At 32.3% G+C, this 57,671-nt stretch carries 53 protein-coding genes and 1 tRNA gene (1 of these 54 cut by a window edge); 23 read left to right on the top strand and 31 right to left on the bottom strand.

Annotation, left to right across the window (positions count from 1 at the left end; genetic code table 11):
* The first annotated feature begins 14 nt into the window (after nt 1-14).
* Nucleotides 15-1,721 (top strand): glutamine--tRNA ligase/YqeY domain fusion protein, encoded by a 1,707-nt coding sequence (locus tag ACXAHM_RS04295; RefSeq protein WP_474959171.1) that lies wholly within the window; start codon nt 15-17, stop codon nt 1,719-1,721.
* Nucleotides 1,722-1,732: 11 nt separating this feature from the next.
* Here ACXAHM_RS04295 and ACXAHM_RS04300 read toward each other — a convergent pair whose 3' ends face one another.
* Nucleotides 1,733-3,637 carry a PAS domain-containing sensor histidine kinase gene (locus tag ACXAHM_RS04300; protein ID WP_474959172.1) on the bottom strand — a complete coding sequence of 635 codons (1,905 nt, stop codon included), beginning with the start codon at nt 3,635-3,637 and terminating at the stop codon, nt 1,733-1,735.
* A gap of 429 nt (nt 3,638-4,066) precedes the next feature.
* Here ACXAHM_RS04300 and ACXAHM_RS04305 point away from each other — a divergent pair, with 429 nt between their 5' ends.
* Both ACXAHM_RS04305 and ACXAHM_RS04310 read left to right on the top strand, forming a co-directional pair.
* A complete protein-coding gene (locus ACXAHM_RS04305; protein WP_474959173.1) occupies nt 4,067-5,188 on the top strand; it encodes a DUF819 family protein in 1,122 nt (373 codons plus the stop codon).
* A gap of 81 nt (nt 5,189-5,269) precedes the next feature.
* The gene (locus ACXAHM_RS04310) at nt 5,270-5,899 is read left to right on the top strand and encodes an NAD(P)H-dependent oxidoreductase (RefSeq protein WP_474959174.1); all 630 of its coding nucleotides are present in this window, start codon (nt 5,270-5,272) and stop codon (nt 5,897-5,899) included.
* A 151-nt stretch (nt 5,900-6,050) separates the two neighbouring features.
* On the opposite strand, the gene ACXAHM_RS04315 is transcribed toward ACXAHM_RS04310, so the two are convergent.
* The 9 genes from ACXAHM_RS04315 to ACXAHM_RS04355 all read right to left on the bottom strand — a co-directional run bounded on the left by ACXAHM_RS04315 (nt 6,051) and on the right by ACXAHM_RS04355 (nt 15,846).
* Nucleotides 6,051-7,238: a bifunctional alpha/beta hydrolase/OsmC family protein gene (locus ACXAHM_RS04315; protein ID WP_474959175.1), complete on the bottom strand. Its 1,188-nt coding sequence runs from the start codon at nt 7,236-7,238 to the stop codon at nt 6,051-6,053.
* Nucleotides 7,239-7,250: 12 nt separating this feature from the next.
* The gene (locus ACXAHM_RS04320) at nt 7,251-8,618 is read right to left on the bottom strand and encodes an aldehyde dehydrogenase family protein (protein WP_474959176.1); all 1,368 of its coding nucleotides are present in this window, start codon (nt 8,616-8,618) and stop codon (nt 7,251-7,253) included.
* A gap of 10 nt (nt 8,619-8,628) precedes the next feature.
* Entirely contained in the window at nt 8,629-9,363 is a 735-nt protein-coding gene (locus ACXAHM_RS04325) for a gamma-glutamyl-gamma-aminobutyrate hydrolase family protein (RefSeq protein ID WP_474959177.1), read from the bottom strand.
* Between the two features lie 3 nt (nt 9,364-9,366).
* Nucleotides 9,367-10,518 carry an iron-containing alcohol dehydrogenase gene (locus tag ACXAHM_RS04330; protein ID WP_474959178.1) on the bottom strand — a complete coding sequence of 384 codons (1,152 nt, stop codon included), beginning with the start codon at nt 10,516-10,518 and terminating at the stop codon, nt 9,367-9,369.
* A gap of 2 nt (nt 10,519-10,520) precedes the next feature.
* Nucleotides 10,521-11,879, bottom strand: coding sequence for a glutamine synthetase family protein (locus ACXAHM_RS04335; protein WP_474959179.1), 1,359 nt, complete (start codon nt 11,877-11,879; stop codon nt 10,521-10,523).
* A gap of 176 nt (nt 11,880-12,055) precedes the next feature.
* Nucleotides 12,056-12,418 carry a carboxymuconolactone decarboxylase family protein gene (locus ACXAHM_RS04340; protein ID WP_474959180.1) on the bottom strand — a complete coding sequence of 121 codons (363 nt, stop codon included), beginning with the start codon at nt 12,416-12,418 and terminating at the stop codon, nt 12,056-12,058.
* Nucleotides 12,419-12,491: 73 nt separating this feature from the next.
* A complete protein-coding gene (locus ACXAHM_RS04345) occupies nt 12,492-12,974 on the bottom strand; it encodes a DUF417 family protein (protein ID WP_474959181.1) in 483 nt (160 codons plus the stop codon).
* 89 nt (nt 12,975-13,063) lie between these two features.
* A complete protein-coding gene (locus tag ACXAHM_RS04350) occupies nt 13,064-13,648 on the bottom strand; it encodes a TetR/AcrR family transcriptional regulator (RefSeq protein WP_474959182.1) in 585 nt (194 codons plus the stop codon).
* 476 nt (nt 13,649-14,124) lie between these two features.
* Nucleotides 14,125-15,846 carry a SulP family inorganic anion transporter gene (locus ACXAHM_RS04355; RefSeq protein ID WP_474959183.1) on the bottom strand — a complete coding sequence of 574 codons (1,722 nt, stop codon included), beginning with the start codon at nt 15,844-15,846 and terminating at the stop codon, nt 14,125-14,127.
* Nucleotides 15,847-16,131: 285 nt separating this feature from the next.
* Here ACXAHM_RS04355 and ACXAHM_RS04360 point away from each other — a divergent pair, with 285 nt between their 5' ends.
* From ACXAHM_RS04360 to ACXAHM_RS04385, 6 genes are all read left to right on the top strand, one after another.
* Nucleotides 16,132-16,860 (top strand): metallophosphoesterase, encoded by a 729-nt coding sequence (locus ACXAHM_RS04360; protein ID WP_474959184.1) that lies wholly within the window; start codon nt 16,132-16,134, stop codon nt 16,858-16,860.
* A 149-nt stretch (nt 16,861-17,009) separates the two neighbouring features.
* Nucleotides 17,010-17,918, top strand: coding sequence for a diacylglycerol/lipid kinase family protein (locus tag ACXAHM_RS04365; protein WP_474959185.1), 909 nt, complete (start codon nt 17,010-17,012; stop codon nt 17,916-17,918).
* 232 nt (nt 17,919-18,150) lie between these two features.
* On the top strand, nt 18,151-18,387 hold the full coding sequence (locus ACXAHM_RS04370; protein ID WP_474959186.1) for a thioredoxin family protein: 237 nt from the start codon (nt 18,151-18,153) through the stop codon (nt 18,385-18,387).
* Nucleotides 18,388-18,421: 34 nt separating this feature from the next.
* Nucleotides 18,422-18,658, top strand: coding sequence for a thioredoxin family protein (locus tag ACXAHM_RS04375; protein WP_474959187.1), 237 nt, complete (start codon nt 18,422-18,424; stop codon nt 18,656-18,658).
* Between the two features lie 48 nt (nt 18,659-18,706).
* On the top strand, nt 18,707-18,949 hold the full coding sequence (locus tag ACXAHM_RS04380) for a thioredoxin family protein (RefSeq protein WP_474959188.1): 243 nt from the start codon (nt 18,707-18,709) through the stop codon (nt 18,947-18,949).
* A 30-nt stretch (nt 18,950-18,979) separates the two neighbouring features.
* Nucleotides 18,980-19,948, top strand: coding sequence for a permease (locus ACXAHM_RS04385; RefSeq protein ID WP_474959189.1), 969 nt, complete (start codon nt 18,980-18,982; stop codon nt 19,946-19,948).
* A gap of 67 nt (nt 19,949-20,015) precedes the next feature.
* Here ACXAHM_RS04385 and ACXAHM_RS04390 read toward each other — a convergent pair whose 3' ends face one another.
* The 15 genes from ACXAHM_RS04390 to ACXAHM_RS04460 form a co-directional block, all read right to left on the bottom strand.
* Complete coding sequence (locus ACXAHM_RS04390) at nt 20,016-20,612, bottom strand: sigma-70 family RNA polymerase sigma factor (protein WP_474959190.1); 597 nt, start codon at nt 20,610-20,612, stop codon at nt 20,016-20,018.
* Between the two features lie 118 nt (nt 20,613-20,730).
* A complete protein-coding gene (locus tag ACXAHM_RS04395; RefSeq protein ID WP_474959191.1) occupies nt 20,731-21,849 on the bottom strand; it encodes an MBL fold metallo-hydrolase in 1,119 nt (372 codons plus the stop codon).
* A gap of 90 nt (nt 21,850-21,939) precedes the next feature.
* Nucleotides 21,940-22,587, bottom strand: a complete 648-nt coding sequence (locus ACXAHM_RS04400) for a hypothetical protein (RefSeq protein ID WP_474959192.1) — start codon at nt 22,585-22,587, stop codon at nt 21,940-21,942.
* 18 nt (nt 22,588-22,605) lie between these two features.
* The gene (locus ACXAHM_RS04405; protein WP_474959193.1) at nt 22,606-23,094 is read right to left on the bottom strand and encodes an N-acetyltransferase family protein; all 489 of its coding nucleotides are present in this window, start codon (nt 23,092-23,094) and stop codon (nt 22,606-22,608) included.
* A 6-nt stretch (nt 23,095-23,100) separates the two neighbouring features.
* Entirely contained in the window at nt 23,101-23,481 is a 381-nt protein-coding gene (locus tag ACXAHM_RS04410; RefSeq protein ID WP_474959194.1) for a hypothetical protein, read from the bottom strand.
* Nucleotides 23,482-23,506: 25 nt separating this feature from the next.
* Nucleotides 23,507-24,412, bottom strand: a complete 906-nt coding sequence (gene mmuM / locus ACXAHM_RS04415) for a homocysteine S-methyltransferase (RefSeq protein WP_474959195.1) — start codon at nt 24,410-24,412, stop codon at nt 23,507-23,509.
* Between the two features lie 237 nt (nt 24,413-24,649).
* Nucleotides 24,650-25,981, bottom strand: coding sequence for a hypothetical protein (locus ACXAHM_RS04420; protein ID WP_474959196.1), 1,332 nt, complete (start codon nt 25,979-25,981; stop codon nt 24,650-24,652).
* Nucleotides 25,982-26,038: 57 nt separating this feature from the next.
* On the bottom strand, nt 26,039-26,446 hold the full coding sequence (locus ACXAHM_RS04425; RefSeq protein WP_474959197.1) for a hypothetical protein: 408 nt from the start codon (nt 26,444-26,446) through the stop codon (nt 26,039-26,041).
* 143 nt (nt 26,447-26,589) lie between these two features.
* Nucleotides 26,590-27,177: a hypothetical protein gene (locus ACXAHM_RS04430; RefSeq protein WP_474959198.1), complete on the bottom strand. Its 588-nt coding sequence runs from the start codon at nt 27,175-27,177 to the stop codon at nt 26,590-26,592.
* Nucleotides 27,177-28,160: a Smr/MutS family protein gene (locus tag ACXAHM_RS04435; protein ID WP_474959199.1), complete on the bottom strand. Its 984-nt coding sequence runs from the start codon at nt 28,158-28,160 to the stop codon at nt 27,177-27,179. Before ACXAHM_RS04435 ends, ACXAHM_RS04430 begins: the two co-directional genes overlap by 1 nt.
* A gap of 2 nt (nt 28,161-28,162) precedes the next feature.
* The gene (locus tag ACXAHM_RS04440; protein WP_474959200.1) at nt 28,163-28,888 is read right to left on the bottom strand and encodes a carboxypeptidase-like regulatory domain-containing protein; all 726 of its coding nucleotides are present in this window, start codon (nt 28,886-28,888) and stop codon (nt 28,163-28,165) included.
* The gene (locus tag ACXAHM_RS04445; protein WP_474959201.1) at nt 28,888-29,487 is read right to left on the bottom strand and encodes a ribonuclease HII; all 600 of its coding nucleotides are present in this window, start codon (nt 29,485-29,487) and stop codon (nt 28,888-28,890) included. Before ACXAHM_RS04445 ends, ACXAHM_RS04440 begins: the two co-directional genes overlap by 1 nt.
* A gap of 119 nt (nt 29,488-29,606) precedes the next feature.
* The gene (locus tag ACXAHM_RS04450; RefSeq protein ID WP_474959202.1) at nt 29,607-30,821 is read right to left on the bottom strand and encodes a peroxiredoxin family protein; all 1,215 of its coding nucleotides are present in this window, start codon (nt 30,819-30,821) and stop codon (nt 29,607-29,609) included.
* 136 nt (nt 30,822-30,957) lie between these two features.
* Entirely contained in the window at nt 30,958-31,980 is a 1,023-nt protein-coding gene (locus tag ACXAHM_RS04455) for an ABC transporter ATP-binding protein (RefSeq protein WP_474959203.1), read from the bottom strand.
* 139 nt (nt 31,981-32,119) lie between these two features.
* Nucleotides 32,120-33,238, bottom strand: coding sequence for a PAS domain-containing sensor histidine kinase (locus tag ACXAHM_RS04460; protein WP_474959204.1), 1,119 nt, complete (start codon nt 33,236-33,238; stop codon nt 32,120-32,122).
* Nucleotides 33,239-33,412: 174 nt separating this feature from the next.
* Here ACXAHM_RS04460 and ACXAHM_RS04465 point away from each other — a divergent pair, with 174 nt between their 5' ends.
* The 7 genes from ACXAHM_RS04465 (at nt 33,413) to ACXAHM_RS04495 (ending at nt 40,103) form a co-directional block, all read left to right on the top strand.
* Nucleotides 33,413-34,168 (top strand): cupin domain-containing protein, encoded by a 756-nt coding sequence (locus ACXAHM_RS04465; protein ID WP_474959205.1) that lies wholly within the window; start codon nt 33,413-33,415, stop codon nt 34,166-34,168.
* 132 nt (nt 34,169-34,300) lie between these two features.
* Nucleotides 34,301-35,296 (top strand): hypothetical protein, encoded by a 996-nt coding sequence (locus ACXAHM_RS04470; protein WP_474959206.1) that lies wholly within the window; start codon nt 34,301-34,303, stop codon nt 35,294-35,296.
* 3 nt (nt 35,297-35,299) lie between these two features.
* Nucleotides 35,300-36,367 (top strand): hypothetical protein, encoded by a 1,068-nt coding sequence (locus ACXAHM_RS04475; protein ID WP_474959207.1) that lies wholly within the window; start codon nt 35,300-35,302, stop codon nt 36,365-36,367.
* A gap of 5 nt (nt 36,368-36,372) precedes the next feature.
* Entirely contained in the window at nt 36,373-37,344 is a 972-nt protein-coding gene (locus ACXAHM_RS04480) for a hypothetical protein (RefSeq protein WP_474959208.1), read from the top strand.
* 3 nt (nt 37,345-37,347) lie between these two features.
* A complete protein-coding gene (locus ACXAHM_RS04485) occupies nt 37,348-38,406 on the top strand; it encodes a hypothetical protein (protein WP_474959209.1) in 1,059 nt (352 codons plus the stop codon).
* Between the two features lie 9 nt (nt 38,407-38,415).
* Complete coding sequence (locus ACXAHM_RS04490; RefSeq protein WP_474959210.1) at nt 38,416-39,468, top strand: hypothetical protein; 1,053 nt, start codon at nt 38,416-38,418, stop codon at nt 39,466-39,468.
* A 182-nt stretch (nt 39,469-39,650) separates the two neighbouring features.
* Entirely contained in the window at nt 39,651-40,103 is a 453-nt protein-coding gene (locus tag ACXAHM_RS04495; RefSeq protein ID WP_474959211.1) for a cold-shock protein, read from the top strand.
* A 40-nt stretch (nt 40,104-40,143) separates the two neighbouring features.
* Here ACXAHM_RS04495 and ACXAHM_RS04500 read toward each other — a convergent pair whose 3' ends face one another.
* The 6 genes from ACXAHM_RS04500 to ACXAHM_RS04525 form a co-directional block, all read right to left on the bottom strand.
* A complete protein-coding gene (locus tag ACXAHM_RS04500; protein ID WP_474959212.1) occupies nt 40,144-41,550 on the bottom strand; it encodes a PP2C family protein-serine/threonine phosphatase in 1,407 nt (468 codons plus the stop codon).
* A 290-nt stretch (nt 41,551-41,840) separates the two neighbouring features.
* Complete coding sequence (locus ACXAHM_RS04505) at nt 41,841-42,407, bottom strand: hypothetical protein (protein ID WP_474959213.1); 567 nt, start codon at nt 42,405-42,407, stop codon at nt 41,841-41,843.
* An 82-nt stretch (nt 42,408-42,489) separates the two neighbouring features.
* Nucleotides 42,490-42,873 carry a hypothetical protein gene (locus ACXAHM_RS04510; RefSeq protein WP_474959214.1) on the bottom strand — a complete coding sequence of 128 codons (384 nt, stop codon included), beginning with the start codon at nt 42,871-42,873 and terminating at the stop codon, nt 42,490-42,492.
* A 60-nt stretch (nt 42,874-42,933) separates the two neighbouring features.
* Complete coding sequence (locus ACXAHM_RS04515) at nt 42,934-44,733, bottom strand: TerD family protein (RefSeq protein WP_474959215.1); 1,800 nt, start codon at nt 44,731-44,733, stop codon at nt 42,934-42,936.
* Between the two features lie 287 nt (nt 44,734-45,020).
* Nucleotides 45,021-45,135 (bottom strand) — tRNA-OTHER (locus ACXAHM_RS04520).
* 95 nt (nt 45,136-45,230) lie between these two features.
* A complete protein-coding gene (locus ACXAHM_RS04525) occupies nt 45,231-46,610 on the bottom strand; it encodes an RtcB family protein (protein WP_474959216.1) in 1,380 nt (459 codons plus the stop codon).
* A gap of 88 nt (nt 46,611-46,698) precedes the next feature.
* Here ACXAHM_RS04525 and ACXAHM_RS04530 point away from each other — a divergent pair, with 88 nt between their 5' ends.
* The 7 genes from ACXAHM_RS04530 to ACXAHM_RS04560 form a co-directional block, all read left to right on the top strand.
* The gene (locus ACXAHM_RS04530) at nt 46,699-47,712 is read left to right on the top strand and encodes a helix-turn-helix transcriptional regulator (RefSeq protein ID WP_474959217.1); all 1,014 of its coding nucleotides are present in this window, start codon (nt 46,699-46,701) and stop codon (nt 47,710-47,712) included.
* 114 nt (nt 47,713-47,826) lie between these two features.
* Nucleotides 47,827-48,357 (top strand): glycine zipper domain-containing protein, encoded by a 531-nt coding sequence (locus tag ACXAHM_RS04535; protein WP_474959218.1) that lies wholly within the window; start codon nt 47,827-47,829, stop codon nt 48,355-48,357.
* A 132-nt stretch (nt 48,358-48,489) separates the two neighbouring features.
* A complete protein-coding gene (locus tag ACXAHM_RS04540) occupies nt 48,490-49,704 on the top strand; it encodes a hypothetical protein (RefSeq protein WP_474959219.1) in 1,215 nt (404 codons plus the stop codon).
* A 247-nt stretch (nt 49,705-49,951) separates the two neighbouring features.
* Nucleotides 49,952-51,850: a YfbK domain-containing protein gene (locus ACXAHM_RS04545; protein ID WP_474959220.1), complete on the top strand. Its 1,899-nt coding sequence runs from the start codon at nt 49,952-49,954 to the stop codon at nt 51,848-51,850.
* Nucleotides 51,851-51,939: 89 nt separating this feature from the next.
* Nucleotides 51,940-53,817: a vWA domain-containing protein gene (locus tag ACXAHM_RS04550; protein ID WP_474959221.1), complete on the top strand. Its 1,878-nt coding sequence runs from the start codon at nt 51,940-51,942 to the stop codon at nt 53,815-53,817.
* Between the two features lie 194 nt (nt 53,818-54,011).
* On the top strand, nt 54,012-56,717 hold the full coding sequence (locus tag ACXAHM_RS04555; protein ID WP_474959222.1) for a fibronectin type III domain-containing protein: 2,706 nt from the start codon (nt 54,012-54,014) through the stop codon (nt 56,715-56,717).
* Between the two features lie 150 nt (nt 56,718-56,867).
* On the top strand, nt 56,868-57,671 hold the 5' end (the start) of the coding sequence (locus ACXAHM_RS04560; RefSeq protein ID WP_474959223.1) for a hypothetical protein. 1,443 nt of this gene lie beyond the right edge of the window; the window shows 804 of its 2,247 coding nt (coding positions 1-804); it begins with the start codon at nt 56,868-56,870; its stop codon lies off the right edge, out of view.

The raw sequence follows: 57,671 nt of genomic DNA on the forward strand, positions 1-57,671 counted from the left end.
AGACATACATTGATATGGAAGAGAAAAACACAGAAAAAAGACTAGACTTCATCCGTGAGAAAATCACGGGTGAGTTAGCTTCAAATAAAAATGGAGGTAAACTATTATTCCGTTTCCCTCCTGAGCCAAATGGTTACCTACACATTGGTCACGCAAAATCAATCTGCTTAAACTTCGGTTTATCTCAAGAGTTTGATAATGCGGGTACTAACCTTCGTTTTGATGACACTAACCCTGCTAAAGAAGAGCAGGAGTATGTTGATGCAATCAAAAAAGATATCGAATGGTTAGGCTTCAATTGGGAAGGTGATCCAAAATTCACTTCAGATTACTTTGATCAATTATACGATTGGGCTGTTCTTTTAATCAAAGAAGGTAAAGCGTATGTTGATGATCAATCTGCTAGTGATATTGCTTCTCAAAAAGGTACTCCTACAACTCCAGGTACAAACTCTCCATTTAGAGAGCGTTCTGTTGAGGAGAACTTAGCGCTTTTTGAAGGAATGAAAGAAGGTAAATTTGAGGAAGGATCTAGAGTATTGAGAGCAAAAATCGATATGGCTAATCCTAACATGCACCTTCGTGATCCATTCTTATACAGAATCATCAAGAAGTCTCACCACAGAACAGGTGACAAGTGGAATATCTATCCAATGTACGATTGGGCGCATGGTCAATCTGATTATATTGAAGGGATTACCAACTCACTTTGTACTACTGAATTTGAGGTGCACAGACCACTTTATGATTGGTTCTTAGATCAATTAGCAGATAAAGATAAGATCCGTCCTGAACAAACTGAGTTTTCTCGTTTGAACCTTAACTACACAGTAATGTCTAAGCGTAAACTTTTACAATTAGTAGAAGAAGGTGTAGTAAATGGATGGGATGACCCTCGTATGCCTACAATTTCTGGTTTAAGAAGAAGAGGTTACACTCCTGCTTCTATCAGAAACTTTGCTAAAACAGTAGGTATATCTAAGAGAGACAATATTATTGATGTTTCTTTATTAGAGTTTGCTGTTAGAGAAGATTTGAACAAGACTGCACCTCGTGTAATGGCTGTTCTTGACCCTATCAAATTAGTGATTGATAACTATGAAGAAGGAAAAACAGAATGGTTAGAGGCTGAGAACAATCCTGAAGATGAAAATTCAGGTACTCGTCAAGTTCCTTTCTCTAAAGAATTATATATCGAAAGAGATGACTTCAAGGAAAGTGCTAACCGTAAGTTCTTCCGTTTGACAATTGGTAAAGAGGTTCGTTTAAAGAATGCTTATATCATCAAAGGGGAAAGCTGTGTGAAAGACGAAGAAGGTAATATTACAGAAATCCACTGTACTTATGATCCACTTTCTCGTTCTGGTAGCGGTACTGAAGAGTCTAAACGTAAAGTAAAAGGTACATTACACTGGGTATCAGCGGAACATGCTGTTGATGCTAAAGTAAACCTTTATGATCGTTTATTCTCAGATGAAGCTCCTGATGCTCGTAAGAATGAAGAAGGAGAAAGCATTGACTTCAAAACTTTCTTAAACCCTGATTCATTACAAGTAATTGAGGGATGTAAAGTTGAGCCATCTTTAAAAGAAAATAAAGCAGGCGATAACTTCCAATTCCAAAGATTAGGTTACTTTATCTTGGATCAAGAGTCAACGCCTGATAATATGATTTTCAACAAAACTGTTGGATTGAAGGATTCTTGGGCTAAAAAGAAATAAGGATTATTAATTTAATTCAAGGAGATACTTTCACAGGTGTCTCCTTTTTTTATTTCCGATTTTAGGTTTTTATTAATTGTAAATTTAAAGGTACTTCCACAACCTTCATTGCTTTCAACCCATATTTGACCATTATGTTTTTCTATAATTTTTTTACAATTCGCTAACCCTAATCCACTTCCTTCAAATTCAGAGTTAGAATTTAACCTCGTAAAAGCATCAAAAATTTCATCTTGTTTATCAACTACTATACCGATTCCATTATCTATTACACTGAACTCCCATCTATCTTTCATTTCCTTTACAGAAACAATAATATTTGGAGCGTAACCGTATCTTTTAAATTTCAGTGCGTTATTGATTAAATTTTGAAATACTCTATATAATCCTAACCTACTCCCTTGTATTAAGGGTAAGGTACCAATACAAATTGTAGCATCATTTTGTTCGATACTTACTTTCAAGTCTTCAATTACATCTTGAATAACTTCAGAAAGGCAAACTTCTTCTATTTCAAAGTATTTTTCAGCTTGACCAAAATCCAAAAGAGAAAGGACCAAATTATTTAACCTATTCACTGATCTATTAATTATATCTAGAAAAGGTCCTTGAATTTCTTGGTTTTCAATGGAAAGTTCGATCAACTGAGCTACATTATTAATAGGGCTTTTTATATCGTGTGAAGCTTGATAAAGCATATTTTCTATTTCAGAGTTTTTCTTTATCAATTTGGTTTCAGAATCTTTTAGATTAATTAGATCTGTAACATCAATGAAAGAGCCCATGATCTTTTTTAATGTTCCGTCTTCTGTATATTCAAACCCAGAATCTTTAGACCTTAGCCATCTCCATTCTCCACTTTTCACCTTAAAACGATATACAATAGTATCTGTTTGTTCAATATCACCATGAGATAACTTTTTCCAGTGAGCATAGATACGATCTCTATCTTCAGGATGAAAAAGTGACATAAAATCTTTACTATTCATATCATAAAATTCTTCATCAGAATATCCTAATAAAAGAGAGCATTGCTCATTTGAAAAAACATTACACCCTTCAAAAAGATCATAAATATAAATTCCATTTTGAGAATTGAGATTCACCTTTTTCAAAAAGTTATCATTTTCTTCTAAAGCAAGTTTATACGTATACTCTTCCGTTACATCTCTCGTTACAAAGTTTAAACGTTCCACCTTACCTCCTTTAAAGAGAGGTGTTACATTTGTTTCAAAATACATTTTTCCTGTTGGAGCCGTATAATCAATATTATACTTTGCTGGTTTACCCGTTCTTTTTACTTCATCTACAACATCCTTTACTTTTAGCTTTGATTCTTCACTAGGTAAATAATTTAAAAATGAAGTACCAATGATATCACCTTTTGTAAGACCTGGAGCTGCATGATTTATATAGAGAATATTGTAATCTTTGTTTACTTGAAATATATGGTCAGTATTGTGTTCAACTAGAGATTTATATTGTTCATTGTCAAATTCGTTTATATTATTTGATTGAGTGATGAGAACAGAACACATAGGTGCCCCTTGTAAAGTGATAAATGATAAAGACACTTTACAATGTATCTGCCCTCCAGGTTTTTTATTTAAAATAAGATCTTGATCTACAACATTAGTATCTTTTTTTTTCAATACTAGTTTTATGTTGTTTTCAAATACTTTAATGCTGGAATGAGTAAAATGTTGAACCTTTTTGCCTAATAAGTCAGATTTTTCGTAGTCTAGTAATTGACAAAAAGATTTATTTATGTACTCTATTTTATTATTCTCATTGATTATTATAATTCCATCATTAAGTTGTTCCGTGAGTGTTAAGTAGCTGTTCAAATTAGTAATATAATCGTTCGTCGGTGAATATATAATTATTAAACTATATTTTTTTCTAGAATAATACAATACAAAACATTCTTTTATTTATATATTAAAAGATCTTATACAAATAATCCTATATTTCAATTGTTATCCATATTATAATTTACTGAAAGATCTATTTCAAAAATATATTGCATTCACCTTATTAATTACTGGGTATTAAATCTAAAATGTTAGTAAAAAAAAATTACTTTTAATCTCTTTACTTACCAAAAATTATTAAAATGATAAGTAACGAATAAGTATTATCATATACTTCATTCAAAAGAACTGTATTTTAATTGATTGAATACTTTTAAGGTAATAAAGTATCACAGCATTCCAAAAGTGTGATCACAACCTTAAATATAAATAAATAGTCATTCATCTATTTCAGTCTAGATTTTTGTATCTCAAAGGACATTATTATTTATAATAGATCATTAAATTAGCAACAAAATAAACGAAATAAATATGCTTCAAGCTTTAATAATGCTGTCTGCACCTATTTTTTTGACGATTGGTGCTAAAAGATTTACTTGGATAGAAACGATTGGTACAGTAATCATCGCCTATGCTATAGGCATTATCATGGGAAATACACCATTTGAATTGGATACAGAAGTCTCTAAAACATTAGTAGAAGCTGCTGTACCCTTGTCAATTGGATTAATGCTTTTATCATCGAATATTAAAATGTGGATGAGCGAAGCAAAGACTACTATTCTGTCCTTCTTTTTTAGTTTAATTGGGATTACGATTGGTGCTACATTAGCTTTTCTTGTCTATACAGATACGGTTCCGAGTGCTCATTATTTAGCGGGAATGTCAGTGGGGTTATACACAGGAGGCACTCCAAATATGTCAGCTATTGGCTTAGCACTTGATGTAAAAGATGAAGCTTTTGTTTTGATGAATACAGCAGATATGATCGTGGGCGGTATATGGATGTTGTTTCTTTTAACTGTCGCTAAAAAAATATTTGGTATTACTCTTCCTGCTTACAAAAACGACCAAGAAAATGTAGTCGTTGAAGATAATATTGCGTTACAAGGTCCTACTTTTAAAAGTATTGCATCAAGCCTTGGTGTCGTTTTAATCATCTTAGGTTTTTGTGTGGGCACATCTCTTCTTTTATTTGAAAAAATGGATGAAATCTACATCATTCTAGGTGTAACAACTTTAGCTTTAGTAGCCTCTACTCAAACTAAAGTAAGAAATATAAAAGGCAGCTTTTTAGTAGGTGAATACTTTGTGCTTCTCTTTTGTATTGGTTTAGGAAGTTTATCAGATTTTGAACAATTACTCAATGATGGAACATTATACATTAGCTTTGTTTTAATTGTCATGTTCACTGGATTTACAATTCATTTATTACTTGCGAAGATCTTTAAAATAGATGTAGATACATTTTTAATTACTTCTACTGCTTGTCTGTATGGACCTGCATTTGTTGGTCCTGTGGCGAAAGCTATAAATAATAAAAAAGTTATCTTATCAGGAATGACAGCTGGAACTTTAGGTTATGCTATCGCAAATTATTGGGGCATTGCACTAGGAAAAATTCTTATGCTGTCCACCTATTTTACATTGTAGCGAAAAAATTATCCTAAACATTTGTTGTTTAAACGAATATTGTTTTACTTTGAAATGTATTTAAAGAAAAAAGGAAACACTATGAGTATTATAGATAATTTAAATTGGCGTTACGCTACTAAAAAGTTTGACGCTACTAAAAAAATTGAGGAAGCAACAGTAAATACTATTCTTGAAGCAGGTAATCTTTCTGCATCTTCTTATGGTTTACAACCTTGGAGTATTGTAGTGGTTAAAAACCCTGAATTAAGAGAAGCAATTGTTCCTCATGCATGGGGGCAAACACAAGTGAAAGATGCATCACATTTAATCGTTATAGCTCGTACTGCTGATTTATCAGTAGATCATGTAGAGTCATTTATCAATAATGTTTCAGAAACAAGAGGGATTCCTGCTGATGCTTTAGGTGAATATAAAGGCATGATGGTAAATACAGTCACTACTCTTTCAGATGAAGCAAAAGATAATTGGGTAGCAAAACAGTCTTACATTGTTTTAGGAAACTTACTTTCTGCTTGTGCACACTTAAAAGTAGACAGTACTCCTATGGAAGGTTTTGTACCTGAAGAAGTAGATAAAGTTTTAGGTCTTGATAAATTAGGGTTAAAAAGTACGCTATTATTACCTATTGGTTATAGAGCTGAAGACGATGATTATCAACACCTTCAAAAAGTAAGAAAGCCGATTGAAGAAGCTATTATTACTTTATAAAAATATTAATTGTACAGTAGTTTATAGTTATTAGATAACATTTATATAAGTGACACCTCTAGTTCTATTTTAGAATTAGAGGTTTTTTCATTAAAAAAAAGGCTGAAGAATTAATACATCCTCAGCCTTCAATATATCCTCAATACCAATATTATTCTTCTAATAAATTAGTCACAATAATTGGATTGTTTTCTAATGTTCTATGCACAGGACATTTGTTTGCTATTTCCAACAACTTCTGTCTTTGTACCTCTGTAAGGTCACCTTTTACCTGAATATTTCTATACAAACGATCAAGTTTAGCCGTACGCTTATTTGTATTTTCAGCATCTTTTAAGTATTCATTTTCATGATTTAAATGCACTGTAACTTCTTCTAAAGGTAACTTTTTGAAATCTGCATACATTCTTAATGTCATTGCGGTACAAGCTCCAAGACCTGCCAATAAGAATTGATATGGATTTGGGCCAAGATCTTTACCTCCATCCTCAATTGGTTCATCTGCAATTTGATGATGTATACCAGCTTTCACTTCAGTAACATACTTTGTTGTACCAATTCGAACTGCCGTTTGATGTTGTGTAACCAATGGATCTTCTGGTTCCATTTGTACATATCGAGCCGACCAAGTAGCAATATTATTTCCTACATATAATCCATTTTCTGGATTTGATAAGAAATGATTGGCATAATCAAGTGAAATAAAACTCTTAGGATGAAAAGCATTTTTATAGATTTTTTCAGCATTAGAAATATCTACAACCATATCATGTGGAGAATGGAAAATTAAGATTGGAATTCTAAGTTTATGAATTACCTCTTTAATATTTTGCTTAGTTATTTCATTTACAAAACTTCCTGCAACACAGAATTTTGTATCTCCAAGGCTCACTTCATACAAAGATTCATCATTATTTGATGGCTTACATATTTTAAGAATACTCTTTGATTTGATGACCGTACTAATCGTTACTACTGCTTCAATACTTGCGATTCTATTCGCTACAACTAAACATGCTGCCCCTGCAATTGAATGTCCTATCAACATTCGTGGGGACTGAAAATGTTCTTCCATAAAATCGGAAAGCAATAATACATCTTCTAGATTAGCATGATATTCTTCTTTTTGAGAAAGCCCTGTAAAGTCAAAACTCACTACAGCAATTCCTTTTTGATTTAGGCCCCTTCGAATACTATCAATGACTGATGTATCATCAATATCACTAAAACAGTGTATAAAAAGTGCGTAAGCATGCGTTCGTTGATCTGCAGGATAGGAAATTTCTGCTTGAACGTCTTTTCCTTTATTACTTTTAAAATTGATAAGTTCCGAAGACATATATTTTTGTGTTTAAACTTCTCTCCATTGATAGGCTTTAGGTTGTGTAAATGCTCTGATTCCTTGAGATGACAAAGTCGATCCAACTCCAGAGTTTTTTCTTCCTGACCATGGTACATTTGGACTGACACGATCGCAACAATTCCAGTAAACTGTTCCTGTATTCATCTCAGTAAATATTTCATCAGCTCTGAATTTATCTGTTGAAAAAATAGCAGCAGTTAAACCGAAAGGAGTATCTTTCATTAATTGCATTGCTTCCTCATCGTCTTTCACCAACTGAATTCCAATGATAGGACCGAAAGATTCATCCATCATTACATCCATAGTATGATTTACATTTACAAGTACGGTAGGTTCAAAATAATAGCCTTCACGCTGTATTTTTTGTCCACCTGTAAGCAATTTAGCACCTTTCGTTATAGCATCATCAACTTGATTTCTTAATAAGTCTAATTGCTCTTTTCTTGTCAAGGCACCAATAAATGTTTCTTTATTTTCTGGATCACCTATGTTGTACCCTTTTACCTCTTCAACAAAGTAATTGACAAAATCATCATAAATCTTTTCGTGAACATAAATTCTTTCTACAGCACAACAACTTTGTCCATTATTATAAAATGCTCCTTCAGCGGCATTAATTGCAGCAACTTTTACATCTTTCACATCCTCCATAACATACAATGGATCTTTCCCTCCTAATTCTAACTGAACAGGAACCATCTTTTGGGCTACTTCTGTCATGATATGTAGTCCCGTTTTATGAGAACCTGTAAAGAAATAACCATCAAGATTGGCTTCCAAAAGGATTTGTCCTACATCTCCTTTTCCTAGAATGCATTGAAAAACATCATTGGGAACTCCTGCTTCATACAATAAATCTTGTATTGCTAAACCTGTCATCGTTGCATATTCAGAAGGTTTATAAGCCACTGAATTTCCTGCTACTAAAGCGTATAAAAATACATTATACCCAACATTATAAGGGAAATTCCAAGCAGATATATTTCCAATTACCCCTAAAGGTTCGTAAACAATTTTTTCATATGTTCCTTCTAAATCCTCAATTACTTCCTCTTGAAGCCATTTTTCCGCATGTTTTTGAAGATGCTCAATACGGTTATGAGCACCTTTGATTTCATTTTCTGCTTGTTGAATAGGTTTTCCTGTTTCAGCACTTAAAATTTCAGCCAAGGTTCCCACTCTACCTTGAACCAATGTACCAAACTTAATAATACAATCAAGCCGCTCAGCAACTGTTTTTTTCTTCCATTTACTTTGTCCATAATTCAACTGATCTAATTTTTCTGCAATAGTCTGAAAAGTATCTTCTTGGATAGTTTTTATTAGTTTTCCGGTTGAAGGGTTGATTATTTCCATGTTTTAGTATTTATACATGACTTAAAAATGTGTCTATCAAAGGTTTTGAATCAATTATTTGATCTCCTAGCGTTGGCGTAAATTCTGGATGCCATTGCACTCCCATTACCTTTCCTTCTTTCTCTTTAGTATATCCAAAGGCTTCTATTAAACCATCATCTGAAGTAGCCCAAACTTCTAAATCTTTACCTAAATCTTTAACCGACTGATGGTGTACTGTATTTACATAGAGACTTGGACTATTATGATATAATTTTTCTAAAAATCTGCCTTTTTCTAATTGAAGAGGATGTTTTATTGTATCATATCTTTGTGCATCCCTATGATTATTTACACCTTCTTTTTGGGTTAGTGTATCTTGATATAAGGTCCCTCCAAAATACACATTCATTAACTGAAAACCTCTGCAAATTCCAAACAAAGGTTTATTGTGTTTGATGGCAAAGTCAATGATTTTCAGTTCATAATCATCTCTATATTTATCACCTTTCCATGGTCCAATAGGCTCTTCACCATAACTTTCTGGTGCAACATCCACACCTCCTTGAAGGATGATACCATTCATTTGTTCCAAAATGGGAAATAATCTTTCCTCAGAAATATCAGGTAATAATACAGGTAAGACACCATTTTGAGCGACATAATCCATCATATCATTTTCTATATAAGTCAATGATTTTGGACCATACACATTTCTATTGATGTCCGGGTACATAAAACTGGGAGTGATACCAATATTAATCATGATTTACAGTGCTTCAGTATAAATTGAAATAAAGTCCTCTTCAGTAGCTACTCTTGGATTAAATGGAAGTGTAAAATCTTTTACCGCCAAGGCTGCTAATGGTTTGATATGCTCTTCTTTTACACCAATTTGAGATAATTTCGCAGGCATCCCAATCTGTTCATTTAATGCTTCAATATGATCGACAAGATATTTCCCTTGATTGCTTCCCATACCCATATAGTAGGCCATAATATCATATTTTTCCTCTAACCCTTGGTAATTGAATTTCAATCCATAGGGTAGACATACGGCATTGGCTAATCCATGATGCGTATCCAATAAACTTGAAAGAGGGTGTGCTAAACTGTGGACGATACCCAAACCTTTTTGGAAAGCTACAGCTCCCATTAATGATCCCATCATCATTTTTGATCTTGAGAACATATCTGGAGAATTCGTCGCTTGAATAATAGAAGTCGCTATCAGTTTCATGCCTTGTATTGCAATTCCATCACACATAGGATTAAATCCTTTGGCAATGTAAGCTTCCATGTTGTGTGTCAATGCATCCATTCCCGTTGCTGCTGTTACAAAAGGAGGTAAATCTAAAGTAAGCATTGGATCTGCAAAGACTCTTTTTGCTAATAACTTTGGTGAAAATAAAATTTTCTTCTGCTTTGTTACATCATCTGAAATAATCGCACTTCTTCCTACTTCAGAACCTGTGCCTGATGTTGTAGGAACCGTAATAAAGTGCGGAACTTCTTCAGTTACATATTTATCTCCACCTATTAAATCATCGTAATCAAAAAGGTCTCTCTTATGATTAATTCTTAAGGCGATTGCACGTGCAACATCCATGGCAACACCTCCACCTAATCCGATGATTGAATCACATTCATTTTTATCATAAAAATCTCCTCCTTTTAATACATCAGATTTTACAGGATTTTTATGCATCTCATGAAAAACGGCAGGCGAAATTCCTTGAGACTCTAATTTTTGAATGATTTCTTTAAAAAATGGAAGTTCAGCCACCAAACCGTCAGTGACAACTAATGGTCTACTTAAGGCATTTTCTTTGAGATAGCCTCCTAATTCATTAATAACTCCTACCCCAAAGCGTATGACTGTGGGAAAGTTGTAAGTATAGGTTTTATGTATATCAAGCATGTTTATATTATTTCAAAGTATCTTTTCGTTTCCCAATCTGTCACTTCTTTCATAAATTGTCTCCACTCCCATTCTCTTGTCCTTGTAAAGTGATCCACAAATTCTTCCCCAAATAGTTCAATCATTAAAGGTGAATTTTTCATGTTTTGAGTTGCTTCCCATAAGTTGGTGGGTAGTGATCCATTTTTCAAATCTTCATACCCATTACCTACAGTTTTAGGAGTGTCTAATTTTAATTTATTTTCAATACCATAGATACCACTTGCCAAACAAGCTGCCATGGCTAAATATGGGTTTACATCAGACCCTACTACTCTTGTTTCTAATCGACATGAATTTTTACCATGAGGAAGAGCCCTTAAAGCAGTTGTTCTGTTATCTACTGCCCAAGTCAAAGTTGTGGGAGCCCATGCTCCTTCTACTAATCGCTTATAACTATTAATGGTTGGAGCTAACATTGGAAGCATAAAAGGAAGGCAATGAAGTTGTCCAGCTATATAACTTTGCATGGTCTCACTTATATTGTCTTCTGCTTTTTCATCAAAAAATAGATTCTCGGTTTTACCTAGATCCCACAAACTTTGATGTACATGACCACTACAACCAGGTAGTGTACTATTTTGTTTCGCCATAAATGAAGCGATCACTCCATGCTTATAGCCAATTTCTTTTGCTCCCGTTTTGAATAAAGTTGCTCTATCGGCAGCTTCGATTATATTGCTGTATTGAATTGCAGCTTCATATACTCCTGGTCCTGTTTCGGTATGTAAACCTTCTAAGGGAACATTAAAATCTTCTAATTGATCGAATAAATCATGAAAAAAGGCACTGTTTTCGGAAGCTCTTAATATAGAGTAACCAAACATTCCTTCTGTCAATGGTTTTATATTTTGGAAACCTTTTTGGTATAATTCCTCTGGTTTCTGCTTAAAATTGAACCATTCAAATTCTTGTGAAAAGACGGGTTCATATCCTAAATTTCGGGCTTTTTGCTGGATTCTTTTGAGTAAGGCTCTTGGACCAACTGTTTCATCATCTTGGTTTTCTCTACTAAAATCTGCCAAGAAAAACGGCAAATCATCTTCCCAAGGTATTTGTCTGAAAGTTGCTACATCTATTCTTGCTGGTGCATCTGGATAACCTGTATGCCAGCCTGTCACTTGGGCATTATCATATGATTCATCCATCATATCCCAGCCAAAAACTACATCACAGAAACCAAAACCTGTCTTTAAAGCACCGATAAATTTATCTACATGCATAAATTTACCTCTTAAGACACCATCTATATCCACGATGGCAACTTTCACTTTAGAATGCCTGCTTTCTTCTAAAAAATCTATAATCTCTTGTTTGGTCATAAGGATTAGTCTTTGGAATAATTATTTTCTTAATGTGTTGTTTATAGCGGATTTTATCTATTGATCCTCTTAACAAATTAATAGATTTTGATGAAAAAAAGAAGGGATAAAAAAAAAGCCTGCAAAAAATTGCAAGCTTTCTTTCCATTAAGGATCTATAATGTAGTGCAAATTACTTACACTTCTTTCATCTCTTCTTGTTCAACGAATAATGCCTCAAGGTATTCCATTGCTCTTCTTAAGTGAGGAATTACAATCGTACCTCCGACAACATTTGCTACACCCATACCTTCAACAATTTGCATTTTAGTATAGCCTAGCTCAACACATTTTTCCAAATGGTATTTTACACAATCGTCACATCTTAAAACCAGAGAAGTTGTCAAACCAATCATTTCTTTCGTCTTTTCATCTAAAGCGCCGTCATTGTAAGTGATTGTATCTAAACTGTAGATCCTTTTGATCACTTTGTCTGAGTTGTCGATAACTTTTTGATTTAAAGATGCTCTCTTTTCTCTATATTCTTCTAATATGCTCATATATGCTTTTTTGTATTTAGTTGGAGTGTCACAAAGGTATTAAGTATGAAAGAATTTTTCCACCTTTTAGATCCTAAATTATTGCTAATTCTTCATTAATTTCTTCGTTCTCTTTTTGCACAGCTTGCAACGCTTCACCTGTGCTCCATAATGAGAACCCTAGTAATAATAAGTCTTTAAGAATAAAACCGTTAGGTACGTACATACCGTCTACAAATCTAAACATATTTGGTGTTGTCGCTAAAAACGATAATGTCGCTAAGAAAGTAACAATGCCAATTGCACCACCAATAACGGCTGCTTTTGCTGACCATGGTCTAATGGCAATTAGTAAAGCGGTAATAATCTCTGTTGTTCCTATAAAATTAGATACTTGCTGAATCGTTAAAAATGATAACATCCAGCTAAAAAATGGGCTATTTTCGATTAAATCTCTAATGGCTTCTGCTTCTGTTGGAGTGAATTTAAAGATACCGTACCAAAGTAATATTAATACTAATCCATAACGTCCTATCTCGATGCCTGCCTTTTGTAAATTGATTGAGATATTGTTCATGATTGATAAAATTTTGCGTGTAAAATGCCAGGACTATTATTTTTGATTAAAAAAATAGCCAAACAGTAATAATAAAAACAAAGATTAAATTACATATCTAAAATACTCATATTCAGATCTATGAGTTCTTTCAACTCGTTTTTATCTGTATATACTCTTCTGCTAATGTTGATTCCATTCCAGAAAGTAATAAGAAAACGTGCTATTGATTGGGAAGATTGAGGGTTCTTTAGAATTCCATCTTCTTGAGCTTTAAGTATTGTAGCAGATAAAATGCTTTCAAAACGCAATAAATAAGATTCAGCCAATGTTTTGATCTCTTCATCCTTGCTTGTAAACTCAATGATAGAATTTCCTAAAATACAGCCTTTACAATCATCTTCGATTGTTGCGTCCAACATATCATAGAAGATTGCTTTAACATCCTCGATCGGCTGACAGCTTTGTGCAAGACTTGCTTCTAAGTTATCCAAAGCACCTTTTTCCAACTCAGTTAAACCTGCTTGAAAAAGTTCTTTTTTACTCTTAAAAACATTATACAAACTACCTTTATTCAAATTTACTTCTTTTAAAAGGTCATTTGTAGAAGTTGCCTCATAGCCGTTTCTCCAAAACAATTCAATTGTCTTAGAAAGTACATCTGCCTGATCAAAAATCCTTGGTCTTCCCGCCATATTTTTAGATTAATTCATAATTGTATAATGCAAAGATAGCATATTTGACCTAACAGTCAAATAATGAATAAAAAATTTTTGACCTAGTGGTCAAAAACTCTTTTTCTACACATGAGCTTCTTTTGTTTCCTCATGTTTTAATGCATATATCTTAAAAGGTATTATCAAGCAATTCACTAAACAAACTCCTAACAGAATTTGTGAATAAAGCTTTAATATCATTCCATCAGGTATAACGAGATAGGATAAAGTAAAAACTCCGATAATAGAAAATAATAATGCTATGTAATATTTTGATGTCTTTTTCATCTTGACAGTTGACTTTATGTTTGCATGCTGATGTAATATAGTCAAACACATCCTAAAATGTATCACTTACATAAGGTATTCAATTAATTTGATAAAAAAGAAATAGTTCATTTACCCTTATTCAATGATGTAATATTACATTAAGATAACACAAGATTTTCCTCTTATCAATCAAGGGTAAACTGCTGATTTGCAATATTTTTATTCTTGTAAGTGTAATTATCCTTATCATCCAAAAACTTCATTACATCATACAGGTTGACAAACAACTGCTTTCCTCCTAAGAGTTCAACAATGTTGATTTTGAATAATAAATCACGAACAGGTCCTACAACTGTGGTAAAATAAACGGCTATGCCTTTTTCATTACATTTCTCAATAAAAAGCTTCATTTCATTGACGGCTGTCACATCCATATAATTGATACTTTCGGCTTTCATCACAATATGTTCTAAATTTTCACGCTGCCTTACCCAATCATTTAATGAATCTAATACATATCGAATATTACTAAAATAAAGGGGAGCATCAATGCGAACAATCAATGTATTTTCTCTCTCTTTCGCATTAGCAAAACGGAGAATATTTCTATGAATTTTTGTTCCTTCAATCTTACCTAAGATAGCCATATGTGGATACAAAGTATGATATAAGAAAACTGACATTGAGACACCTACGCCAATTGACAATCCAATAATCACCCCAAATTCCATCGTACTCAAAAACGTTATTAACATCACTAAGAATTCTTTCTTTTCGAGTTGATAGTATTTTTTGAAATAATCAAAACTGAGCAAACTAGGTGTAGCGGCCATAATAATTGCCCCTAAAATAGTCTTTGGAAGGTAATAAAAGATATCTGTGAAAAAGAGTAATACCAGTGCAATCATCAATGTAGAGACTAGGTTTGATGCTCTTGTATTTGCTCCTGATGAGGCATTAATAGCTGTTCTTGAAAAAGATGAACTTGCTTGATAACCACCAAATAAAGCACCAATACTGTTGGCTAAACCTAAAGCAATAAACTCTCTATTGGGGTCTATTGGACTTTTGGGATCATCGATAGATTTGATAATACTATTTGAAACAGTGAATCCAATTACTGCTACAACAACTGCTAAAGGGATGACTTCAGTATATTGAATATTGATAAAATCAGGTAATTGAAAAACGGGTAACCCTGATGGTATGTCTCCAACGACTTTAATTCCGTATTGTTCTAAATTTAAAAATAGACTTAATGTTATCCCTAAAACGACAATGATAGGAGTACTTAGCTTATTGAACTTTGTTTTTTTGAATAATAAAATCAAAATCACAGTCCCAATACCAATTACCGCTGAAAGCCAATGAATATGACTTGCTTGGCTGATATAGCTAAATAATTCCTCGTGAAGATATTTAGAAGGTGCTGGCGCTATATTTAATACGTTTTTGAGCTGGCTTATAGCAATTAAAAGGGCCGCTGCAGTGGTAAAACCTTTTAATAAAGGAGCTGAAAAGAAGTTGGCTATAAAGCCCAACCTTAGATATCCTGCAATAATCTGAAAAATGCCAGACAAAAAGACGACTACTAATATTGTATTGATATAATTGGGTGATGTTGTCAGAATAGACATTCCTAACATACCAGAAGCTAATAACATTGAGTCTAATGCTGCAGGTCCAATAATTAGCTTTTTCGAAGATCCGAAAAGTAGGTATAATAAAGGTGCAACCAAAGAAGCATACAATCCATACTGTACAGGTAAGCCTGCAATAACGGCATAAGCCATCCCTTGAGGGATCAACAATACCCCTGTTGCAAAACCTGCTGATATGTCTCCCGAAATATATTCTTTTTTATAGGTTTTTATTAATGAGAATATACTGAGTGGATTGTTTGTCATAGTCTAATAATTTTACAAAAAGCAGTTATCAACATATAAAGTTGAGTAGATAGTAACGAAAAGACGCTTTGTGAATAACTTTTAACTTTTCTTGGTAAAATACTATAAATTGTAAATATAATTTAATAGTTATCAACATTCACTTGTGAATAGCTGTAAATATTGTTGATAAGTTTAAACTAAAAATCTCAAAATCAACACAATTTAAAGCTATTGCAAATATACGGTGGTTATTTTTTAATAAAGAATTATATTTGGTTTTTCGTCCAAAATTTACCTTTTGTTGTGAAATCACTGAAATTAAAAACCGACCAATACGTTAGAAGATTTGCTATAGGAGACATTCATGGTTGCTATGAGACATTTAAATATTTAGTTGAAGAAAAAATTAAGTTGAATAAAGATGACATCTTATTCTTACTAGGTGATTATATCCACAAAGGTCCTGATAGTCAAAAAGTCATTGATTATATCACTAAACTAAGAAATGAGGAATATGCGATCTATCCAATTATGGGAAATCATGAGGATGGATTGATTCGAAAACAACAGAAATACAAGCATTCATTTTTACGATTTATGGCCAACATGACCAAAAGTCATAGTTACATATTAAGTGATGATGAAAAACTTTATGAAAAAAATAAACGCTTCCTAAAACAACTTCCTATCCATATACAAATTGAAGATTATCATTTTGTACATGCCGGATTTAATTTTGAGGCAGAAAAACCCAAAAAGGATTTTGCTTCTATGTTAGTGATTCGTAAACCCTACCCTACTGAACCTCATAAAATATTTATGAAAAGACGTGTATTGCATGGTCATACTCCAATTGATTTAGAAAAAACACAACTAATGGTCAATGAAAGAAGTAGGTTTATCAATTTAGATACTGGATGTGCTTACCATAAAGGAACAACTCCACATCAACGTAAGCATCAAGGCTATCTCTCATGTCTTGACTTAGATTCTTTTGAATTAATTTCAGTGAAAAATAAGGATCAGATTTAAAATAGATATAAAAATCTAAGATAGTGAAGAGTTTAATTTAATTCTAAACTCCCCCCTTCTGATAGAAAAGAATGACCCTAATTATTATTTTTAGAATTCAACAAAATCCTTAAGTTTGTAAGAGGTAAACATCAATTAACAACATCTGAATGAAACTATTACTTGTCGTCAATCCTATTTCAGGAGATATAGATAAAGAACCTTTTATCGAAGAAGCTGCTGAGTTTTTGGATAACTATGGGATTGCTTATAAAGTTTTTAAGACTACTGGAGAAAATGATCTTGAGAAATTAAGGCAAGTTGTGGCAGAATTTCAACCTACAAAGGTGGCTTCCATTGGTGGAGACGGCACTACCCTTTTTACATCTATCGCATTATTAGATACAGGTATTCCGATGGGTATTGTTCCTCTTGGATCTGCTAACGGTATGGCGGTGGAACTATATGTAGATGACGAACCCATTTTTGCACTCAGAGATATCATTCTTTCCGATTTGGTGGTAGGCCTTGATTTATTAAAAGTAAATAACGAACACTATTGCCTGCATATTGGTGATGTTGGTGTCAATGCTCAAATCGTAAAAGGATACTCTGATGATACCAATCGTGGAATGACTACCTACTTCAAATATTTCCTCGAACAAGTAAAGAAAAAGAAGATCATTGATTATAAGATTGAAATCGATGGCAAAATCTATGAGGAAACAGGTATTATGCTTGCTATTTGTAATGCACGTAAGTTTGGAACAGGAGTACCTCTTAATAGTATCAGTAATCCATTTGATGGTAAATTTGAATTAGTAGCTATACCGGAGATGAATTTTGAAGATCTCATTATTGTAGGTTTATCCAAATTCGATGAGAGCTTTTTAGAAGATACAGACGGTAATGTGTATATCGCAGAAAAAGCAACGATCTATTTTGATCAACCTCAACTTTTACAATTAGACGGCGAAGTCATTGGCGGTTCAAGTCAATTAGATATTGAAATTATGCCAGGAGCAATAAAATACATTACAAATAGGAGCAATTTGTTATTAGAAGATCTTGAAGATTAAGATTCCTACATATAACAAAGCCCTTATTTAAAACACTTAGATCATTTTGAAATTGATTTAAGTGTTTTTTTATTAAAAATAATAAATCATAAACACCTGATTGTCAGTATTTTATATTTTATTTTTATTTTTTATTCATTTTTTTCTCAATTACTGTGTCTTTTTATGCCTACCCCATACTTCATAGGTGAAAACAGTTTAAAACTTAAAAAAAATAATTGTTATAAAACTTATGAAAGACATCAAAATTTTACATCAATCATGCTGTGGTGTTAACCCTAACATCAGAAAACAAATAGAAAAAGTTGCGAATGACTTAGGTGTTGAAGTAAGCATTACTGATATCACTGATATGATGGAAACTATGCAATATGGAACAATGGATTTTCCATCATTAGTAGTAGACAAACAAGTGTACTCTTACCGTCAAAATAAATCAGATGATGCGATTGCATCTTTAATCAAGTAATTCAAACGATTCACATTTAAAATATATCTCACTCATGAAAGACATTAAAATTTTACACCAATCTTGTTGCGGCGTTAACCCTAGAATTAGAAAACAATTAGAAAAGCTTGCTGCAGAAAAGAATATCGACATGAACATCACTGATGTTACGGATATGATCGAAACAATGCAGTATGGAACTACAGAATTTCCAGCTTTGGTAATCGATGGTAAAGTATTCAATTACAGATTACATAATACTGATGAAGAGGTAACAGCAGCACTCGCTTAGTGCGCTGCCTCTGCATCTCATCACTTTCACTTTATAAATGTTATCGCAATGGAAAAGATCATTAAAATACTTCACCAAGATTGTTGCACCATCAATCCAATTATCAAAAAAAGAGTGGAAAAAGTAGCAGATAAAAATCAAATCTCTGTACAAGTGGAAGACTTAAGAGAGTTGCAAGAGGTTATGATGTATGGTACTTCTGAGTTCCCAGCTATCGTTGTAGACGGAAAAGTTTACAGCTACAAAAAACACCACTCTGACGACGAGTTATTAAAAATATTAAATGCATAAATCTTAATTCTTTAGAAAGAAATCAAAATCATGGAAAGTTTACTAATCAAAGCCGCTGACTATCTTGTTTACCAATTAATTGGTTTAGCACCTGAATCAACATTCGGAAGTGCATTACACTATTTCTTTGTAGGAACTACACATATTATCCTTTTAGTAATAATCATTACTTACTTAATGGGAATTATCCAAAGTTACCTACCGCTAAATAAAATTAGAGCTTACTTAGAAAAAAATAAAAGTTTCGGAATAGGTAATATCCTTGCCTCAACACTTGGAGCAATCACACCTTTCTGTTCATGTTCATCAATTCCGCTATTTGTTGGTATGATGCAATCAAGAATTCCTCTAGGCATCGCCTTGTCTTTCTTAATTACATCACCATTGATTAACGAGATCGCCATCGCCATGTTCCTAGTGTCATATGGAGTTAAATTTACTATCGTATATGTATTATTCGGTATTGTACTTGGTGTTGTAGGTGGTATTTTATTAGACAAATTAGGAATGGCAAAATATGTTGCTGATTGGGTTCAAAACCTTGCAGAAACACACGCTGTTGAGGATAATGACTCAAGATCATTGAGAGAGCGTATGCCAGAAATTCATAAAGAAACTGTAAAGACTTTAAAGAATTTAATTCCTTATATTTTAGTTGGTTTAGCGATTGGATCATTTATCCACGGTTTTGTACCTCAATCATTCTTTGAGAAATACATTAATGCCGACAATCCTTTTGCAGTGCCAATCGCAGTTATTTCAGCTATTCCATTATATATTGATGCTGTAGGTATCTTACCAGTTATTGATACATTAATTGCTAAAGGAGTTCCAGTGGGAACAGCAATTGCCTTCATGATGGGTGCTGTTGGTTTATCTTTACCTGAAGCCTTATTATTGAAAAAAGTAATGAAAAAACAACTAATTATCACATTCTTCGCAACAATCGGAGCTGGAATGATCATCGCAGGTTACTTCTTTAATGTGATGTTTAGTTAATTATAAGTGAAGTGAGAGAGAGTCCTCTGAGCAATCAGAGGGCTTTTTTTGTATATAAAAAAGGAGCTTAATTAGCTCCTTCTTCATTTTCTAAACTGATCTTTATTTGTTCTTTTCCGATACAAGTGTCATTGACGGTACAATGGACAAAATTACCTTGAGCATCATATTCAATATCACAACACTGATGGAAAAGTTCTAATAGTTTCTTTCTTGCACGTTGAACTCTCATCTTAGCACCAGATAAGCCTATTCCTAACCGTTCAGCAATTTCTTTTTGTTGAACACCATCAATATCCGCCCATTTCAGTGGCTTTGCATATTCTTCAGGTAAAAGATCAATCATAGAAATAATATAATCTGCTGCATCAGATTTTTCTTCTTCTTCATCAAAGAAAGCGTTTTCGTCAAGAATAGAATCTGTACTGATTTTCTGTGATTGATAATAACTATAGATGACATTTCTCGCTACTTGAAATAACCATGCTTTGATATTTTTTATCTCAGATGGTTTCTCACAAGAGGTTGTCAATCTAAACATTACTTCTTGTGTTAGGTCTTCTATATCTTCTGCTCTGCCTACTTTTTTGGCAATGAAACTATGTATGTAATCGTAGTAATCATGAACGATTTCATTCATATTACTACAAGAGTTTTCGCTCATATCTATTTGGTTAATAAATTATTTTTCATTTTCAGTAATGGTTGTGGTTCGTAAGACATGATAAATCATGCCTCTACAGGTGTATTTTTCAAGCCAATTTATCTATGAGAAAATAGGTCTAGAATTTTTCCCACCATGGTTTTGTTGGATAACTTGTACTATCATTGACTATAAACGTTTGCCCGATCTCAGGCGTTGTGATAGGCATCCCAATGTTTTGAGCAGCTGCCGTAACACGTACTACTGGGTCTGTCCACGAATGCAGTGACAAAGTAAATGCTCCCCAATGTACAGGCATCATAATTTTAGCATTTAAATCTTTAGCAGCTTGTGCTGATTCTTCAGGCATCATATGAATTAGTGCCCATTTATCATTGTATTGCCCACACTCCATTAATGCGATGTCAAAAGGTCCATACTTCTCTCCAATTTCTTTAAAATGATCCGCATATCCACCATCACCACTAAAATACACTTTTTCATTCTTTCCTTCAACAATCCAAGAGCCCCAAAGCGTTTTATTTCGATCTGTTAACCCTCTTCCTGAAAAATGCCTTGAAGGAGTAAAAACAATATTTAAATTTTCATATGCTTCTTTGTCCCACCAATTCATTTCATGAATCTTTTCTTCTGCAATTCCCCATGCTCTAAAATGGGCTCCTACACCAAGTGGAACAAAAAAAGCGTTGACTTTGTCTTTTAATTTTTCAATTGATTCATAATCTAAATGATCATAATGATCGTGAGAAATAATCACAGCATCTACAATAGGAAAATCTTCTATTTCTAATGGTAATTCTTTGCTATAACGAGGAGCTCCTAACCATGGATGTGGTGCAGCTACTTGTCCAAACATCGGGTCCACTAATATATTTTTATTATCAATTTCCAGTAAAAAAGCGGAATGACCAAACCATGTAACTTTTGTAAGAGTATCTTCTTTAAGAATTTCTTCAGCAGTAATCTTTATAGGAGGAATATCTTTTTCAGGACGATCATTGTCTACTCCTTTTGCAAATTCTTTCATTGTTTCCCAAATACTTGAGAAACTCATATCCATTTTTGTCTCAATTAAATTTTGAAACTCTTCATTTTCATAATGACCTGATTGAGTATATCTAACTATATCACTTTCTGTATGTGTACCACCAAATTGTGGACTTAAGTAAAGAAAACCGATACCCAATAAGATAAAAAAAGCGATCAACGCTAGAAATATATAGCCTAATTTTTTCATTTTAATTTTACTATAGTAATTCAACTAAAGGTATTAAAAAAGGAGTATAAATCGTATACCCCTTCATGTATTTATAAACATCAATTTCTTTTACTTCATCAAAAACTTGCTGTCACTCATATAGATATAATCATTCTCTCCATCCATTTTAAATACTTTATCCACATCCAATTCTTCGTTTTCTACCAAGTCCCAAAAACCTTCCCCTACTACAGCTACCTGTTGCCCTTTTTCTAATCTATGTTCAGTTAATTTAAATTTCTTATTGAAACCCAATAAATTCTCTGTATCTATTCCTTTACTCCTAAGAAAATTTCTAACATTTGGGTTCATTCCGTTGGAAGAGTTATATGTATATTTTGAGAACAAATCATATTTGATCCTTTTATTATCAATAAATGCAATTTCATTTTCATCTCTGAGGTAAAGATCATTTGATTTTTCAGATTTATAAATTGTCTTCCAGCTACCATTATTGTCTCCAGATGATTTATATTGTTCTACAATTACTTTATAATAAATAACATCTTTTAAAGTCAAGGGTGATAAAAAAGGAGCTGATATACTATCCAAAGTTCCTACTACTTTAGAAGTTTCATTATCCTTAAAATACTTTAGCGATACCTTTTTATGTTTTTTCAACTTTCTATTCACTACAGCTTTATCATTAAATAAAGCACCAATAATTAGCATTACAACAACGGCAACAATGATTAATGGTATTAGTATATTTTCCATCTTTTAATGCTTTAAATTTTATATCTCTTTTTGATAAGAAACAACATCTAATACCTTCCCAAACTTCTCTCCTACATTTTTATAATGTGCACATTTTGTATAACCTGCTTTTTCAAACAAGGCGATACTTCCTACATTGTCTCCAGTAATTAAACCTAATAAATTTTTGATTGGTGTAGGCTTTGCAATTTCTTCCAAATACATCATTGCTTTCATTCCGATTCCCTTTTTATAAAAATCAGGATGCAAATAAATCGTTACTTCTGCTGATCTGTTATATGCTTGCCTTTTTTTAAAATTCGTTAGTAAACAATAGCCTACAATATTATGTTCTTGATAGATCATGAAAGATTTATACATCGGGTGATTTATATAAATAAATTCTTTTAATTCTTCAATCTGAATAGGTTCTGTATGAAAAGTAGCTGTAGAATTAGCAATATACCAATCATAGATTTCTTTAATCTTATGAAAATCTGATTCTTGAATTTCTCTATAAGTAATCATAATCGATTAAAATTTACCTGAATCTTGCTTAAACCAATAGTGATATGTTACTCTCAATAATGTGATTTCACCTGCTATCATAAATAAAATAGCCTCTTCATCTAACTCCTTTACCATATCAGCTTCTATAGAATACATATTTTTTAGTATTATCAATAGAATTAAAGGATAAGCGATAGAGGCAATTCCATATATTATTTTTTTGGTATGACTAAAAAAAGATGAACTAATGAGTAGAATAAAAACAAAACAAGCAGTTCCTAGTAAAAGCTTTCCTAAAAAAATATTTTGGTTAATAAAAACAATAATACCAGCTACAAAGGAAATAATAAAAAAGCCCGCTAATAGACCTATCCCTTTAAATTCCAATTCTTCATTTTTGTTCATAATAGTAAGTTTTTGTTTCGTTTAGTTAATCATTAATTTTTTGCATTGCAGCAATATGTTCATAACCCATTTGGCAACATCCTCCTACAATTGACGCCCCTTTTGCTATCCATTCTTTGGCCATTAGTGTACAATGTGTCGGATCTGAAATACCAGACCAAGTTTTGGTATCAGCATGATATACTTGCCCTGAGTTGGGATATACAACAATAGTTATTTTTTTATTTACTGCTCTGATTTCTTCTATTAAAGAAGAGATAAATTCAGGTTTAGTACAATTGACTCCTAAAGCAAAAACATGTGGTGCATCCAATAAATATTTTGAAATCTCTTTGATTGGTGTACCATCATTAAGATGCAATCCATCTTTACAAGAACAGCTAATCCATCCTTGATGATGTGTTGATTTTAACAGGTTCGTGATTGCTTTTACTTCTTCAAAACTAGGTATTGTTTCACAAGCAAGTAGATCTATTTCAGTAGAATCAATGATTTCAATCCTTTCTCTATGATAGTCCATCAACTCATTAACAGACTTATTATAATCACCTCTATATTCTGAACCATCTGCTAAAAAAGCTCCATAGGGACCAATACTTCCGGCAATATATGCCTGTTTCCCAGGATTTTCTTGAAGATATTTTTCTCTTGCATTGACAGCTAACTGAGTTGTTTTTTGTAATAGTGAAATACTTTCTTCTCTTGATTTCCCAATTTTCTGAAAACCTTCTATTGTTGCTTGATAAGCACTAGTAATCACACAATTTGCTCCTGCATTGAAATAGTTATAATGTGCTTTTTCTATCAGTTCACTTTCTTCCATCAGAAGTTTTGCAGACCACAATTCATGGTTTAAATCAGCACCTTCTTGTTCAAGTGCATTAGAAAGTCCTCCATCAAGGATAATTGGAAATTTAATTTGATTTGTCAAAGTTTATTATTTTCAGTCTATCAATATCATAAAGATATTCTATTTTTTTGAAATACAAACTTGACATAAGCGTTAAAGGAAGTAGTATTTTAGTTTGCTCATTTTGATTATTACTGTCTAGTCAATTCAAAACTATGATTTACCATCTTAACATCGAACGAAAATATAAATATGAAAAACCTCTGCCCGAAGACAGAGGTATTGGTCTTAGTTGTAGTTGCTAAATCATCAAAGGTATTAGAATATAAAACCGATACCGAGTTCTAGTAAGTTTTCTTCGATAGCTGCATATTTTCCTTTTGCTCGATTACTTCTAAACTGATAATCAACTTTAAAAGCAATCTCCTCTCGAGGCTTAAAGTTTATACCTACTGTAATGATATCAGAATTAAAATGCACCATATTAGCATGCTCATTATCAAGTAAGCTTTGATTGTAATCTTGATGCGTATTTAGATATTCATATCGAATAAAAATGGGTAATTTCACTTCATGAGGATCAATAATCACATTCTTTTTTCTAAAGAATTTCCGACTATTAAAAAGTGAGAGTAGATCATAACTCCCTTCTACCAAATACCCTACATTTTGAGAGGCGATAACTTGTCCGACTCCTCCATTATTTTGAGCTGTTAAAGCATACAAATCTTCAGTACCAGACATAAAACCAAAAGAAGCTAAAGCCATGAAATCCCAATTACGTTCTGTATATTTCACATAAGAAGTATAAAGTTGAGCCATTGCATTGGCTGTCTTTGATTGTTGGTTTACATCTAAAATTTGTTGTTGATTTCCAGCTTGACCAATCAAAGCTGAAGTACTTAAAATCCAATTTTTGAAACCTGTATAATTGAGTTGAGGGTTAATAAGAATCGTATTAAATGTACCCTTATCAAATCGAGGTTCTCTCCCTTGCCGAATCCAAGTTCCACTTAGAAATTCACTGCCATCTAATCCTTGTGTCACTCCTAATGAAAACGTAAAATATTGGGTTATTTTCCCATAAAAATTAAATCCTAAACCCATCCAAGTAGACGGAATGATCATGCGTTCGACATCCGATCTATTGACAGAAGAAAACATAACAGGATCATCATTATTATTAATATATCCAATATTTAAAGGGAAAATACCAGTCCTCACATTAAAAGATTCATGCAGAATAAAATCGATAAATGCTTCTGTGATCAATTCAAAATGAGCATGTCCATCAGGACTTTGAAGGTATTCCACCATTACCTCTGAATTCCATATGATTTTATCTGAAAAACGATACCCAAAGAATGTTGAAAAACGATATAAGGAGTTGTTACTAAGTTCGATGTCATCTTGAATCCCCACTGGAACTTCATTCCGATTGATATAGGAAACTTCTCCAAATCCAGATATACTCCATGGTTTCTCTGAAAAATAGACTTTTGAAGCTGCTTTTGCTAAACCAGGTTGTTGTTGGAACTTTGTTTCAGGAATTAATTCCTCTTCAGTCTGTTCTTTTATTTCTTGTCCAAAAAGAACACACGTATGTAATAGGTACAAGCACAATGTACCTAATGTATATTTAAATTTCATGATTGTATAAGCTTATAAGAATGTTTAATTATTCTTGAGAAAAGCACGACAATGTGCCTAGCTTATACGAGGTGGTGGTGGAATAATATCCTTAATAGGAGTTGGATATTTTTTATCTAAATAGAAAGAAGGAAGTCGTTCTGCCAAAGCAAAATCACTTACTTGTTCTGCTACAATTTGAAACTTTGGAAAAGACAGACAAATCGTAGGTGAAACACTTTTGGATTCATTTTGTGAAAAAGGATTATCAGCCATATCACTGAAGTCATCCTCCGAAAAAATACGGTAGATGATTTCTCCAAAACTTTCTATTTTATCTCCTTGGACAAAGGTTTGATTTGTAGAATAATTGGCTTGAGAAACCAATACAGCATCAATATCCACACTGTAATTAAATGTGTGGAGGGCTACCCATATACAGAAAAGTGGGCGAATGACTTTTTTATAGTATTGATGCAGTTTCAAATGATAAAAATCTTTATTGATTTCTGCAAAATAAACGAAAAGAAGAGATTAAAGTCTTTATTTAAATGATAATATATGTTTCTAAATTATTGATAATGAAGTAAAAAATAAAGGTATTGCGTTATACAATACCTTTACTAGATTTATTTTTTTACAAGTCCCCAAATCAAGAGAGGTATACCAACTGCAGCTAATACTGTACATATCTGAGTTAAGATTACAACCCCTTCTTCTAGGAAATTAAAGTAATTCTCTTCGGTACCCGCATAACTATATTTTACCGCTACATCACCGTTTGATTCTCTATGACCTAAAACCAATAGTGGTGTTCCTCTTTTGATTCCCTGCCATTGAATTGGTGCATTGGATGATGTTTTTTCTTCTAAAAGAATATGAGCAATTTCATCTCCTCGATAAGGAACTTCCTTAAAAAGTAAAGTCTCTTGTCCTTCTTTAGTTTGTAATTTTACAGGTTGTAATTTCTTTTCAACCGGCTTAAAACCGTTATGTTTTCCAGCACCTGTAAACTCCTCTTTTGAAGCGATAACAAAGAAGTTTTGAATGGTATCATTAGCGTTATCTACTATACCTTGTAAAAATACTTCACTGTCGTGTCCTTCTAAAGCCTTATCCAAAAATGTTTTTTCCTTGGATAATTTTGGCTTTCCTACACCATAAAGTGTCAGTGCTATTCCTGTCAGGATAATACCGATTACGATTCTTACATTCATTATTTTAATTTGACAAATGTAGCACCATAACCAAATTTTTCTTTACGTGCATCTTCGTAGTAATCTACATCTTTATGTCCTGATAAACGTTTCTGAATTTCAGTTTTCAATTTACCTGAACCGATTCCATGGATAAAAGTAATATGGTCCATCCCACTCACAATTGCTGCATCCAATTCTTTCTCAAAATGAAGAATTTGCATACTTAAAGTAGAGTTTCCCATATTAGGGTCTAAACCTAAAGCTTCCGCATGTAAATCCACTTCTGAAGCAGGTCTTTGTACTACTTTTTCTACTTTTTGAGCAGATACTTTTGAAGTATCCACTAAACCATCTTTGATTTTTTCTACATCAACAGCAGTTAAAGCTTTAATATCTAATTGGAATACATAGCCATCTTGTTTCATTCCAGGCACTTCTTGCTTATTATTGAAGAATGTTGAAGCTTTAAATCTTAATTTTTTCACCAATGGTTCATGATTCACACTTCTTCCAGGATAGAAAAATAAGGCTTGAAAAACATAGGCAGGCCATTCCTCAAAATTCTGTAAAGTAACTTGATCTGCTTTAACTTGAGATCTAGGCGTCAATGTTGACGTAAAAACACCTTTGTATTCTCCTTTACGGTCAGTACCTAATACAAATGGAATTGTAAGGTCTGAATTATTACAAACGTATACGTCTAATATTTGATCATTTTGATGAACAAAAGCAATAAAAACACCTCTTTCAGAGATCAATGGCAATGCTGCTTTTGGTCTATCTTTATTTTTTTTCTTTGCTGCTGTAGATACAACTCTGTCTTCTTCTTCGATACTTCCGAATTCCTCTGATTCCACAGTAGAAACTACTGCTAAATCCGTTTTTAGAAAGTCCATTCTAAAACCATCTGTATCTTCAATTTCAATTATTTGACCTTTTACAGTAACGACAATTCCTTCAATTTCGTCATGTAAACTTCTTACTTTATCTCCTATATTCATTGCTATTCATTTACAGCGTTATAATAAATAAAATCATTTCCGAATTGAGCAATCATTGTATCAGCAGTTGCTGAAACTACATAAAAACCCAATTTTTGTTGCTCTAATGTATCTGTGATGATAATAAAAGAGCCATTACTCACAGGTGTAAAATAACCTTCAAAACTATCATCTTCACCTTCTTCACAGTTTAATTGTTCACTTACATATTTGAAGTCACCATTTCGATAAAAAATCAACTGATCATCTTCTAAACATTCAGGAACAGGTCTTTCTACTCCAGAAGCAACATCTACGTAGCGATTATAAGCCCAATGTTTTCCGTCTGCAGCTGTCATATTACCTAAAAATGAATTCCAAATAATGACAGTTATCGAATTTCTATATCCAATCTCAGTTGCAAAAACATCTACTGCTGTCGACACTAATAAATTGTTTTTTTCAACATCATTTGTATCTACATATACAGCAGAAACATAATAGGTTCCTTCGTCTAAATCTAAGAAAAATGCACGCCCGTTTTCATCTGTTGTACTTGTATTTCCAACTTGATTTGTTTCATTGATAAAATCATTTTCTGTTTCATATAATTTCACCTCACAACCTTGCACTAAATCTCCTGATTCATCTCTAATAAGGACATATAAATCTCCATAAGGTTTAGGAGGATCACATTGAAAGCAGAGTAGCGTGAAAATAAACAGTATAGATAGTTTTAGATATTTCATTAAAAATCGATGGTCTTCTGTTCTGGTAATAATTTAAAAGAATTTCTATGCCAAGGAGTAGTTCCATACTTTGCGATTGCTGCTCTATGCAATTTTGTAGGATAACCTGCATTTTTCTCCCATCCATAGTGAGGAAACTCTTTTGCTAGATTCGCCATTAACTCATCACGGTGTGTTTTGGCAAGAATAGAAGCTGCAGCAATACTTAAAAATTTGCCATCACCTTTTACGATACATTCGTGTTCAATTCCTTTATAAGGTCTAAAACGATTTCCATCAATCAGTAATAATTCTGGCTTGACTTTCAGTCCGTCAACACAACGGTGCATCGCGGTAAAGGAAGCTTGTAGAATATTAATTTTATCAATTTCTTTAGCTTGTACTTCTATTACTTTGTAATCAATCGCTTCTTTCAAAATTACTTCACGTAAGATTTCTCTTTTCTTTGCCGTTAGTTTCTTAGAATCGTTCAAATCAGGGTGTGAAAAATCTTTTGGTAAAATAACAGCAGCTGCCACTACAGGCCCTGCCAAACATCCTCTACCTGCTTCATCCAAACCTGCTTCTACTTTATCGTCTGTAAAACTTGTTGCTAACATAGTGATTAATTCTGTTCTCTAATTATCAAAAAAGCGAATAATATTGCTAGTTAAGGATAAAAAAAGAGTGAAACAAACAGATTGATTCACTCTTCTAAAAATAAAAGAAATGTTTGAATTTACATCGTTACTAATTCATCGATCAGTGTTGTAAACTCAGCAACATAATCTTCATAATATTTTCCAGTTCCAGGTCCCGTAAAGCCTGTATGAATTTCTGCTACTTCTCCTTCTTTATTCAATACGATAGAAGTAGGAAATGACATTACTTTGTTCAACATCGGTAAGGCTTGAGCAGTTTGCTGAGGTGTTCCAGCATAGACTACATCATAATTGATATCCAATTTATCTTTCATTCTATTGATACGTCTGTAGGCTTCAGTAGGCTCTTCAGCTCTTTCAAAAGATAATCCAATAATCTCTAATCCTTTATCCTTATATTTATCATAAAGAGGCACAAAGAAATTTGATTCATCCAAACAGTTCGGACACCAAGATCCCATAATTTGAACAATCACTACTTTGTCTTTGTATTTATCATCCTCTAAAGAAACAGATTCTCCTTCTTCATTTTTGAAAGAAAAAGTGAATTTATCAAATCCCTTGTTGAGGTAAGTTAAACTTTTTGAATCTGGTAAAGATGCTCTAGGATCATTGATTCCTTTCCAATCTTCTACTCTTGATTTGCCTGACCACATTTTACCATTGACTAGCTTATCTCCTTCTAATTCTGCTTCAAAACGAAGAATGTGCGTACCATCAAATGAAGATAAATACATTTTATTTCCCGAAACACTCCCTTCCAAGAATCGATAATCACCACTTGCTGTCAAGAAAGTTCCTGTTAAGTAATCTTCGTGTTGATTAAAAAGACCAACTGCATCTGTTTTACCTAATTTGACAGCATATGTTCCTGTAAGATTTACAGTTGGTTTTTCACCTTTTGGGAATCGACTTTCACTTCCTTTTACTGCTTTAAAAGGAAGACGGTAGCCATTATTTCTAGCAAATTGTCCATTGATACTCTCTTCTCCTTCTTTTACGATTAATTCTGCATCAAAAATTAAAAGAGGGATATGTAAGGAATCTCCTTCGTATTTTATTTCATCCAATACTAACCTTTCTTCTCCATTAATAATGGTCCATTTCTGATTTTGGCCTTCTCCTTCAATCGTTAAATAGAAGGGTATTTCTTTTTGGTGAGCATTTGTAATGGAAGCTCTCCATTTTGTAATTTCTTTAGTAGATTCTTTCTTAGTTTCATTACTTGTTGTACATGAAGTGAAAAGAATACTAAAGATAATAGATAAGATAAATACGTTTCTTATTTTCATTTAATTGATTAGTTGGTGTTTTGATCGTAATGTGATAATAATTGCATGGTTAGATGCTTCATTTTTTTGGTTTCTCCGTAAACGAAAAAACTCCTTAACAAATGTAAGGAGTTTCTTTATTAATATTTTATAAAAATTACTTTTTATGCTCTAATTTCCACCAATCGATACCTTTTTTCATTTCAATACCTTTTTTATCTCCGATATTAAACTGAGCAAAACTATCATGGTGTACCCATAACTTGCTTCCTTCGTCTACTTCCCATTCACCATAACTGGCATTCCCGAAGTAATCAACATGTTTTAATACAGCTGTATGGTCTGCTTTTTCAGGGTCTACCATTTCTAACCATTCTGGTCTAGCCATGTATTCTCCATCTTCTTTTACTACACCTAACTTCTTTAATTCACTTGTCGCTAAGACATTACAGTGAGGGAAGAAGTGGGCTGCATATTTATTTAGCGGTTGCTTATAAATTTCAGCTGGAGTAGCGATCTGAATAAGTTTACCTCTAGACATTACACCAATACGGTCTGACATTGCCAACGCATCATGTGTGTCATGTGTTACGAACACAACAGAAATGTTTGCTTCTATGGCAATATTTTTCACCATTCTTCTTAGATCACTTCTCAAAGCCATATCCAAGTGAGAAAATGGTTCATCTAATAAAAGAATTGGCGGTTCATCTGCGATCGCTCTTGCAATTGCTACACGTTGTTTTTGTCCACCTGATAATTCTTTTGGTCGAGTATCACGGTAATCTTCTAATTGACAGATACGTAATAACTCGTTTAATCTATATTCTTGATATTCTTTCGTCGTACGTCTGATAGGATATTTGATATTATCCGCCACAGTTTGATGGTTGAAAAGATTGTAATCTTGCTCTACCAATGCAATTTTGTCGTGACCTGCTAATAACCTTTCGTGTGGTCCTAAGATACGTTCTCCATGAACATAAGCAGCCCCATCATCAGGTCTCATTTGTCCAGAAAGTAACTTTAATGTAGTCGTTTTACCACAACCGCTTCGCCCTATCAAAGCAAAAACCTCCCCTTCTTTCACATCAAAAGATAAACCGTTAACAGCTAGTTTACCTTCTTCATAAGATTTAGAAAAGTTTTCTACTCTTAGAATTGTTTTTCTCTTTGACATATAATTGTTCGTATTTCGCCACAAAAATAACTGATTATTTAGAAACACCCTCAATCATTTTGATGTATTTATAAATAAGAAAGGTGAAATGCACCTGAAATGCGTTTCACCTTCTTAATTAAACTACTGATCTATATTTTTAAGACTTTGGAATGGTAAAATAGAAACAACTTCCTTCTACTTCATTTCTTTCCACCCATATCCTTCCGCCATGTAAATCAACGATTTTTTTGCATTGGGCTAAGCCAATACCTGTACCTCTAAAATCTTCATTCATCCTTTTGAAAAAAGAGAATACCTTTTCCTTATGTTTCATGTCAATACCTATGCCATTATCCTTCACATAAAAAAGCCACTCAGACCCTTTGTCATTTGCTCCAATCTTCAAAATAGGTGTGATATCTTTATTTTGAAACTTTATAGCATTACCAATGAGATTTTGCAAAAGCATATGAAACTCTACAGCATAACCATTAATTTTAGGTAGCATCGTTTTAAACAATTGTACCTTATTTTCCTCTATTGTAAGGGTAAAATCTTCTAGTACATTATTTAAAATCTTATGTGTATCAATTTCTTCTTTTTCACTTTTCACTCCCAATTGACTAAACTCTAAAATAGTATTAATCAATCGACCCATTCTACTTACACTTTGATTCATATAGTCAAAATAAGTATTCCATGCGTCAGGGATTTTTTCTTCTTTATCTTCTTTCATCAATTGCACTACTCCTTTTATATTTCTCAAGGGAGTATTCAAATCATGAGAAACGATGTAGGCAAATTGTTCTAGTTCTTTGTTCTTTTGGGCAAGTTCTTTGAGTTTTTGGTTTAATAAATTATTCGATTTCTTTAGATCAACTTCAAGGTGTGAAATATCTCTCCAGCATGAATTACTATACAAGATATTTCCATCATTATCTTTTACAGCTTTAGTACTTAATAAAACAGAAATAGTTCCTCCATTTTTCTTCTTTACTTTCAATTCAACATTGTCAATGATTCCCTCTTCCAAAAACGTTTTAAATTCATCTTGTACCTTTTGGTGGCAAGAAGGGTCATAAACATCAAAAATTGATTTTCCGATTAGCTGATTTCTTTCATAGCCGATAGTCTCACAAAGTGTTTGATTGCAATGTAAAATAGTAGCTGATTTGGGACATACTGACAGAAACATTTCTGGTGACTTATCGTAGATCACGTTAGTAATTATGTTTGGGTCTAATAGGTCATATTTTACTAGTTCGTGAGTATTCATTATTAGTATTAAATTAAATTGGTAGGTTGATCATCTTAATTTAAGAATATGATTTTCAATAGGTTCATTCATATAAAAAAATTACAATAGAATCATTTTTTTGTCAAAAGGATAAGGGAAATTTGTTCACTATTTATTAATTTAGACTAAACAATTCAATATATAAATCTTCCGATGAATCGACGACAATTCTCTAAAAAGCTACTTGCCTCTGTTTCTAGTTTTGCACTCATGGATACCCTCACAGCTTTTAATGTTTTAGAGGCAAAAGTGAACCCGATAATCCAACATTGGAGTATTCAATTGGAAGAGTACTGTAAGGATTTCAAAAAAAATACAATCACACCTGAAGAATGGCAATCTAGAGTAGAAGAACTTTATCGTCAAATAGAGCTTCCTGAAATAATTCAATTTATTGATTTTCAAAATCTTACTAAACAATTTAATTACCCTGATTTAGGTGTTAATACCGAGCGCGTATTCTTTCCTGAATTATCAGGCCTACCCAAAAACACTACTTATTTTAAAAAGATATTTGGGATGCAAAAGGACCGTGCTGTGATCCCTCATGGACATAGTAATATGGCTTCTGCACACCTTATTTTAAAAGGTGAAATGCATCTTCGACATTATGATAAAATAGCTGAGGAAGATAATCATTTGATTATAAAACCAACCATTGATACGATTACTTGTCCTGGTGAAAGTTCTAGTATTACAGATGAAAAAGATAATGTACATTGGTTCATTGCTAATACAGATCAGGCCTTTACGTTCGACATTATATTATTGGACTTAAACAAGAAAAGCTATGACATTCATAACATAGATATTTATGAAAAGGTAGATCTCAAAGATGGGACTTATAGAGTTCCAGTTTTGGATGTTAAAACAGCTCTAAAAAAATATGGAAAACACACACATCACTAATATTTTTCCTTAAATATTCTGTGAATAAATGTAACTATTGCAATTTGTATTACGTATAATTGAAGGTGACTTACCTAAAATATTGTTTGCAATACTTTAGTATATAAGTCTTACTACTTAAAGCAAACTATCATGAAATTAAGCATCAATAGACTACAACTTAAGGCAGAAATTAAGTGGGGAAGTAAATCTGTTTTTTCTAATGTAAAAAACAGTATTTATGCTCTAATTGGAGGAGGAGTTGTTTCTTCTATTGTACTCACTTCTCCCTATTTTGATACTCTATTGGATAGCTTAATTTTCATCAGCATTCCTATCTTCTTTTTTGGTTTGACCTATGCTGTGCAATATTTCATGCAAGGTGAAGCTAATTTGATTTGTGATGCTGATGAGTTGATAGTTAAGAATCAAGATAAAACAATACAGTTATCCACTCATCAGATTGCTCAATTCTACTTAAAGTATAATAGTAATGATACCTACCAACAAGATAATGCTAAAGTTGATTTTTATTTAGTCACGAAAGAAGGAGAAGAAATTAATTGTTTTGAAGACAAATCTCTTTTTGCTGAGGAAGGTCGTCAATTAGAAAAAAGCTTAGAAAAGTTTTTGGGTATTGAAGACTTTTATGTGGAAGGAGAATATCATATAGAAGGTCATCAAAAGCAAAGTTTAATTCAAAAATCTGTATCTTCAGTGGGGCATGTAGGTGAAATTTCAACAATTGGTATTTCTGAAGGTATCATAGATAAAAAGTTTCAATTCGAATGGAAAAATGGGACATCAGATACACTAGTTTGGTTAAATAAAGGGCATCATACTGAAATACTTTACAAGACAGCAAATAGCACTTCTATCGAACATAAATTGAATTCATCTTTGTTTTTTGAAGCATTGGGATTTGAGCAGTTTTTAGGATGGGATTTAATACCAGAATTTTATTTTTATAAAGGAAAAAAATACCAACTCGTAGAAGATAAAGCGGGACATTTTATCAGTTCTTATTCTGAGCAAAAAGACATTACTGTGAAACAAAAAGTTTTTACAGCAGAAGATAAAATAAATCAGATCCGAATTTCTCAATTTCAAGAATTGACCTATGAAATTGCAATAAGTAAAATAGTTTAAGAGATGAATATTATAGAAACTAGACAAGGAGGTTATTTATTTACGTTAAAAAGTCATCTCTCGAAATCGATCAAAAGAGAATACAACAAAACGAAAAAGAACAACAATAATACAGCGGCATTCTTTTTCATTCTTTTTCTTGGGATCTTATTTTTCCCGATTTTAAGTACTTATCCCCTATTACTTAAAAGTATAGTAGTTGGTGGTTTCTCATTTATGGTCGGTCGTTATTTCTATTTCAAAAAGAAGTTGAATAAGGTAAGTTTATCGATATCTGAAGCTAGTATTGGGTTCAATACAAACATTGGAGGTGTAAGTTTTAAAAAGCATTTTTCGGTAGAGCAATTTGATCAATTGTACATCAAAAAAACAGATATTAATCAGTTCACTTTGTTTATCATCTTAAATCATGGAAAAAGAGCTACTCAATACCCTTTATTAGTTGGAGATAAAAATAAAGTTCCTGAATTAACGGATTTGAAAGATCAAATTCATGAATTCTATGGAATCAAAGAAGATCTTTTTGAAGGTGAACATATATACAATGAGCTCAAAGAACCGAAAAGGAAACGTCAGTTTTTTAAAATTTTTGATCAAAATGTAAATGATATACGCAAAAATGGTGTTTTAACTATTGCAGGAAAAGATCATCTAGTATCAACTATTGAACAAATTGATTGGCAGACAGGCTTAAGTTCTTTTCAGTTCCAAATTGAAGAATTATTTTATTTATATTTTCATTTTTCTTCGATTCAAAAGTATATCATCAAAGAGCGTAAATTGTCAGAAGATATTGACATTCTCAATTTTCATTTAACTTCTGACGTTATAAATTTACCTCAGAAAGTTGAGGTAAATGCCATTACCTTTTACCAAAATGAACTGAATAAAGGACTACTTTATAATGAAAAAAACACCTATCAAATAGCTTCTTCACAAGCAATTTATGAAGATACAAATGGTGAGTTTTTCTTAAGAATAGTAGAGGTAGACTCACAATGCCAAGCTTATATCGGTCAAAAAGTAGAAGAGTATCAATTGGAAGAGATTTTACCTGAAGTAGAAGAATAGAAATAATGAAGATAACTAAAAGCAGACAAGAATTAAAAATAGAAATCAACTGGAACGATGGAAAAGCCGATAAGGACCTAAGTATTGGAGGATTAATTATCTTGGGTTCTTTCATCTTTGAATATCTATTCTTTGGACACTATTTCACAGGTAGTTCTTCTACGATTCTTCTTAGTATAATTTCACCAATAACCATTGCTACTTTTTTCATTTTAATTAAAAGAGTACGTCGTGGTTCTTCCCTTGTACAATGCTATGAAGACGTATTGATCATTTCCAATAATGGTAAAAGAAAGGTTTTTAACACCAATAAAATTGCTCAATTTTATCTTTCATATGTTAGTAGTCGACATGGACTCAATGTTTTCTTAAGAAATAAAGATGATGAGGATTATGACTGTTTTAATGCACGTGTTTTGGTTCCAGAAAAAGCTAGAGAACTCGAAGAAGCTTTAGAAAAGTTCTTAGGAATCGAGGATTATTATATAGATGGGGAGTATCAAACGGAAGGTCATCAAAAAAGTGAACTTAAAGAACAAGTCAACACTTATACTCCATTTAAAGGTGAGGTTTTTTCAGAGAAAACCATAGAAGGAATCATCGATAAGAAGTTTCAATATGAATGGAATAACGGTACAATTGATCATTTATATCGATTAAACACTGGAGGAAATAGTGTATTAATTTACAAATCCAACGATCAATTAATTCAAGAACAAACCATCAATAAAACCTATTTTCTAGAACAGGCTGAACTTCCTTTTACTATTGATTGGGACAGATTTCCAATGAAGATTTATTTTGAAAAGAATAGCTATATCTTAGAAGAGGAAAATGAAGGACAGTTCTTTAGTAATTATGTTGAAAAACAAGAAATTAAGGTAGAACAAAAACTCTATTCTTTCGAGAATCAATGGATCAGAATAGCGAAATATTCTGACATAAAAATAGAAATATCAACAGGTATAACAGTATAGATAATGCAAAGAAATAGTAACTCAGAAGAAAAACAACCACTCTCCTTCTATGCATTAATTGGAATTAATGTTATAGTAAATGATCTCAACAAGTTTATTAATGATTTCCTTGAACATAAAATAAATAAATACTTATGGAGGATTGTACTTATTTGTTTATTAGCTTTTTGGAGTATTAAATTGGCTATTCCTGTGTTATTTATGTACCTATTTATTAAAGTAAATGATTTTGCTCAAAGGTTAACACATTTAGAACAAGTCAAGGTTTCATTTTCTCGAGAAAGTGTAATTTTTGAATGCAATGTAATGTTTTCGGTATTAGAATTTAAGATCAATAGAAAACAAGTTACTGAATTTTTAATTTATCAAAATCAAGACGCTAGATATTGCATTTATGTTCAAAGAAAAGGTAAAAATACTCCTGAATTACTTTTTACTGATGATTGTAGAATGTTAGAACGCTATTTTGAAATAGTAAATGCTATACACCTTGAACTAAATATTGTACCTAAAGGTAGTGAGGGTTTTATTGATTTACCGATAAAATATGTGCCGAATAGAAAAAGAGAATACTTTAAAATCTTTGATCAAGAAATTGAAGATATCAGAAAAAATGGTGTTATAGAAATCGATGGTAATAACTTCCTTGTCGAACAATCTGATCAAATTGACTGGGAGACAGGTATGAGTTCCTACCATTTCCAACTTGATAATAATACTTACTTTTTCTTTCACCCGAAGGTAGTAGATCAACTTCTCATCATTGAAAATGAGATTGAAGACTTATATGATTTAGAAAATTACTTGTTCGAAGAAGATATATCTAAAATGGATAAAAAAATCGAATACGATGGTATGACATTTTATCAATCAACTATCAATAAAGGTCAATATTTCAAAGGTGATGAGTTAGTCGATGAATTGATTACTCAAGTAACTCTGGAAGATGTCCACAAAATTCATCATCTGAGAATTGTATTGATCAACAAAAGGATAAAAGCATACATTGGAAAAATAATTGAAGAGCACCAATTACAAGAGATTTTACCAGAAATTAAGTAAAGAACAAACGTGAATATATTTGAAAAAACAAGAGGTGGCTACGCTATGTCTTTTAAAGCAAGCATCAGTAAGAGTCTTCGAAAGACTGGATTGAGTCAAACAAGATATATTTATTTAGAAAGGGAAGTGAGAATATTATTTGTTGCATTATTAATCTTCGCTTTATTAAGTTTTAAAATCCCTTTTCTATTCATAGCCTACTTATTGATCTATTTTATTTTTCGATATAAAAAGTATCAGAAAAAGTTAAATAAGCAAGAGACAATATCCTTGGCTTTATCTGAATATAATATTTATATCAAAAGTCAACTTCTAGATTTACCTTATGATTACACCATTAATAGCAATAACATTAATGAGTTTTATATACTTCCAATCGATGATATTAAATACGGACTATATGTTAAAAAAGTCTATCAAAAGGATGAACTTTTATTTGTAGGAGAACATCATAAACTTCCTGAATTTATTGATATAGTAAACTTCTTACATCAATTTTTTGGAATTGTTCCTGAAGGTGTAGAGGATTCGATTAATCTCACAGTGAAGGAAAATCCAAATAGAAAAAGAGAATACTTTAAAATCTTTGATCAAGAGATTGAAGACATCAGGAAAAAGGGTATTATTACTATTCAAGATAATGATTATTTCATCGATGAAATCAATCAGATAGATTGGGATACAGGAATGAGTGCCTATCGTTTCCAATTAGACACAAATACCTACTTATTTTATTACCCTAAAATTGTAGACCAATTATATGTAATTGAAAAAGAAGTTTTCGATGTAAAAGAATTACAAGAATTTGATCAGACACTATCTGATATAGATAAAAAAATTGACTATCTGTTTCATTCTTTTTATCAAACGTCTATCAATAAGGCTAAATATTTTAATGGAGAAAATTTAGTTGATACATCTTTCGAACAAGTAGCATATGAGGACTTAGATAAGAAATATCATTTACGTTTTACTAAAATTAATGGTGAAATCAAGGCCTTTTATGGAAAAATAATTGAGGAGTACCAAATACAAGATATACTTCCTGAAATAGAAGATTAAGCAGTTCTTTTGTTATATTATCTTACTTTCTTTGATACTTCATTTAGATTCTCTACATTATTAGCGGCACAAAGTAATTTTATTTAATTACGTCATAACTTTTATGGATTTTTCATTTTGAATACTACTATTTAATGTTGATTTCTTACAAGTTGTATTGGCCGTAAAATTTAAATATTGACATGGGAAGATCTCAACAATCGTTTAGTAAAGCAGAAAAAGAGAAAAAAAAGCAGAAGAAAAAACAAGAAAAGCTCGCTAAGAAAGAGGAACAAAAGAAAAACAAAGGCAAAAGTGACTTAGAAAGCATGATGGCCTATGTTGATGAATTTGGTAATATCGTTGATACTCCTCCAGATCCAACAGTGGAAAAAGAAGAGATTCGTTTAGAAGATATTCAAGTTTCAGTGGCAAGAGATGGTGAAGAACCTGCGAAGAAGCAAGGCCGAGTGGATTACTTTAATGATGAGAAGAAATTTGGATTCATCAATGAAAAAGGAAGAAGAGGTAGACATTTCTTCCACATTTCAGGTGTAGTACCAGGTTATGATATACAAGAAAAAGATTTTGTTGAATTTGATTTCGAGGATACTCCTAAAGGAAAAACTTGTGTCAATATCACAAAAGCTGAATAATAAAAAAGCCAAGAAGTTTATCGCTTCTTGGCTTTTTTATTTAGTTCAAATTAAAACACAGCACTGAAATATCGTCTTCCTGTTCTCGTGCAAAATTTTGACTTATATATTCTTCAAAACTTTCTTCCCAAGATTTACTCATACCTTGGTAGAATCCACCGATTACACCTTCAAGTTTTTCTGTACCCACTGCCTTTCCTTTAGCGTCTTTCTGCTTGACAAAACCATCCGAAGAAAGTACTATTACATCATCCGAATCCAATGCATATTCACGATCTAAATAAGGTATAGAATTGTCTGCATAAGTTGTCGTACCAATAGACCTATCAGAACTCTTCAGTTTAACCATTCCAGAATCCTTAATAATATAACCTATACCATTTGCTCCAGAATACATCAAGTTATTGTCTTCTATATACAAAATAGATAAGTTACACCCCTTATCATTGATGTTACTATACTGATTAAAATTTTCCCTTACGTATTGGTGGAGGTCATAAATCAATTCTGATGGACGTGTTGGTAACACTTGGATTGTATCTAAATAAGAGATAATTACAGAACCTAATAACATACCTGTCATCCCTTTATTATAACAGTCAATCAACACAATTAGGGTTGTATTTCTAAAATTATTGACATAATAATAATCCCCTCCTACAGTATCTTTTGGCTTATAATAAATATAATGTTCTGCGAAATAATCACTTAAAACTTTCTGACTCGGTAAAGTATTCAACTGGATTTTAGAAGCATATTCAATACTACTTTTAATGGCTTCTAAGCTATTTTCTGCTTTTAATTTATCTGTTTCCAATTGCTCTTGTTTCATCTTTTCCAATTCAATTTCCTTGGTCTGAACGGCGATGATTTCTTGTTGTTGCTGCTTTAGTTCTTCCTCTTGTTGTAATACCTCTTTCTGTTTTACTTTTAATTGAGCAATGGCTTTGTTCTTGATTTTATCATAATTCATGATTGTTACAATAACATCTAAGCCAACGCCCGTCATAATTGCATAAGAGAAAATCTGAATATTTGTCGATGCAAAATCAAGTTGATCAAATGGATTTAATCCCATTAGATCTGTTGCAAAAGTGATGGAAATAATTGCTAAAACACTAAACGTGAAGATCTTTCCCACTCTACTTCCAAAAGAAAGATGTGCAGACATAATGGGTGATAAATAGAAATAACATACAGGTGTAGTCAATCCACCTTGTACCACACTAAATGAAAAAACTATAAAAACCATATACACATGTAGCACATAGTTTTTAAAACTTCTACTATAAGGTGTAAATAATAAAACACCATATACGACCGCGTGTCCGGCAAGCATATATGCCTCTTTGTATAGTTGTAATGGTACATCGACAAAGATAAACGCGATAATCAAAAAGAAAATCAAATTCAGCTTCGTCTTTAAAAAATGATTTTGGCTGTTCATTTCAGAGTTATGTTAAGTCACTTTGTAGGAACTAGAATATAAGATTAGGTAATGCTGGTTCTAATTGATTGTATATTTATCTAGTTAAAAAAATCACAAAGTAAAAGAGTTATAAAATAAGTATTACGTAAAATAATCATTATAAGATAATTTCTCTAGTGAGATATTACATTAGAATCTTAACAAAAAAAATCATTTTATTATTCAGTACCTAACGAGTGTTTGCAAATATTTATTAATAAAAGCTAACATGAATTGGATGAAAGTAAAGTTTATCATTTTATATACCTTTAGTAGCATTGATTTGAATCAATAAATGATTGTACATTTTTCTTAAGCCTCTCTAAATAATTGATATGGCTTATTTTTATTCTTTCATTTTTTTTGAATGTGCTGAAAAATAAGAATCTTATTTTTTGACTTTTAATTCTCTTTTCTAAATTATGATTCAATTTATTTAGAAATTCATGCTGTCTTAATTTATTAGTATCATTTTTATTTATGATTTCTCTATATTTTTCTTCACGATCAAAATAAAGTTTCTTCCAATCACTAGTGGTAAACATATCCTTCCTTTCAACATAAGATGAAATTTTGAAAACACCTAAATTTGCAGCATCACTATAGATTTGTATGGTATTAGGTGCTACTTCTTCAAAATCTACATAATCACCAATATATCTTTTTAAAATATTGTGCAATGTATCGATATTGTTTACATCAACTAGTTCTAATGAAAAAGTATAAAATTCCTGTTCTTTAGAATTTCTATTTCCATCTAATTGAATGATTAAATTATTATCTTTTTGTTTTACAGCTAATAAATCAAACATTAATTCAGCATTTACAATATTCATGTTTACTAAATTCTTAAATTGAGAAAAATAATTTCTAAGCACAAGCCCTATCTATAGCAAAGGCTTGTACTTTTAATTTACATTAATCTAAAAACTTATTGAGTTCATTTGGATCTGAAGCCCAGCCCAAATCATAAATCACATCAGCATCTTGTCGATTTTCTTTAATCTCTAAATGATGTAATTCTGCTTTCAACTTTAGAATATCTCCTATTTTAATTTTAGCATTCATCTTTTGAATTAAACCTTCAATTGCTTTCACATCCATATTCTGAATAATTTGACCATTAAAGTCCATTTCCAACCAAATGATTTCCCTTTTTTGAATATCTAATACTCCAAAAAGCAACCCTTTCGTCAAACCTTCTTTGATACGAATCAGTTTTTGAACATGCAATGGATGATAAGCTACTCCTGTTTTAGAAATTGTCATTGGATAAGCTGAATCCATCCAACCTACTTTCATATTTGGACTTAAGTTACCATTGGTATAGGCATTACAAGTAAAAGTAACATATCTAGCTCCCTACTTTTCTAGGTAAGGAATATCTATATCAATGTATTCAGCTGTACCCACATTATCAGGAATATACTGAATGTCACCACTATGTTTACATCCTGGAACTTGAAGATTGGAATATGAACAATATTCTTTTTTTTCAGGGTAAATGACTAGACAACTTAAATCCATATCTAAATGTTGAGCTTTCAAACCTTCTCCCCATTGAATAAATAGCCTTACTTTATCACCCTTTAATTTATACCGAGCCCCAGCTGGAACATGATCTACATCTTGAATATGATTACTTCGATCTCCGATTGAAAAAGGAATATCAAATAAATGAGAATCAATAAACATTGTATAGTGTTCACTCTTTTGTTCCATTAATTTTGTTCTAATTACCTCATATGTCAATTGATTGATCTGTTTGATCATATTTTGAATATCCTCCTCTGTATACGCTTCAATTAATGGATTTTTGGGAATTCGCTTACTCATTCCCCCAAGAGGTCTAACCACTCTATTAACTGAGTTATCAAAATACGTATCAGCATACATATTCAATGTAAACACAAGTCTAGTTGGTAACTGATGCATCACTTTTTTGAAATGATCAATTGTCACTTCCGGTCCAAACCAAAGCATAGATGAGAATAGAGAACGTGCAAATAAACTTGGTCTTTGCTTCAATAATTCGAATGTTTGTTCAGCATCAACTTTTAGCTTCGATTCTTGCACTTTGCCCTGCCATACTTCATAATCTTTATTATAAAAGACATCGAGTAATTTTGCCAAATGTTCAAAACCTTTACGTTTACTATATTCAGCTAACCTTAATGCTCGAATTACTCTTACCCAAATACCTCTTTGAGGATGCATGTTTTCACATTGTTTTCTCACCTCCATTTTCAGATCATTTAACCAATAGGCATATATTTTGGCTTCTGTTCTTGAAAATTTCAGTTTAAGCTTTTCAGTCAATCTTTGTTTCGTTATCTCTTTTTTATCAAGAGATTGATGAAGATTACGGTTATTTAATGCTCCTCTATGAATGATTGTTTTTGGCTTCACAAGTTGAACATAACCAGTATGTTTAAACCATAAATAGCGTAAAATATCACTTGGAGACTGAAAGTAAATAGTAGCCTCTTTACTTTTTCCATTTTTCACCATGGCATCCACTACATACATTACTGTTTCTTTCATTCCAATTTCTACATCTTTCGGCATCTCAAACAAGTGTAGTAAAACGGTTAGTTCTTCTTGCTGTGTCGCATCCAATGGTACATTAGAATTTAATAACCCCCTTAAATATTTTTTTGCCTCTTCATCAGTCCAGAGAGTTAGCATTTTCAGAGATTTATTCTCTATCTCAATAACTAACTTCTCTAATCGAAAAGGAGTACCACAAATAGGACATCCATTAAAGTTTTTAATGAAAAAGGAATCTTCTGGTAAGTAATGATTACAAGGTAATCGGTAACCACTTTTCAATCCAATCAAATTGTTGATCCAAACTTCCACTTTATCTCCAAATGGAATAATACTCAAAGGTTTATCCCATTTTTTAATCAATGGTGACCAGTTTAATGAAAGACCATATACTTCTTTAAATACAGAATAAATAGCCATCTTTTGAGGAACTCTCAATTGGTTTAAAACCAACAGTAGTTCCGGTGAGAAATGGAAACCTGCTTTTTTAAAAAATTGAAGAAAAGTATATGTATGTTCATTTATAGGCGTTTTTTCTCCTTCATTTTTTTGATCTATCGAAATATATAATGCTCCTTTTCGGATTGCTATTTTTTGTAATTCATTTTTCATAAGAGTAAGTTTAATAGCCCATGCAGAACGCATGGGCTTGATTAATAAGTTGAGGTAATTGTATTACTACAAGATCCCTAATATTGTGAGCAAGTGCTCAGAAGTAAGTAATAATTGACCTCAAAAAGGTAATTGCTCCTCTAGTGCAACCAATCGTCTAGCTGGGATTCGAACCCAGAAAAAAGAAGTAAGAGGAGATTGACCTATAAAAGGAAATTCAAATTCAATGGGATTCGCCCCCCCCTTTAACCGAACATAAAAGTATGAATTTGTTGACCTTTAAATAGCGAGACAGGTGGGAATCGAACCCACGCCCCAAAGTTTAACTATAAGTAAGTTTTTTTTGTCCTAGATGGTAATTAAAAAACATATCTTTTGCTCTACCTACTGAGCTACTGTCTCAAAAAAAGATAATAGTAGAAGTATATATGTTTACTGATAAATGAAGTAACTTCTACTTGACCTTTTATTAGTTATTTGCTTTAAGTAATAGCAGTTTATGCTTTACGACGTCTAGACCTTCGTCTTTTCCAAGGTTGATTTTTTTGCCAATCACCAGCCATAATGGAACCATAAGGAATGACTTCATCTATAATTTCACCTAACCCAAATTCTTGCATTTGAGCTCGAACTTGTGCTGCATTTTTATACGCAGAAGGTAATTCAGTAATATCAATTTCTTCAAAGAAAAATCGCACATCCAAACCTGCTGTTTCTTGATCAAAAACCTCTTGTACAGTAAGATCACCTTTAGATTTTCTATGCATCGATCGACTTACATTTCTCCCTGCTCCATGAGGTGCAAAACCAATATTTGTAGGGGTCGTTTTTCCTTTTACAATCAATATAGGTTCTGCCATGTTCAGAGGAATCAATCTTCTTTGGTCTTCTTCTACTGAAAAAGCGGGGTGTAATGGTGTTGCTCCTTTCGCATGATAAAAATGGTTTTCTTTCTTGAATACAAAATTATGCTCATTCCAAAAACGATCTTCCACCTTTAAGTCAAGTTCATCAACCACTGCATCATGAAGAAAAGTATGGTTATATTTTGTCCATTTTCTGATTATTTGTAATGCATCCCAATACGTTTTTCCTTCTTCAGTATTAAAAGGAATCCAAGCATTTTGCTTTAAAGTAGATGGAGATAATTCTTTTCTAAACCTCTCTGCGATTGCCATTCCTTTTTTATAAAGTAATGCACCAATTCCCCTAGAACCATGATGTGTTACTAACATGGTATTTCCTGTTTGTTTTGATTTCCCTACAAAAAGAAAATGATTCCCATCTCCTTGTGTTCCAAGATGTGCTCTAGCTCTTCCAATGGCATTTTTATCATTCAATAAAGTATTACTTTCAAAGTCTTCTAGTAAGTCGGTTGGAAAACGAAATTGAGCATCTCTATCTCTTCCTCCAGGACCAAAATGCGTGATCGATTGAGCTACATCTAATACTCCTTTCGGGTCAGCTTTTCCTAAATCAGTAAGTAATAATGAACAACATATATCTGCACTATGCATCCCTGGATGAATTGCATTTTCAGTCACGACAACTCCACCAACTGGAATTGTTCCATCACTTCCTGAAGGACAAGCATCCGGCATAATTGTTCCATTAACCACTGTTGGAGTTTTCATCACAAGATCCATGGTCCTTTTCACCTTCATTAAGTTATCCTCTTCCATCTCTGTTTCTGCTTTCAAATTTACACAGTAAGGAATAGCCTCTTGATGTAAAGGAATGGCTGGTGGTGTTTTGAATTGTGACAAATAATCCTTGATTTCTTCGTCTGACAAATCATTTGCATTCAAAAATTCTAAGGCTTCTTTGAACCACTTTCCAGGCGTAAAGCCCATTTTGATTAAGGTATTTCCATTCATTTTGTTTTTATTTTTTTCAACACTTCAAAGGTGAAATAGAACTACGCAATCATTTTGCGTAGATGAAAATAAATTTTAATTTTATGAAATGGCACAAAATAAAAACGCTTTAATCAGGTATAAAACCATTGACAAATGTCTGCGTAATAAATACAGGAAATGGACTCTAAATGATTTAATTGAGGAATGTTCCGAAGCTCTATTTGAATATGAAGGAAGAGATATAAATGTAAGCAAACGAAGTATTCAATTGGATATTCAAATGATGCGTAGCGATAAGTTGGGTTACAATGCTCCGATAATTGTCTATGACAAGAAGTATTATAAATACGAAGATGAAGAGTATTCGATCATGAACATTCCTTTGACAGAAAATGACATGAGTATACTTTCTGAAAGTGTAGAAATGCTCAAACAATTCAAAGACTTCTCACTTTTTTCAGAATTAAATGGTATTATCCAACGCTTGGAAGACAAAGTACATACTGAAAAAGGGAAAAATAATGCGATTATTCATTTAGATAAAAACGAAAATCTAAAAGGGTTAGAACATCTCGATTCTTTATATCAAGCGATTTCAAAAAAAGTATGTCTGATTATTAATTATCAATCATTCAACTCAAGACATGCATCTTCTATTCATTTTGTCCCTTACATTTTGAAAGAGTTTAATAACCGTTGGTTTGTGGTTGGCAGAAAAAAAGGACGTGGTATTTTGACTTTAGCATTAGACCGAATTGAAGGCATTGAATATGATTTCAAAAGAGAGTATTCTGATAAAGGTTTTGATGGAGATGAATATTATAAATACTCAATCGGTGTCACAGTTCAACCTCAAGAATATGTACGGAGAATTCAATTAAAGATTGACAGAACTAATGCACCATATGTCTTAACCAAACCACTGCATCACACACAAACCTTGATCAATACAGAAAAAGATGGAAGTATCATAATAGAAATAAAAGTGCATGAAAATTATGAACTGGAACGCTTGTTATTGGGTTTTGGTGCTTCTCTGGAAGTCTTAAAGCCTAAAAAGTTAAGAAACCGTTTAAAAATGATCTTTGAAAAGGGACAGCAAATGTATCAGGAAGATTAGTTTTCTAAATTCTGATTAGATTCTGAAAATCTTCAATCACAAAATGATAAAATTCAAATTCTGTGTTACCGTATATATAGACATACAAAAAATACAACAACACACATTTGAATTATGAAAAAGTTCTTAACGACAATCTTTATCAGTTTTGGTCTGTCTGGTCTTTTATTCGCACAAGAGACTGCGACAACTACAACATCTCAACCTGCAACAAGTTCTTCTATTTCTAAAAGCTTAGGTTTATATGTTTTCCCATCTAAAAATCAAGATCAGAAAACAATGGACGCTGACGAAATGGAATGTTATAAATGGGCAATGTCTCAAACAGGATATGACCCGATGAACCCTACTGTAGTACAAGCACAACAAGTACAAAAGGGTGGCAATGGATCTATGATCAAAGGTGGTGCTGGCGGTGCTGCTGCAGGAGCTGCGATCGGTGCTATTGCTGGTGATGCTGGCGAAGGTGCTGCGATCGGTGCTATTGCTGGTGGTCTTAGAGGAAGAAGACAAAATCGTATGCAACAAGAAGCTCAACAACAAAAAAATAATCAAGCTGCGAGTCAACAAACGCAAGCTTTAAAAGATAATTATATTAAAGCTTTTTCTGCATGTATGGAAGGAAAAGGTTATAATGTACAATGAAATGAAAGCCCGATTGCTCCTAAAGTAATCGGGCTTTTTTTTAGCCTAATTTAAAAGTATTTATAATTTAGAATTGCAAAATTTTTTATGTAATTTTTAGAAATAAGAATAAAAGCAACCCCAAAAACTATCATGAAAAAAAATCTACTCTTCTTTATATTATTCTATTTTCTCACCCTTACAGCAATAAATGCTCAACACAGAGAAATCAACGATGCAAACTATCAATGTCCTTCTCGATTTACCGTAAAATCTGGTGAAGAGGTGGTCATCAATGGAAACCTTATCATCTCTGCTCCTGATTATGTAACAGTACAAAACAATGGTACATTAATCATAAAAGGAAATATTGTTATTTATGGCATGCGTAATCAAATTCATGGAAACCCACATAATTTTCATAAAGGAACTCCAGCCAATATTATTAACTCAGGTACTGTTTTGATAGGTGGTGATGTAGAACTTCATGATGATGTTGACTATGAAGCAAGAGGAAATGGTGCCTCTTTAGCAGTATTAGGAGAATACATCAATGCCTATGGATCTTCCAGCAGTCATGGTTGGCAACATGTCACAAATGAAATACATGGAACACCAGGAAATCACAACTTCGTGGGTGAAAAAGTACAATTTAATAGTCTTGCTCAAAGGTTCTTTGGAGGAGGAAGGCCAGGAACTACACCACCTACTCGATTGACAAAAGAAAATGCAAATTTGGTCCCCGATAATCTAGCCAATCTCATTAAAACAAACTTTCCTAATTCACAATCCTCTGCGGCTTTGCCTATTGAATTAGTTTCATTTGAAGGTACTATTGAGGATGATAAAGTAATTTTGACATGGATCACGGCCACAGAAATTAATAACAGTCACTTCACTATTGAAAAATCAATGACTGCAGGTAGAGATTATGAAATTATTGAAGAAAAAATAAAAGGAGCTGGTAATTCTGATGAAACAATTGAGTATACTTTTGAAGATGAAAAAATTAAGGATGGACGAATTTATTATCGTCTAACGCAATATGATTTAGATGGTAAATCAGAATCGTGGGTGACTATTATTAATTATCATGATGATTCTAAGAAAACAGAAGTTATTTCTGTCTATCCTGACCCTGCAGATTACAATTTAAATCTAATTATTCATCACCAAGAAAACCCTCAGTTTACTTATCGTTTGATACATGTAGAAGATGGTACAGTAACAGAATTAAAGCCATTACAACCAATGATTAATGAAAAGGTAACTTTTGATATTAGCCTTCTTCCTGCTGGAGCATATGTAATTGAAGTAGCCAATCATGGTAAAACTTTTCACAAAAGTGAATTATTAATTAAGCATTAATCAAATAAAAATATACTTTATATTACTCCTTCTGACTATACCGGAAGGAGTTTTTTTTGCTTTAAACTTTTTTAAAATCAACAATCAACTCATTAAATAATATTAATAAATAGTTAAGGAATCTTAGAAGCTTTAAAATTCATAAAATTAATTATCATTTCCATCTACATCCCTGTACATTATTATTATTCAAACGATTACAACATTATAAAATCCTCACTTCAACCCTCTAAATACATCAAAACTTATGAAAAAACTACGTCCACTATTATTAAGCATTGGTTTGTTTATACTCACCTTATGTATCACTTCTGCTCAAAAAAAAGCGATTCTTGTTTCAGGTAATGTCTACGAAGAAGCTTCAACAAAAGTACTTTCAGGTATTGAAGTTTCTGTAAAAGGGTCAGATAAAAAAACATACACTGATCAACTCGGTTACTTTCTAATAAAAATGGATTCTGATGAAGATTCCTTAGTTTTCTCACACCCCAATTATGAGAATAAAACAATTAAAATATTTGATCAATTTAATCTCACTATCCATCTGAAAGCAAAAATAATCAAAGACTCTAAAAGTGATGAAATTGAGATTTCTGAAATAGCAGATATTGATATTCCAGAAGAATTTGATGAGGAAACTATTGATAATATGTACACTTACCAAAAGCCTCCTGTTGGCTATACTTCGGGGATCAGAATCCGGGGAGTTAGTTCAATTTCACCTATTCAAAAAAGTAATACAGAGAGCTATGCCCACGTTTCAGAAAATGACTTCAAACAAGTAGCTATGAACCCGTTATCTACATTTTCTGTGGATGTAGACCGTGCTTCTTATAGTAATATTAGACGCATTTTAAATAGTGGAAACCTTCCTCCTACTGATGCGGTAAGAGTAGAAGAAATGATCAATTATTTTGACTATAAATACCCTCAACCAACGGGAAAAGCTCCTTTTAGTATCAATCATGAACTTTCAAATTGTCCTTGGAATCAAAATAACTTATTATTAAAAATTGGTTTACAGGGCAAAAAAATGGATCGTAAAGATCTACCTAATTCAAATATTGTTTTTCTATTGGATGTTTCTGGTTCTATGAATTCTCCCAATAAACTTCCTTTATTAAAATCATCATTAAAGATGCTTGTCAATAATCTTACTTATAAAGATAAAGTAGCAATTGTAGTTTATGCAGGCAACTCTGGATTGGTACTTCCTTCTACAAAGTGTGATGAAAAACAAATCATTCTAGATGCTTTAGATAAACTTCATGCAGGTGGTTCTACAGCTGGTGGAGAAGGATTAAAATTAGCGTATAAAGTGGCAGGAGAAAATTATATTAAGGGGGCAAATAATCGAATTATCCTTGCTACTGATGGTGACTTTAATGTGGGTCTTCAAAGTAATCAAGAAATGGAAAAATTGATAACAGAAGAAAGAGAAAAAGGTATTGCAATTTCAGTATTGGGTTTTGGAATGGGAAATTACAAGGATGATAAAATGGAACTAATTGCTGATCGTGGCAATGGTAATTATGCCTACATCGATAATCTTCAAGAGGCTCAAAAAGTATTGGTTTCGGAGTTTGGAGGAACAATGTTTACTATCGCTAAAGATGTAAAGTTCCAATTGGAATTTAACCCAAAATATGTAGCTGAATACCGTTTGATTGGGTATGAAAACCGACAATTAAACAATGAGGATTTCGATAATGATAAAAAGGATGCTGGAGAAATGGGTGCAGGTCATTCGGTTACCGCTCTATATGAAATTGTACCTACAAAAGGTAGGAATAAGAAATCTACATTAAAATATCAGTCAGGAGAACTCACAGAACAAGCAAAAAACAGTAAAGAATTGATCACCTTAAAACTACGATATAAAGAACCTGATCAAGAAGAAAGTAAACTTATTGAAACAATCGTTTCTAATGTTTTAACTCCCTTAAACGACACTTCTACAGATTTCAAATTTACAGCCTCAATTGCTGAGTTTGGAATGCTGTTGAAAGAATCAAAATACAAAGGGACTTCTACTTACGAAAGTGTCATAGAGTTAGCAACCGATGGAAAAGGAAAAGATATAGATGGGTATAGAGGAGAAATGATTCGTTTGGTGAAATTAGCGAAGTCAATTAAAGTGAATTAATAAGGGATTATATTTTTGTAATATAGAATATAATTTATTATTTTTAGTTAACAACAACTAAATTACTTTAAATAATAAGCAACTATTGTATGAAAAAGACCACACTATTATTACTACTGTTCTTCACATTATTTATCACTAATAGTCAAGCTCAAAAACTGATGACTATTGAAGGAAAAGTAGTTGAAAAATCCAATAATAATCAAGGTATAGTAGGCGTTAATGTCACTATAAAAGGAACAAAAAAGGGTACTATAAGTGACTTTGATGGAAGTTTTAATATTAAAATAGATTCAACTGATTTACCCATAACATTGGTGTTCAAATTTATTGGATATGTAACAGAAGAAGTCGTTATCAAAAATGATAAATTTTTAACTGTAAAATTACAAGAAAATATAGAATCGCTTGATGAAGTGATTGTTATTGGTTACGGTAAATCCAAGAGAAGTCGTAAAAAAGCGTTGACAGGAGCTGTAGCAGGTGTAAAAGTAGAAGGTTTTAGACCTGTTCAAAAAAGTGCAAAGAAAAAGGATCGTGACGTAATTGAAAATGATGAAAGCTATGCTTCTGTTAAAGAAAATGACTTCCTCTCTGTACAAAAGAATCCTTTATCTACTTTTTCAGTAGATGTAGATAGAGCTGCATATAGTAATATTAGAAGGCATCTAAACAATGGAAATTTACCTTCTACAGATGCTGTTAGGATTGAAGAAATGATCAACTATTTTGACTATGATTATCCTCAACCAAAAGAAGATGTTCCTTTTAGTGTTAATCATGAACTTTCAAATTGTCCTTGGAATGAAGATAATTTATTATTAAAAATTGGTCTTCAAGGAAAAAAAATGGATACTGATAAATTACCACCGTCAAATATTGTTTTCTTACTTGATGTTTCAGGGTCAATGTCTGATCAAAACAAACTTCCTCTTTTAAAATCATCCTTAAAAATGCTACTCAATAACATGGATGATAAAGATCGAGTGGCAATCGTTGTATATGCTGGGAGTTCTGGGCTAAGACTTGAATCTACTTCATGCGATAACAAAATGAAGATAATTGATGCATTAGAAAGCCTTTCAGCAGGTGGTTCTACTGCTGGTGGTAAAGGATTAAAATTAGCGTATAAAGTTGCTGAAGAAAACTTCTTAGAAGATGGTAATAACCGTATTATTTTAGCAACTGATGGTGATTTTAATGTGGGTATTCAAAACCCTAACAAAATGAAAGATTTAATAGAGGAAAAAAGAGACAAAGGAATAAATATTTCTGTATTAGGGTTTGGAATGGGTAATTATAAAGATGATATGATGGAAATTATTGCTGACAAAGGCAATGGTAACTATGCTTACATTGACAACCTACAGGAAGCACATAAAGTATTGGTAAAAGAATTTGGTGGCACTTTCTATACTATTGCTAAGGATGTAAAATTCCAAGTTGAATTTAACCCAAAATTTGTCAAAAAATATCGTCTTATTGGCTATGAAAATAGAATGTTAGCGGATGAAGATTTTAAAGATGATAAAAAAGATGCTGGTGATATTGGAGCAGGACATTCCGTTACAGCTTTATACGAAATTATTCCATCTAAAGGCAAGCAAAAATCAAGTTCTGACTTAAAATATCAAACTTCAGAACTAACAGATTATGCAAAAAAAAGTAATGATATTATCACTTTGAAACTTAGATATAAAAAGCCCAAAGAAAGAAAAAGTAAATTAATTGAAGTTATTGTAAAAAATAATGTAATACCTCTTACTTCAACTTCTACAGATTTCAAATTTACAGCCTCAATTGCTGAGTTTGGAATGCTGTTGAAAGACTCAAAATACAAAGGAACTTCTACTTACGAAAGTGTCATAGAGTTAGCAACCGATGGAAAAGGAAAAGATATAGATGGGTATAGAGGAGAAATGATTCGTTTGGTGAAATTAGGGAAGTCATTAGATTCAAATATATAATCTCAAAAGTTTTAGAAAGAGAGTTAATGATATGAATTAGCTCTCTTTTTTTATAAACAATATTTTTTGTCAATAAATAGCTAGTGTAAGAAAAGATACATTTAATACCATATCCATTTTTTTTAAATATTTGTCTAAAGAACACTTTAACATAAGTGTATACTTTCTAGATTTTTTAGAAATACTAATAGACAATGAAAATACTTTACATATTACTTTCAACATTCCTTTTATTCCTTCATACTGTAACAATAGCAGAAGGTATAAAACAAGATCCCCGTAATTATTTTATTAGCAACGAAGGATTGGATACAAATGATGGCGATAAAAATTCACCTTGGAAAACTTTAGCAAAAATATCATCTATTGCATTAGTAGAGGGAGATACCATTTTCTTTGAAAGAGGAAGTCGTTTCGATGGACATTTTATTGTAAACGGATCAGGTAAAGAAGGTAACCCTATAGTGGTAACAGCTTACGGTGAAGGTGCATTACCTATTATCACCGGTGAAGTGGGCGCTGAGAATGGAGGTGATTATGAAGAAGCTATTTTAATAGAAAATAATAGTCATATTGAGCTTTCTTATTTAGAGATAAATAATGAACGAATCCATGACCGTGCAGGCGTCAATGAAGATGATGCATATGGAATTAGAGTCCTCAATTCAGGGAACGTTTCTATTCAGGATTTCCATTTTCATCATTTGACCATTCAAAATGTTTATGCTCCTAAACCTATCTTAAGAGATGAAGGAGAAGATGCTTTTAATAGTTTAGAAGTATCTGGTATTCGATTTATCTCTAATAAAAATAAAATAGTAGGTCAAGAAAAAAACATTTCTAATATATTGGTAGAAAACTGCTATTTCACCGATTTACAACGTTTGGGTATTCATATTAAACATGATGGTGCAAATACAGGTGTTGGAAATGATGATACCAATACTAATCGAGATATTGTCGTTAGAAACAATGAATTTTCTTATACTGGTGGTACTTGTGTTTTACCTATTAGAACCTACAATACACTTATTGAAAATAACATTTTTGATCATCCCGGAACTGATGTTGACGAAAGAATGCCTGCTCGAGGTAGTGCTGTTTGGACTTGGAGATGTTTTAATACGGTCATTCAAAAAAATCAATGTTTAAGCACTAGAGGCTACTTAGATTCTCACGGTATTCATATTGATCATGAAAATGTCAATACCTTTGTTCAGTACAATTATATGGAAGATTGTGAAGGTGGTTTTGTAGAAATTTTAGGAGGTAATGAAAACTCTGTTTATCGTTTTAATATCAGTGTGAATGACGGTTGGAGAGACAACCCTAATTGGGTAACAAGTAATCATACGATTTGGATCAATGAAAAAGTCCCATCAGGAGATCATTTTAGTGATCATAATTACATCTACCATAACACTGTTTATATGGATAAAGACTATGATACATCCATTGATATTGATGGTAAAAATACTTACATTTTTAATAATATCTTCTATTCTTCTGGAGGGAGAATTGGCGGAAAACAAGTTGCTGTAAATACAAATGGAGAAACGTTATTGGTGAGTCACAATATTTTCAATGGGAATATTCAAGCAAAATTTAAAAATTACGATACCAATAAGATTACCACAAATCCATTGTTTGTCAACCCAGGAACTGAAGATCAAACAGGTTATCAATTACATGAAAATAGTCCTGGTGTCAACGCAGGTATGTTGGAAGTAGGACCAGCAATTCCAGGTGCAGGAACAGGTGTTTTCAAAGATCTAACGGCTTATCCAGAAGTTGATTATTATGGAAATCCTATTGATTTATTTGAAGGCACACCTAATATTGGAGCTTCTAACAACAAGCTTATCACGGTTGAAAGCGTTGAATTTGAAGTGAATGAAATTGCATTAGAAGTCAATGAGACTTTCCAACTTAATTATACATTAATTCCAGAAGCTGCAAATAATAAAAATGTGACTTGGTCCGTTGAAAATGATGCAATTGCTTCAGTGGACGAAAATGGCTTAGTGACTGCTAATAGTCTGGGTAGTACAACCATTACAATTACTACAGAAGATGGCAATAAAACAGCTACATGTACTCTAAATGTTCAAGAAGTAATTATCAATACTCCTTCTGAAATTGTGGTCATCCCTGATAATTATACCGCACAAGTTTCATGGAAAGCAGAGGAAGATGCGGATCATTATAATCTACAATATAGAAGTGGTGATGAAGAATGGATGCAAGTCAATACGATATCTGAAGCGAGTTATTTAATAGAAGATTTATTACCATCTGTAAGTTACGAAGTAAGAGTTCAAGCCGTCGAAAAAGGTGTCAATTCTAATTGGTCAGAAAGTATTGCCTTCTCAACTGTTGCACTTGAAAAATTACCGACACCAAGTATTACAAGCATTACTCCTCAAAAAAATGACGTAACGATCGAATGGGAAGCAGGTGAAAACAATTCTTCTTTTATTCTTCAATATAAATTATCCATCAGTTCAACGTGGTTGACAATTAATTTGAATAATGTCTCATCAAATGAATATACCATAATAGGTCTTGGTGAAAATACTTCTTATGATATCCGTATCAAAGCTGTCAATCCAAATAATGAATCTGAATGGTCTGAAATATCTACTGTAAATACGCTAACTGATATTGTCAATTCATTAGAAGATGAACTAAAAGAGATCAAAATCTACCCTAACCCTACTTCATCAATGTTAAGGATTGAGATGGATCAAACTCCAAAAAATATTCAAATCAGTGACCTTTATGGAAGAAGTTTAATGCAAGCTAGATCTACAAAAATGATCGATTTATCTTCACTTCAAGCTGGGATCTATTTATTACAAATTGACAATCATACTCCATTGAGAGTAATCAAAAAATAAAAAAACAATTTCAAGTTATCAACTCCTAAGACGGTACCGTTTTGGGAGTTTTTTTATGCTCACTAATTAGAATTCCACTGTCGACAATTAGTTTGTAATTCATTATTTATTATCTACCTTGTAATAAACCATCTAAAGCATAAACTAATTATGAACATTTTAAAATACATTCCAACGATTACCAACACTTTAAGTAGTATCAAAACACCCTTGAAAGATGTAGAGTATTCAGTATTAAATAACCAACTTTTCACTGCTGCTTACAAGGAGAACCTTTCCGTTTTTGACAGTCAATTATTCATTAATTTTGATGCAAGTAGTCATTTTAATATCAATGTTTTCAACAGCAGTGATGATTTTGAAGACCAAGAAAATGTCATCTTAAATAAAGATCATTTTTATAAATCTCTTATTTCTGACAAAGTAATCATAGAGTATATTATTACAGGAAGTATGAAAGGAAATGCTAATACTTCTGCTTCTAAATTCTTTTCTGTCAATGCTAGTGGTAAACAAGATTTAGCTATTAATTGGTGCAAAGTTCATCCTAATACAACCTCTACTGGAGGAGCAATCGTCAATGAATTAACAGATTTAAAAGAAATATTTTCGGAATGTACAACAAAAGGTTTTTGGGATGCATTCGACAATTACGAAGGTGTAGGTTTTGCTTTAGATGGAGAATTAAAAGGTGAATTAACCATTGATATTGTTGAAGTTTTGGCTTCAATACTAGCCCCTGTCCTTGCCTTGACAAGTACAGGTACTACTGTTCCATTTGACGCCGGTGCTTCCTCAGAAATAGGGTTTTCTTTTTCAAAAAAAGATACTTTCCAATGTTTCATTCACAAGGAAGACGATCGTTTTCATATTAATATTAATAAGCAAAAAAAGAAAAGTGCAGGCATTGGACTATCGGCAGCAGTGGGAATTAGTTTAGATGAAAAAGCAGTC

This window comes from Flammeovirga sp. AWQ4_249, from assembly GCF_056161045.1.

Excerpts from the sequence above, each read along its gene's own strand:
- ACXAHM_RS04295 (WP_474959171.1), top strand. The coding sequence starts at position 15 with ATGGAAGAGAAAAACACAGAAAAAAGACTAGACTTCATCCGTGAGAAA.
- ACXAHM_RS04305 (WP_474959173.1), top strand. The coding sequence starts at position 4,067 with ATGCTTCAAGCTTTAATAATGCTGTCTGCACCTATTTTTTTGACGATT.
- ACXAHM_RS04310 (WP_474959174.1), top strand. The coding sequence starts at position 5,270 with ATGAGTATTATAGATAATTTAAATTGGCGTTACGCTACTAAAAAGTTT.
- ACXAHM_RS04315 (WP_474959175.1), bottom strand. The coding sequence starts at position 7,238 with ATGTCTTCGGAACTTATCAATTTTAAAAGTAATAAAGGAAAAGACGTT.
- ACXAHM_RS04320 (WP_474959176.1), bottom strand. The coding sequence starts at position 8,618 with ATGGAAATAATCAACCCTTCAACCGGAAAACTAATAAAAACTATCCAA.
- ACXAHM_RS04325 (WP_474959177.1), bottom strand. The coding sequence starts at position 9,363 with ATGATTAATATTGGTATCACTCCCAGTTTTATGTACCCGGACATCAAT.
- ACXAHM_RS04330 (WP_474959178.1), bottom strand. The coding sequence starts at position 10,518 with ATGCTTGATATACATAAAACCTATACTTACAACTTTCCCACAGTCATA.
- ACXAHM_RS04335 (WP_474959179.1), bottom strand. The coding sequence starts at position 11,879 with ATGACCAAACAAGAGATTATAGATTTTTTAGAAGAAAGCAGGCATTCT.
- ACXAHM_RS04340 (WP_474959180.1), bottom strand. The coding sequence starts at position 12,418 with ATGAGCATATTAGAAGAATATAGAGAAAAGAGAGCATCTTTAAATCAA.
- ACXAHM_RS04345 (WP_474959181.1), bottom strand. The coding sequence starts at position 12,974 with ATGAACAATATCTCAATCAATTTACAAAAGGCAGGCATCGAGATAGGA.
- ACXAHM_RS04350 (WP_474959182.1), bottom strand. The coding sequence starts at position 13,648 with ATGGCGGGAAGACCAAGGATTTTTGATCAGGCAGATGTACTTTCTAAG.
- ACXAHM_RS04355 (WP_474959183.1), bottom strand. The coding sequence starts at position 15,846 with ATGACAAACAATCCACTCAGTATATTCTCATTAATAAAAACCTATAAA.
- ACXAHM_RS04365 (WP_474959185.1), top strand. The coding sequence starts at position 17,010 with ATGAAACTATTACTTGTCGTCAATCCTATTTCAGGAGATATAGATAAA.
- ACXAHM_RS04370 (WP_474959186.1), top strand. The coding sequence starts at position 18,151 with ATGAAAGACATCAAAATTTTACATCAATCATGCTGTGGTGTTAACCCT.
- ACXAHM_RS04375 (WP_474959187.1), top strand. The coding sequence starts at position 18,422 with ATGAAAGACATTAAAATTTTACACCAATCTTGTTGCGGCGTTAACCCT.
- ACXAHM_RS04380 (WP_474959188.1), top strand. The coding sequence starts at position 18,707 with ATGGAAAAGATCATTAAAATACTTCACCAAGATTGTTGCACCATCAAT.
- ACXAHM_RS04385 (WP_474959189.1), top strand. The coding sequence starts at position 18,980 with ATGGAAAGTTTACTAATCAAAGCCGCTGACTATCTTGTTTACCAATTA.
- ACXAHM_RS04390 (WP_474959190.1), bottom strand. The coding sequence starts at position 20,612 with ATGAGCGAAAACTCTTGTAGTAATATGAATGAAATCGTTCATGATTAC.
- ACXAHM_RS04395 (WP_474959191.1), bottom strand. The coding sequence starts at position 21,849 with ATGAAAAAATTAGGCTATATATTTCTAGCGTTGATCGCTTTTTTTATC.
- ACXAHM_RS04400 (WP_474959192.1), bottom strand. The coding sequence starts at position 22,587 with ATGGAAAATATACTAATACCATTAATCATTGTTGCCGTTGTTGTAATG.
- ACXAHM_RS04405 (WP_474959193.1), bottom strand. The coding sequence starts at position 23,094 with ATGATTACTTATAGAGAAATTCAAGAATCAGATTTTCATAAGATTAAA.
- ACXAHM_RS04410 (WP_474959194.1), bottom strand. The coding sequence starts at position 23,481 with ATGAACAAAAATGAAGAATTGGAATTTAAAGGGATAGGTCTATTAGCG.
- ACXAHM_RS04420 (WP_474959196.1), bottom strand. The coding sequence starts at position 25,981 with ATGAAATTTAAATATACATTAGGTACATTGTGCTTGTACCTATTACAT.
- ACXAHM_RS04430 (WP_474959198.1), bottom strand. The coding sequence starts at position 27,177 with ATGAATGTAAGAATCGTAATCGGTATTATCCTGACAGGAATAGCACTG.
- ACXAHM_RS04435 (WP_474959199.1), bottom strand. The coding sequence starts at position 28,160 with ATGAATATAGGAGATAAAGTAAGAAGTTTACATGACGAAATTGAAGGA.
- ACXAHM_RS04440 (WP_474959200.1), bottom strand. The coding sequence starts at position 28,888 with ATGAAATATCTAAAACTATCTATACTGTTTATTTTCACGCTACTCTGC.
- ACXAHM_RS04445 (WP_474959201.1), bottom strand. The coding sequence starts at position 29,487 with ATGTTAGCAACAAGTTTTACAGACGATAAAGTAGAAGCAGGTTTGGAT.
- ACXAHM_RS04450 (WP_474959202.1), bottom strand. The coding sequence starts at position 30,821 with ATGAAAATAAGAAACGTATTTATCTTATCTATTATCTTTAGTATTCTT.
- ACXAHM_RS04455 (WP_474959203.1), bottom strand. The coding sequence starts at position 31,980 with ATGTCAAAGAGAAAAACAATTCTAAGAGTAGAAAACTTTTCTAAATCT.
- ACXAHM_RS04460 (WP_474959204.1), bottom strand. The coding sequence starts at position 33,238 with ATGAATACTCACGAACTAGTAAAATATGACCTATTAGACCCAAACATA.
- ACXAHM_RS04465 (WP_474959205.1), top strand. The coding sequence starts at position 33,413 with ATGAATCGACGACAATTCTCTAAAAAGCTACTTGCCTCTGTTTCTAGT.
- ACXAHM_RS04470 (WP_474959206.1), top strand. The coding sequence starts at position 34,301 with ATGAAATTAAGCATCAATAGACTACAACTTAAGGCAGAAATTAAGTGG.
- ACXAHM_RS04475 (WP_474959207.1), top strand. The coding sequence starts at position 35,300 with ATGAATATTATAGAAACTAGACAAGGAGGTTATTTATTTACGTTAAAA.
- ACXAHM_RS04480 (WP_474959208.1), top strand. The coding sequence starts at position 36,373 with ATGAAGATAACTAAAAGCAGACAAGAATTAAAAATAGAAATCAACTGG.
- ACXAHM_RS04485 (WP_474959209.1), top strand. The coding sequence starts at position 37,348 with ATGCAAAGAAATAGTAACTCAGAAGAAAAACAACCACTCTCCTTCTAT.
- ACXAHM_RS04495 (WP_474959211.1), top strand. The coding sequence starts at position 39,651 with ATGGGAAGATCTCAACAATCGTTTAGTAAAGCAGAAAAAGAGAAAAAA.
- ACXAHM_RS04500 (WP_474959212.1), bottom strand. The coding sequence starts at position 41,550 with ATGAACAGCCAAAATCATTTTTTAAAGACGAAGCTGAATTTGATTTTC.
- ACXAHM_RS04505 (WP_474959213.1), bottom strand. The coding sequence starts at position 42,407 with ATGAATATTGTAAATGCTGAATTAATGTTTGATTTATTAGCTGTAAAA.
- ACXAHM_RS04510 (WP_474959214.1), bottom strand. The coding sequence starts at position 42,873 with ATGAAAGTAGGTTGGATGGATTCAGCTTATCCAATGACAATTTCTAAA.
- ACXAHM_RS04515 (WP_474959215.1), bottom strand. The coding sequence starts at position 44,733 with ATGAAAAATGAATTACAAAAAATAGCAATCCGAAAAGGAGCATTATAT.
- ACXAHM_RS04525 (WP_474959216.1), bottom strand. The coding sequence starts at position 46,610 with ATGAATGGAAATACCTTAATCAAAATGGGCTTTACGCCTGGAAAGTGG.
- ACXAHM_RS04530 (WP_474959217.1), top strand. The coding sequence starts at position 46,699 with ATGGCACAAAATAAAAACGCTTTAATCAGGTATAAAACCATTGACAAA.
- ACXAHM_RS04535 (WP_474959218.1), top strand. The coding sequence starts at position 47,827 with ATGAAAAAGTTCTTAACGACAATCTTTATCAGTTTTGGTCTGTCTGGT.
- ACXAHM_RS04540 (WP_474959219.1), top strand. The coding sequence starts at position 48,490 with ATGAAAAAAAATCTACTCTTCTTTATATTATTCTATTTTCTCACCCTT.
- ACXAHM_RS04545 (WP_474959220.1), top strand. The coding sequence starts at position 49,952 with ATGAAAAAACTACGTCCACTATTATTAAGCATTGGTTTGTTTATACTC.
- ACXAHM_RS04550 (WP_474959221.1), top strand. The coding sequence starts at position 51,940 with ATGAAAAAGACCACACTATTATTACTACTGTTCTTCACATTATTTATC.
- ACXAHM_RS04555 (WP_474959222.1), top strand. The coding sequence starts at position 54,012 with ATGAAAATACTTTACATATTACTTTCAACATTCCTTTTATTCCTTCAT.